The sequence below is a fragment of the Stenotrophomonas thermophila genome, assembly GCF_001499715.1.
GTDB classification, from domain to species: Bacteria; Pseudomonadota; Gammaproteobacteria; order Xanthomonadales; family Xanthomonadaceae; genus Stenotrophomonas; species Stenotrophomonas hibiscicola.
On the sequence record NZ_CVIW01000014.1, the window covers coordinates 1 to 57,671 of the forward strand.

Annotated in this window: 45 protein-coding genes and 2 pseudogenes (1 of these 47 running past the window's edge); 33 read left to right on the forward strand and 14 right to left on the reverse strand. The window is 67.4% G+C overall.

Going from position 1 to position 57,671, the window contains the following annotated elements:
• A partial coding sequence (locus tag BN1263_RS08675) for an AzlC family ABC transporter permease (protein WP_186008956.1) occupies positions 1-376 on the reverse strand: 376 nt, incomplete at its 3' end.
• 127 nt (positions 377-503) lie between these two features.
• Between BN1263_RS08675 and BN1263_RS08680 the strand changes: the two genes are divergently transcribed.
• From BN1263_RS08680 to BN1263_RS08750, 15 genes are all read left to right on the forward strand, one after another.
• Positions 504-968, forward strand: coding sequence for an Lrp/AsnC family transcriptional regulator (locus BN1263_RS08680; protein ID WP_005413654.1), 465 nt, complete (start codon positions 504-506; stop codon positions 966-968).
• Between the two features lie 533 nt (positions 969-1,501).
• Positions 1,502-2,182 carry a TonB C-terminal domain-containing protein gene (locus tag BN1263_RS08685; protein WP_058980535.1) on the forward strand — a complete coding sequence of 227 codons (681 nt, stop codon included), beginning with the start codon at positions 1,502-1,504 and terminating at the stop codon, positions 2,180-2,182.
• A 16-nt stretch (positions 2,183-2,198) separates the two neighbouring features.
• On the forward strand, positions 2,199-2,729 hold the full coding sequence (locus tag BN1263_RS08690) for an RNA polymerase sigma factor (RefSeq protein WP_019337777.1): 531 nt from the start codon (positions 2,199-2,201) through the stop codon (positions 2,727-2,729).
• 69 nt (positions 2,730-2,798) lie between these two features.
• Positions 2,799-3,779, forward strand: coding sequence for a FecR family protein (locus tag BN1263_RS08695; RefSeq protein WP_058980536.1), 981 nt, complete (start codon positions 2,799-2,801; stop codon positions 3,777-3,779).
• Between the two features lie 58 nt (positions 3,780-3,837).
• Positions 3,838-4,389 carry a hypothetical protein gene (locus BN1263_RS08700; RefSeq protein ID WP_058980537.1) on the forward strand — a complete coding sequence of 184 codons (552 nt, stop codon included), beginning with the start codon at positions 3,838-3,840 and terminating at the stop codon, positions 4,387-4,389.
• Between the two features lie 120 nt (positions 4,390-4,509).
• Complete coding sequence (locus BN1263_RS08705; protein ID WP_058980538.1) at positions 4,510-5,091, forward strand: hypothetical protein; 582 nt, start codon at positions 4,510-4,512, stop codon at positions 5,089-5,091.
• Between the two features lie 57 nt (positions 5,092-5,148).
• Entirely contained in the window at positions 5,149-5,586 is a 438-nt protein-coding gene (gene gspG, locus BN1263_RS08710; protein ID WP_058980539.1) for a type II secretion system major pseudopilin GspG, read from the forward strand.
• Between the two features lie 9 nt (positions 5,587-5,595).
• Positions 5,596-6,501, forward strand: a complete 906-nt coding sequence (gspK, locus tag BN1263_RS08715) for a type II secretion system minor pseudopilin GspK (RefSeq protein ID WP_058980540.1) — start codon at positions 5,596-5,598, stop codon at positions 6,499-6,501.
• Positions 6,498-7,661, forward strand: a complete 1,164-nt coding sequence (gene gspL / locus BN1263_RS08720) for a type II secretion system protein GspL (protein ID WP_058980541.1) — start codon at positions 6,498-6,500, stop codon at positions 7,659-7,661. The genes gspK and gspL overlap by 4 nt, the downstream gene beginning before the upstream one ends.
• Entirely contained in the window at positions 7,658-8,185 is a 528-nt protein-coding gene (locus tag BN1263_RS08725) for a type II secretion system protein M (RefSeq protein WP_058980542.1), read from the forward strand. Before gspL ends, BN1263_RS08725 begins: the two co-directional genes overlap by 4 nt.
• The gene (gspD, locus tag BN1263_RS08730; RefSeq protein ID WP_058980543.1) at positions 8,182-10,563 is read left to right on the forward strand and encodes a type II secretion system secretin GspD; all 2,382 of its coding nucleotides are present in this window, start codon (positions 8,182-8,184) and stop codon (positions 10,561-10,563) included. The genes BN1263_RS08725 and gspD overlap by 4 nt, the downstream gene beginning before the upstream one ends.
• Positions 10,560-11,993 (forward strand): type II secretion system ATPase GspE, encoded by a 1,434-nt coding sequence (gene gspE, locus BN1263_RS08735; protein ID WP_080398795.1) that lies wholly within the window; start codon positions 10,560-10,562, stop codon positions 11,991-11,993. Before gspD ends, gspE begins: the two co-directional genes overlap by 4 nt.
• Before the next feature lie 7 nt (positions 11,994-12,000).
• A complete protein-coding gene (gspF, locus tag BN1263_RS08740; RefSeq protein ID WP_058980544.1) occupies positions 12,001-13,200 on the forward strand; it encodes a type II secretion system inner membrane protein GspF in 1,200 nt (399 codons plus the stop codon).
• 409 nt (positions 13,201-13,609) lie between these two features.
• The gene (locus BN1263_RS08745) at positions 13,610-14,806 is read left to right on the forward strand and encodes a substrate-binding domain-containing protein (protein WP_058980545.1); all 1,197 of its coding nucleotides are present in this window, start codon (positions 13,610-13,612) and stop codon (positions 14,804-14,806) included.
• 206 nt (positions 14,807-15,012) lie between these two features.
• Positions 15,013-27,405, forward strand: a complete 12,393-nt coding sequence (locus tag BN1263_RS08750; protein WP_058980546.1) for a filamentous hemagglutinin family protein — start codon at positions 15,013-15,015, stop codon at positions 27,403-27,405.
• Between the two features lie 455 nt (positions 27,406-27,860).
• On the opposite strand, the gene BN1263_RS08755 is transcribed toward BN1263_RS08750, so the two are convergent.
• Genes BN1263_RS08755 through gspH form a run of 3 tightly spaced genes read right to left on the reverse strand, consistent with a single transcriptional unit; the run spans position 27,861 to position 29,277 of the window.
• Positions 27,861-28,475 (reverse strand): prepilin-type N-terminal cleavage/methylation domain-containing protein, encoded by a 615-nt coding sequence (locus BN1263_RS08755; protein WP_058980585.1) that lies wholly within the window; start codon positions 28,473-28,475, stop codon positions 27,861-27,863.
• On the reverse strand, positions 28,472-28,822 hold the full coding sequence (gene gspI / locus BN1263_RS08760) for a type II secretion system minor pseudopilin GspI (protein WP_260832926.1): 351 nt from the start codon (positions 28,820-28,822) through the stop codon (positions 28,472-28,474). The genes BN1263_RS08755 and gspI overlap by 4 nt, the downstream gene beginning before the upstream one ends.
• Positions 28,823-28,830: 8 nt before the next feature.
• Positions 28,831-29,277, reverse strand: coding sequence for a type II secretion system minor pseudopilin GspH (gene gspH, locus BN1263_RS08765; protein WP_058980548.1), 447 nt, complete (start codon positions 29,275-29,277; stop codon positions 28,831-28,833).
• 115 nt (positions 29,278-29,392) lie between these two features.
• Here gspH and BN1263_RS08770 point away from each other — a divergent pair, with 115 nt between their 5' ends.
• Positions 29,393-29,842 carry a hypothetical protein gene (locus tag BN1263_RS08770; RefSeq protein ID WP_058980587.1) on the forward strand — a complete coding sequence of 150 codons (450 nt, stop codon included), beginning with the start codon at positions 29,393-29,395 and terminating at the stop codon, positions 29,840-29,842.
• A gap of 90 nt (positions 29,843-29,932) precedes the next feature.
• Here the strand turns inward: BN1263_RS08770 and BN1263_RS08775 are convergent, their stop codons facing one another.
• A complete protein-coding gene (locus BN1263_RS08775) occupies positions 29,933-30,268 on the reverse strand; it encodes a hypothetical protein (protein ID WP_058980549.1) in 336 nt (111 codons plus the stop codon).
• Between the two features lie 201 nt (positions 30,269-30,469).
• Here BN1263_RS08775 and BN1263_RS08780 point away from each other — a divergent pair, with 201 nt between their 5' ends.
• The 6 genes from BN1263_RS08780 to BN1263_RS08805 all read left to right on the forward strand — a co-directional run bounded on the left by BN1263_RS08780 (position 30,470) and on the right by BN1263_RS08805 (position 37,253).
• Entirely contained in the window at positions 30,470-32,086 is a 1,617-nt protein-coding gene (locus BN1263_RS08780; RefSeq protein ID WP_058980550.1) for a ShlB/FhaC/HecB family hemolysin secretion/activation protein, read from the forward strand.
• Positions 32,087-32,124: 38 nt separating this feature from the next.
• Entirely contained in the window at positions 32,125-33,909 is a 1,785-nt protein-coding gene (locus tag BN1263_RS08785) for a DUF2341 domain-containing protein (RefSeq protein WP_058980551.1), read from the forward strand.
• Between the two features lie 10 nt (positions 33,910-33,919).
• Positions 33,920-34,333: an ExbD/TolR family protein gene (locus BN1263_RS08790; protein WP_005409874.1), complete on the forward strand. Its 414-nt coding sequence runs from the start codon at positions 33,920-33,922 to the stop codon at positions 34,331-34,333.
• A 39-nt stretch (positions 34,334-34,372) separates the two neighbouring features.
• Entirely contained in the window at positions 34,373-35,038 is a 666-nt protein-coding gene (tolA, locus tag BN1263_RS08795; RefSeq protein WP_058980552.1) for a cell envelope integrity protein TolA, read from the forward strand.
• A 42-nt stretch (positions 35,039-35,080) separates the two neighbouring features.
• Positions 35,081-36,826 (forward strand): putative porin, encoded by a 1,746-nt coding sequence (locus tag BN1263_RS08800; protein WP_058980553.1) that lies wholly within the window; start codon positions 35,081-35,083, stop codon positions 36,824-36,826.
• A gap of 97 nt (positions 36,827-36,923) precedes the next feature.
• Positions 36,924-37,253, forward strand: a complete 330-nt coding sequence (locus BN1263_RS08805; RefSeq protein ID WP_005416760.1) for a hypothetical protein — start codon at positions 36,924-36,926, stop codon at positions 37,251-37,253.
• Positions 37,254-37,314: 61 nt separating this feature from the next.
• On the opposite strand, the gene BN1263_RS08810 is transcribed toward BN1263_RS08805, so the two are convergent.
• From BN1263_RS08810 to BN1263_RS08840, 6 genes and pseudogenes are all read right to left on the reverse strand, one after another.
• Positions 37,315-37,713, reverse strand: coding sequence for an OsmC family protein (locus tag BN1263_RS08810; protein ID WP_058980554.1), 399 nt, complete (start codon positions 37,711-37,713; stop codon positions 37,315-37,317).
• Between the two features lie 118 nt (positions 37,714-37,831).
• Positions 37,832-38,473, reverse strand: a complete 642-nt coding sequence (locus BN1263_RS08815) for a hydrolase (protein ID WP_005409869.1) — start codon at positions 38,471-38,473, stop codon at positions 37,832-37,834.
• Positions 38,474-38,560: 87 nt separating this feature from the next.
• A complete protein-coding gene (locus BN1263_RS08820) occupies positions 38,561-40,222 on the reverse strand; it encodes an amidohydrolase (RefSeq protein WP_058980555.1) in 1,662 nt (553 codons plus the stop codon).
• Positions 40,223-40,342: 120 nt separating this feature from the next.
• Positions 40,343-41,764 (reverse strand): annotated as a pseudogene (locus BN1263_RS20860) (alginate export family protein).
• Positions 41,765-41,841: 77 nt separating this feature from the next.
• Positions 41,842-42,522: a hydrolase gene (locus BN1263_RS08835; RefSeq protein ID WP_005409868.1), complete on the reverse strand. Its 681-nt coding sequence runs from the start codon at positions 42,520-42,522 to the stop codon at positions 41,842-41,844.
• Positions 42,523-42,594: 72 nt separating this feature from the next.
• The gene (locus BN1263_RS08840; protein ID WP_058980558.1) at positions 42,595-43,461 is read right to left on the reverse strand and encodes a pirin family protein; all 867 of its coding nucleotides are present in this window, start codon (positions 43,459-43,461) and stop codon (positions 42,595-42,597) included.
• 151 nt (positions 43,462-43,612) lie between these two features.
• On the opposite strand from BN1263_RS08840, the gene BN1263_RS08845 reads away from it, so the two are divergent.
• The 10 genes and pseudogenes from BN1263_RS08845 (at position 43,613) to BN1263_RS08890 (ending at position 55,086) form a co-directional block, all read left to right on the forward strand.
• On the forward strand, positions 43,613-44,539 hold the full coding sequence (locus BN1263_RS08845; RefSeq protein WP_080398797.1) for a LysR family transcriptional regulator: 927 nt from the start codon (positions 43,613-43,615) through the stop codon (positions 44,537-44,539).
• Between the two features lie 152 nt (positions 44,540-44,691).
• Complete coding sequence (locus tag BN1263_RS08850; RefSeq protein WP_058980559.1) at positions 44,692-45,195, forward strand: RNA polymerase sigma factor; 504 nt, start codon at positions 44,692-44,694, stop codon at positions 45,193-45,195.
• An 82-nt stretch (positions 45,196-45,277) separates the two neighbouring features.
• Complete coding sequence (locus BN1263_RS08855) at positions 45,278-46,234, forward strand: FecR family protein (RefSeq protein ID WP_058980560.1); 957 nt, start codon at positions 45,278-45,280, stop codon at positions 46,232-46,234.
• Positions 46,235-46,418: 184 nt separating this feature from the next.
• Positions 46,419-49,540, forward strand: a pseudogene (locus tag BN1263_RS08860) (TonB-dependent receptor).
• A 54-nt stretch (positions 49,541-49,594) separates the two neighbouring features.
• Positions 49,595-50,359: a Slam-dependent surface lipoprotein gene (locus BN1263_RS08865; protein WP_058980561.1), complete on the forward strand. Its 765-nt coding sequence runs from the start codon at positions 49,595-49,597 to the stop codon at positions 50,357-50,359.
• Positions 50,360-50,449: 90 nt separating this feature from the next.
• Entirely contained in the window at positions 50,450-51,904 is a 1,455-nt protein-coding gene (locus tag BN1263_RS08870) for a surface lipoprotein assembly modifier (protein WP_058980562.1), read from the forward strand.
• A gap of 136 nt (positions 51,905-52,040) precedes the next feature.
• A complete protein-coding gene (locus BN1263_RS08875) occupies positions 52,041-52,445 on the forward strand; it encodes a response regulator (RefSeq protein ID WP_058980563.1) in 405 nt (134 codons plus the stop codon).
• A 9-nt stretch (positions 52,446-52,454) separates the two neighbouring features.
• Positions 52,455-54,041, forward strand: coding sequence for a sensor histidine kinase (locus BN1263_RS08880; protein WP_058980564.1), 1,587 nt, complete (start codon positions 52,455-52,457; stop codon positions 54,039-54,041).
• A gap of 70 nt (positions 54,042-54,111) precedes the next feature.
• Entirely contained in the window at positions 54,112-54,453 is a 342-nt protein-coding gene (locus tag BN1263_RS08885) for a type II toxin-antitoxin system prevent-host-death family antitoxin (RefSeq protein WP_049411569.1), read from the forward strand.
• A 3-nt stretch (positions 54,454-54,456) separates the two neighbouring features.
• Entirely contained in the window at positions 54,457-55,086 is a 630-nt protein-coding gene (locus tag BN1263_RS08890; RefSeq protein WP_058980565.1) for an ATPase, read from the forward strand.
• Between the two features lie 74 nt (positions 55,087-55,160).
• Here BN1263_RS08890 and proP read toward each other — a convergent pair whose 3' ends face one another.
• The 3 genes from proP to BN1263_RS08900 form a co-directional block, all read right to left on the reverse strand.
• A complete protein-coding gene (gene proP, locus BN1263_RS08895; protein WP_058980566.1) occupies positions 55,161-56,648 on the reverse strand; it encodes a glycine betaine/L-proline transporter ProP in 1,488 nt (495 codons plus the stop codon).
• A gap of 256 nt (positions 56,649-56,904) precedes the next feature.
• Positions 56,905-57,033, reverse strand: a complete 129-nt coding sequence (locus tag BN1263_RS20870) for a hypothetical protein (RefSeq protein ID WP_260832929.1) — start codon at positions 57,031-57,033, stop codon at positions 56,905-56,907.
• An 85-nt stretch (positions 57,034-57,118) separates the two neighbouring features.
• Complete coding sequence (locus tag BN1263_RS08900) at positions 57,119-57,346, reverse strand: hypothetical protein (protein WP_058980567.1); 228 nt, start codon at positions 57,344-57,346, stop codon at positions 57,119-57,121.
• 162 nt (positions 57,347-57,508) lie between these two features.
• On the opposite strand from BN1263_RS08900, the gene BN1263_RS08905 reads away from it, so the two are divergent.
• Positions 57,509-57,671, forward strand: partial view of a host attachment family protein gene (locus tag BN1263_RS08905; protein ID WP_058980568.1) — the beginning only. The gene runs 254 nt beyond the window's last position; only the first 163 of its 417 coding nucleotides appear in the window; the start codon lies at positions 57,509-57,511; the stop codon falls past the right edge of the window.

Genomic DNA, 57,671 nt, shown 5'->3' on the forward strand with positions numbered 1-57,671 from the left:
TTTCGTCGCACATGAAGAACAGGGCCGGCAGCACGCGTCGGCGCGGCAGGTGCTGGAGCAGCGGGGCCAGGCTGGCGCCCATCAGCAGGTGGCGGCTGTTGACCAGCGCGGTGATGGCCACGATCAGCGCGATGTGCGGTGGCGAGGTCCACAGTTCGACGGCGGCGAACTCCGAGCCGCCAGCGAAGTTGAGACCGGTCATCAGCGGTACTTCCAGTGCGCTCAGGCCCTTCTGGGCCGCCTGCGCACCGAGCACCAGGGCAAACGGAATGAAGCCGATCATCACCGGCACGGCGGCGCGCAGGCCACGCAGGAATTCGGCACGCGGGGCGGTATCGCAGGTGGCGGGCGGGGGGAGGTTGGTACGGGCGTCCATGGAACGGCACAACAAGGTGGGGGCGGCCCATGCTAGCGGTCCAATCACGAAATCGGGTTGCGTTGATGCCACTTGATTCTGGATGATTGATATTTCATGCGGCCAGAAGCGAAAAGGGTGAAATCCCATGCAGTACCAGCTCGACAACCTCGATCGGCGCATCCTCGACGCCCTGCAGCGCGACGGTCGCCTGCAGAACCTGGAGCTGGCTCGCCTGGTCGGGCTGTCGCCGTCGGCCTGTCTGCGCCGGGTGCGGTTGCTGGAGGAGGGCGGCTACATCGACCGCTATGTGGCCTTGTTGAACGAGGCCAAGGTGGGCCGTGGCTTCACGGTGTTCGTGCGGGTGTGGCTGCGGGGGCAGGACGAGGACACCACCAATCACTTCATCAACAGCATCAAGTCGTTCCCGGAAGTGCTGGAATGCCATCTGATGGCCGGTGACTGCGATTTCCTGCTGCGGGTGGCGGTGGCGGACCTTGATGCCTACCGGCAGTTCCAGATGCAGCATCTGAACCGGATCGCCGGGGTGCAGAACACCAAGACGGAGATTCCGATGCAGCGGATCAAGCAGACGACCCAGCTGCCGCTTTGAGGGATGGGGTTGCGGCCGGGTTGCACCCGACACCCGCAGGTAGGGCCGGCCGCTGGCCGGCAACCTCAACAGCAACAGCAACAGCGGGCCTGTTGAGGGATGGCGAGGTGGGTCCGGTTGCGGGGGCCGCTGCAAGTACGTCCATGTAAGCTCGGTCGCCGCATCCATGCGGCTCACGCCCCCGCAACCGGACCCACCCCGCCTTCGACAGATTTCCACGATCTGGTGGAACGGCATGAACTGCTCCTGGTGGGTGTCGACCTTGGTCGACACGTTTGGGCCGGCACGGGGTCGGATCCCGTTGCTTCGCAACGGGCTCTGACCCCAGGGGCAGATGATCATGTCTGTTCGATTCATTGATTCCTGATGCATGACTGGCTCCACGGAGTCTGCCTCGACGTCGGCCGTGGGCAGCGGTCATCGCAATGACATGTGACCCCGGTACGGTTTGAGCCCGCTTGTGGGTCGCGCGCGGGCCGGGGTTCCGGTCTTGGCGCGCGTCCACTGCAGCTGCTGTCGCTGCCGAGGGTCATGTGTTCTACGTCAGGGGGCTGAATGGACACCATGCGGTCAGAACTTGGAAGGTGGCCATCGCCGCATGGCTGCTGCTGTCCTTTGCCGCTGCCGCGCAGGACGCTGTTCATGCCTACGACATCCCTGCGCAGCCGCTGGAACAGGCGGTCGAGCGCTTCAGCGTCATCAGTGGGTGGTCGGTGATGTACCCGGGTGACCTGGCCGCCGGCCGCAGCAGCCATGCGCTGCGCGGCAGCCTGGCGCCGCTGCCTGCGTTGCAGGTGCTGCTGCAGGACTCCGGTATCGAGGCCGAGGTGATCGGCGAGCAGCGCGTGGTGCTGCGCCGGGGCGCGCCCTCGGCAGCCGAACCCGGTGTTGGCGCCCAACTTCCCGAGGCCGAGCGTCGGCGTCGCTACGGCGGCCTGCAGCAGCGGCTGCGTGCGGCGTTCTGTGACGACCCGGAGATCGCGCCCGGCCGCTATGCCGCGACGCTGCGCTTCCGCATCGACGGCGCGGGCCAGGTGAGCGAGCCCGAGCTGCTGTCAGGCAGTGGCAGCGCCCGCCGCGATGCGCGCCTGCTGCAGGCGCTGCAGGGCCTGGTGCTGGCGCCCGATGCCGCTGCGCTGCCGCAGCCGGTAACGCTGCAGATCCGACCTTCCGGCACCGACCACGACTGTGGCCGGCGCGCGCCCCTTCCATGACTTCAAGGATTCGAACATGAGCAACGGTACGGCTGGGGCAGTTGACCTGATGGACCACCTTCTGGGTGCCTACGATGAGCTGAAGCGCCGGCTGGTGCGCAAGCTGGGCTCGGAGGAGCTGGCCGGCGACGCGCTGCAGGACACGTGGATGCGCCTGAGCGCGCGGCGTGACCGCCTGGATGCCGTGCAGAACCCCGCGGCCTACCTGCTGCGCATGGCAATGAATACCGTGATCGACCGCCAACGTGCTGACCACCGCCTGCTGAGCCTGGAGGAGGTGGATACGCTGATGGACATGGCCGACCCTGCACCCGGCCCGGCGCAGGCGGCCGAACTGGACTTTGCGCTGGAAGACATGGTCGGCCTGCTGCAGCGCATGCCCGAGCGCCGTCGCCGCATCCTGCTGGCGATCCGCGTCGATGGCCTGCAGCAGCGCGACGTGGCCGACCACCTCGGTGTGTCGCTGCGGCTGGTGCAGCGTGAGCTGAAGGCGGCCCAGGACTACCTGGCCGAGCGCAGCGGGCAGGGGCGCCAGGTGCGGTTCTGAACGGCGGCATCCGTCTACACTTTGACGCCGAGCAGAACCCCGCAGCGTGCGGGTCCGGCATGAGCCCCCATGGATTCTGACGATCGCCCGCAACGCCCGCTGGATGCCGTCGAGCGTCAGGCGCACGCGTGGGTGGTGCGGCTGACCTCGGGCGAGGCGACCGCTGCCGACGGGCGCAGGTTCCGTGCGTGGTGCGAGTCGGATCCGCGTCATCGTGAGGCGTTCGGCCGTGCGCGCCGGCAATGGGAGCAGGTACGGCTGGCCGGCGAGCAGCTGCCCGCCGCCCCCCGCCAACCGGTGGCGCCGACGCCGGCCCAGCGCTGGAGCCGGCGCGCCTTCCTGAGCGCGGCGATTGCCGCCCCGGCCAGCCTGGTGGTGGTGGCGGCGATCCGCCCGCCGCTGGGATTGTGGCCCTCGGTGACGGCGATGACGGCCGATTTCCACACCGGCACCGGTGAGCGACTGCAGATCGCGCCCTCGCCGCAACTGAAGATCGAACTGGATACGCAGAGCAGCCTGCGCCGCCGCGCGGACGCGCAGGGCGAAGGCTTCGAGCTGATGCAGGGCCAGGCCGCGATCGAAACTGGGGCTGGCCTGCGCCTGGCGCTGTTCGCGGGCCCTGGTTGCGTGATTGCCGATGAAGGCGCGGTGCGCCTGGATGTGCGCAACACCCACGGCCAGGTACGGGTGACCTGCCTGCAGGGCAGCGCCCGCATCGAGCATCCGCAGGGCCGGCTGCAGCTACAGGCGGGTCAGCAGACCCAGTACGACGAGCGCCTCAGCGGCGTGGTGGCCGAGGCCGTGGCCTCGGAAGTGAGTGCCTGGACGGAGGGCATGCTGGTGTTCCGCCGCGCACCGCTGCGTGAGGTGGTGGACGAGATCAACCGCTACCGCCGCGGCAAGGTGCTGCTGGGAGAATCGGCGTTGGCGCGCGCGCCGGTCAGCGGTCGCTTCCGTATTGATGATCCGGACGCGGCACTGGAGCAGCTGCGACTGACGATGTCGCTGGATCTGCGTCGCTTTCCGGGTGGCATTGCCGTCCTTGGATAGATGAAGACGCTGGCCGTGCGCGCCGCGCAGGGCTGTTGCAAGCGAGGAGAGGCCAAGGATGCGCAACGAGACCATCGGTGTGCTGGATCTGCGTCGCAATCTGTCGGCGCTGCTGGAAACCACGCAGCGACGGCCATTGATGGTGCATCGCTATGGCTCACCTTGGGTGTGCGTGGTGTCCGATGCGCAGTGGCAGCAACAGGCGGTGCTGCTGGACTTTGATCCGCAGTCGCACCCGCTGGCGATGCTGCTGCGGCTGCAGCAGCAGGAGATGCCTTTGGTCGAATCCGGGGCGCTGCCGCCTGCGGTGCTCGCACGCGCACTGCTGTTGGCGGGCATGCATGGCATCGACGATCTCACGCAGCTGCATGAGCAGGTACTGCATCATCGGCTCTGGCACTGGTTCGTGGCGGGCGCCCATGGGGTGATGGAGGGCTGGCAGCTGCCCGCACTGCGCGTTGCGCTGGCGTCATGGTGCGATGACGTGGACATGACCGATGCACTGGTCGCATTCGCTGCCCGCAGCGACGTGGCGGTACTGGCCCGCCGTTGTGGGGGTGACGCACCGCGGCTGCAGCGCGAAGCCTGCAGGCGGATGACGCTGCGATGACGTTGCCGATGAAGCGCCACCCCGTGCACAGAGTTGCATTCGCGGTGTCGCTTCACCTGCCTTGCTGACGTCTTCTCCAGAGTACGACGCACCACGCGTCGTGGAGCACGGGCGGCGCAGATGGAAGACAGTCGCAGGATCAGCATGCTGGAGCTGGATCGCCACCTGAGCCAGTCGCTGGAGCAGGCACGGCACACGCCCCTGAACGTACAGCGCTATGGGCGCTCGTGGGTCTGGGTGCTGTCCAGTGACGCCTGGGCGGATGCGGCGCGCTGGGCGGCACTGGACAGCAGTGCGCATCCACTGGCGGCACTTCGAAAGGCCCTCGACCTGCGGCTGTGGCCCTGGCCCGACGCGGCCATCAGCGCGCTGCCGCTTGGCGCAGCCGATGCGCGACTGCTGCAACGTGCGGCCCTGCTGGTGATCGTGCGTGATCTCAACACTGCGCAGCGCGTGTACGACGACCTGCGCTACCACCAGGCCTACCGCATGTTCATCGGCCTCGACCACGGCACCGCGTGGTCGCCGACGCAGTGCGTGCGCCTGCTGCAGGCGTGCGTGCATCCGTTGTTGCGCGAGTGCATCGACCAGACACTGGCCAGCGTGCCGCCACACCTGCTCGAGGCGGCACGCGTGCCGGCTGCACGTGCGCCCGCACAGGCAACCGCGCAGCGAATCGCAGGCGGATGTTTATCGTACTGACACATGCACCGCTGACCATGGTGCAGCGGTCTCTTCCAGGATGACGAGGGCGGAACAATGGCAAGGCAGGCAGGTGGTTGCAGGGCTCGGCAGCAGGGCTTCAGCCTGATCGAGATCATGGTGGTGGTGGTGATCATTGGCATCCTTGCCGCGCTGATCGTGCCGCGGTTGATGGACCGTCCGGACCAGGCGCGCGTGGTGGCAGCGCGCCAGGACATTGCCGCATTGATGCAGGCCTTGAAGCTGTTCAAGCTGGACAACGGTCGCTATCCCAGTGCCGGGCAGGGCCTGCAGGCGCTGGTGAAGCCGCCGCAGGGCAGCGGTGCGTTGCCGGTGACGCCGTATCTGGATCGCCTGCCGAATGACCCGTGGGGCCATCCGTACCAGTACCAGGTTCCAGGCACTCATGGCGACATCGATGTGTTCTCGCTGGGTGCGGACAGCAAGCCCGGTGGCGACGCCGGGAATGCGGACATCGGTTCCTGGCAGCTGTGAGGCAGGCCGATGCCAGCCCGGATGCGTTCTGTTTCGAGTGTCCGCCAACGTGGCATGGCGGTGATCGTCGCCCTGCTGGTGGTGGCACTGGTGGCGGTGATTGCCACCGCACTGCTGACCCGGCAGTCGGCCCAGCTGCGTGCGCTGCGTGGCGACCAGCTGCGCGTACAGGTACGCATGGCGGTGGACGCAACGCTGGAGCGTGCGGCACAGCAGCTGCGTGAGGATGTAAAGGAACAGCTGACCACGGTGCGCAGCGGGCGCTGGGCGCGCCCATTGGAGCTGCAGGCGCCGTTGCCGGTGCAACTGCAGCTGGTCGATGCCCAGTCGATGTTCAACCTGCGCAATCTTCTTGCGCATGGCAGGCCGGACCCCGAGGCGCGGCGCGCGTTCATCGCGTTGTGTGCCGGGCAGGGGCTGGGACAGGGCGCCTGCGCATCCGCCGCCGACCACATCCAGACGCGCCTGCGCGATGGCGACATGCAGGCGCAGGCGCCGCTGCCGCGCGAATCACTGATCGAACAGGCCTTGCCTGGCGCCGATCCGGTGGCGTTGCAGGCGCTGGCGCGGCGCACCGTGGTGTTGCCGGCGCAGACCCTGGTCAACGCAAACACCAGCGACCTGCGCGTTCTGCAGGCGGTGACGCCTGCGGTCGAGCCGCCACGGCTGCAGGCGCTGCTCGGTGAGCGCGATGCTGGCCATTGGCTGCTCAATCGCGGCGACATCGCCAACCGACTCCAACTGAGCAACGAACAGATGGCCGTGCTTCCGCTGGGTATCCATAGCGAGTGGTTCCTGGCCGTCGGCCGGGTGCAGGCCGACGGCAGCGCGGTTGATTTCCGCGCGCTGCTCTGGCGCGAGTACCGCGACGACGGGGTGCGTGTACAACGGGTGTGGACGAGGATCGGCGCATGACCGTGCAGCTTCGGGTGCGCCTGCCGGCGCTGGCGCATCTGGGCGCTGACAGCGCGGTGCACTGGGCGCAGCTGCACAAGGGCGAGGTGCTCGCCCACGGCCGCGACACGCTGGCGGCGCTGGGCCTGCGGCATCCGCGGGCCACGGTGCATGCCTGCCTTGATCCGAACGACCTGATCCTGCTGGAACTGCAGCTGCCGCCGCTGTCCGGGCGCCGCCTGCACGCGGCGTTGCAGGGCGAGGTGGAGGCGATGCTGCTGGATGATCTGCAGGAGGTGGCGCTGGCCCACGGTGCGCAGGCGGCAGACGGTACGGTTCCGGTGGCCTGGCTCGGCCAGCAGGCCATTACGCAGGCGCAGCAGCTGCTGGCCTCGTGCGCGCTGCAGCTGCAGGCGTTGTATCCGACGCCACTGCTGCTGCCTTGGCAGGACCGCCACGCCACGCTGCAGGTCAGCGGCGAGCATCTGCTGGTGCGCAGCGGGCGCGATCGGGGACTTGTCCAATGGTATGGCGGACGTGATGCGTCTGCGGTGATGCAGGCGTTGGCCACCCGCCTGCAACAGGCCGGCGTGCAGGCCGTGCAATGGATCGACAGCGTACCGCCGGCGTGGCCGCGCAGCCTGCCGGCCACCGCCGTCGCGCATGAACGGCAGGCCTGTGGCCCCTTGCCGGGTTGGTCATTGCCGCTGTCCGGCGCAGGCCGTCAAGCGCCGCGACTGGCGATCGGCCTGGCACTGGCGGCGGTGCTGTTGGCCGCACTTGGGCTGCAGTGGCAGGTCTCGCGTTGGCGGATCGAGGGTGAGGCGCTGCAGCAGGACATGGCACGGCAGTTCAGCGCACGCTTCCCGGAGATCACCGATGTGGTGGACCCGGTGTTGCAGGCAAGGCGAGCGCTTGCGGTTCCGCCGCCAGCGCCGCCGTTGCCGGCGCTGCAGCGTCAGGTCGCCAGCACGCTGCACGCGGTTCCGGAGCTGGCGGGGCAGGTGCACAGCCTGCACTACCAACCCGGGCAGGTGTACCTGGAGCTGGACGCTGATGCTCGGGCATTGGCCGACGATCCACAGCGGCTTGAGCGCTGGCAGCAAGCGGTGCAGGCGCAGGGGCTGCAGCTGGTGCGCGATGCCGGTGGACGCCTGCGGGTGAGCGGAGCGGGACAGTGACGACGCGAACCTTGCGGCTGAGCGAGGGGCTGGCGGGCGTGCAGCAGCGCTGGCAACGCCTGCCACCGCGCGACCGGCTGATGCTGTGGGTGATGGCGGTGGCGCTGCTGGTGGCGGGCCTGTGGTCGTTATGGCTGGAGCCCTTGCTGAAGCAGCGCACGCACTGGCAGGCCGAACTCCCACGGCTGCAGGCGCAGCAGCGCGCACTGGCACCGCTGCTGCACGCCCGTGAGCGCCAGCAGCTGGCGCAGGGCCAGCATCCGACCCTGGCCGGACTGCGTGACCAGATCAAGGCCGCCGGTCTGGCTGGCGGCCTGCATATCGAAGCGCGCGACGGGCGCTGGCACCTGCAGGTACGGGCCGTACCTGCCGATGCGCTATGGAACTGGCTGCTGCCGCTGCTGGCCGACCCGGCCATCGAGCTGCAGCAGCTGCAATTGACACGCACAGGGGATGCGAACATGCCGGCGGCACGGATTTCAGGACACATCGTGATGGTGGCCCCTGCGGGTGCCCATCCATGAGGGCGATGCGCAGCCTTGCCTGCAGTGCCGCATTGGCCCTGATCGTGGGGGTGGCCCACATGCCGGCGCCGGTGGCGGCGCAGGACACAGGCGATGAGCCGGTGCAGCTGAACCTGGTGGACACCGATATTGGTGGCGTGTTGCGCATGGCAGCGCGCTTCACCGGTCGCCAGTTCCTGGTCGATCCGCGGGTGACCGGCAAGATGACGGTGGTCTCCGACGGCCCGGTCAGCCGCACCCAGGCCTATCAGCTGCTGCTCGGGGCGTTGCGCATGCGCGGCTTTGCGGTGGTCGAGAACGGCGGCGTGAGCCGGGTGGTGCCGCAGGCCGACGCCAAGCTGCTTGGCGGCCGGGTGGGCGCCGGTGGTGCAGGGGGCGAGATCGCCACGCGCACCTTCCCTCTGCGCTACGAGAATGCTGCCGCGCTGGTGGCAGTGCTGCGGCCGATGATCAGTCCGGACAATCCGATCACTGCCAACCCCGGCAACAACACCCTGGTGATCACCGACTATGCCGACAACCTGGAGCGCATCGCGCGGGTTATCGCCAGCGTCGATACTCCGGCCGGCATGGACACCGATGTAGTGAAGTTGCAGCAGGGAATCGCTGTGGACGTCGCGGCGATGGTCGCGCCGCTGCTGGATGCGCAGGGCGCCGAGCCCAGCCAGAAGGTGGTGGTGATGGCCGACCCGCGCAGCAACAGTGTGCTGCTGCGTTCCAGCAGCCCCGGCCGCACCCGTCTGGCGCGGCAGCTGGTGGAGAAGCTGGACCGCGCCCAGGACGAGTCCGGCAACCTGCATGTGGTCTACCTGCGCAATGCCCAGGCCAATCAGCTCGCCGGCGTGCTGCGCGGCGTGGTTGCGGGGCAGAGCGATGCGCCGGCAGTGGGCAGCAATGAAGGCATCACGCCACTGCCTGGCGATGCAAGCCGTTCCGCACCGGCGCAGCCGTCGCAACCGCAGCAGGCCAAGACCGGAAGCAATGCGCTGGAATCGCAGCGGCTGGACCCGAGCCGGCGTGACCCGATCGATGCGGGAAGCACCGGCTTCAGCCAGAACGGCATCTCGGTGCAGGCGGACGTGGCCACCAACACGCTGCTGATCTCGGCGCCGGAGCCGGTGTACCGCAACCTGCGACGGGTGATCGACCAGCTCGACCAGCGCCGTGCACAGGTGCTGGTCGAGAGTCTGATCGTGGAGGTCAACCAGACCGATGCGGCCGAGCTGGGCGTGCAGTGGATGCTGGGCAATGGACGCACCTTTGGTGGCACCCACTTCGGTGGCGCCACCGGCGGCAGTGGACTCAATACCGGTGCCCGCACCACGCTGGACGTGCTGCCCCGGGATGGCCTGAAGATCGGCGTGATCGACGGCACCATCAACCTTCCAGGTGTCGGCCAGATCCTCAACATGAAAGCGCTGGCCAACGCACTGCAGAGCAAGGGCGGCGCCAACATCCTGTCCACGCCGAACCTGATGACGCTGGACAACGAGGCAGCCAGCATCATGGTCGGCCAGACCGTGCCGTTCGTCAGTGGCCGCTACGTGACCGATGGTGGCGGCGGCAGCAACAACCCGTTCCAGACCATCGTGCGCGAAGACGTGGGCCTGAAGCTGCGGGTGCGCCCACAGATTTCCGAGGGCGGTACGGTGAAGCTGGACATCTACCAGGAAGTCAGCAGCATCGACGCGCAGAGCGCGAACAGCACGGCCGGCATCATCACCAACAAGCGCGCACTCGATACCAGCGTGCTGCTGGACGATGGCCAGATCATGGTGCTCGGTGGCCTGCTGGAAGACAGCGTCAGCCATGGCCGTGATGCGGTGCCGGGGCTGGGGAAGATCCCGGTGCTGGGCGCCTTGTTCCGCAGCGACACGCGCAAGCGCGCCAAGACCAACCTGATGGTGTTCCTGCGCCCGCACGTGGTGCGCGACCCCGCCGCCGGCCAGCGCCTGACCCGCGACCGCTACGACTACATGCGCAACGCGCAGGCCAGCGCGCAGCCAGTACAGAGCTGGGCCTTGCCGGCGCTGTCGGCATCGCAGCTGCCACCGCAGGACCTGTCTGTACTCGGCCAGGGCAATGCGCGCGATGGCCGGGGCCAGCCGTTGCAGAACAGCAGCCTGGCCGCGTTGTATCCGTCCGGTGACGGCGATGCGCAGCTGGTGCAGTTCGCGCAGGGGCTCGACCCGGCGCGTGCCAGCCAGGGCGTGGCGCAGGTGCGTGCACTGGGCCTGCAGGCCTATGCCGAAGCGACGCCCGGCGAGAGCGGGCAACGCCTGCGCGTGCGATTGCCGCGCGATCCGGCGACGCTGGACCCTGCGCTGCAGCAGCTGCGCGGGCTGGGCTACACGCCGGAACTGGTGATCGGGCCGTGAGCGCTTCCGCGCCGCTGGCGTACGCCTGGGTGCGCAGCCATGGCGTGATGCTGTCCGAAGTTGGCGGCGAGCCCGTGTTGCTGGGCACCGCCGACACCGCAGCGTGGGCCGTGGCCGAGCTGCGCCGGCGGCATGGCCCGCTTCCGTTCCAGATGCTGGATGCGGCCGCCTGGCAGCAGCGCTTGGGCGAGCAGTACCGTGACGGCGGCGATGCCGCTGCCGTGGTGGGGGCCGCCGAAAGCGAAGTCGATCTGGATCGGCTGATGCAGGACATGCCGGAGGTCACCGATCTGCTGGATGCTCAGGACGATGCGCCGGTGATCCGCATGATCAACGCGCTGCTGGCACAGGCCGCACGCGATGGCGCCAGCGATCTGCATATCGAACCGTTCGAGACTCATTCGGTGGTGCGCTACCGCGTGGACGGCACCCTGCGCGACATGGTGCAGCCACGGCGCGCACTGCATGCGGCGCTGGTATCACGCATCAAGATCATGGCGCACCTGGACATTGCCGAGAAGCGCCTGCCGCAGGACGGGCGCATCGCCATCCGCGTGGGCGGGCGGCCGCTGGATATCCGTGTTTCAACGGTGCCAACCGGGCATGGCGAGCGCGCCGTGCTGCGATTGCTGGAAAAGGATGCCGGCCGCCTGCAGCTGCAGCGCCTGGGCATGGCCGATGACACCTTGGCCACATTCACCGGGCTGATCCGGCAGCCGCACGGGATCGTGCTGGTGACCGGGCCGACCGGCAGCGGCAAGACCACGTCGCTGTACGCCGCGCTGGGCCAGCTCGACAGCAGCACCAGCAACATCCTCACCGTGGAAGACCCGGTGGAGTACGACTTTGCCGGTATCGGCCAGATCCAGGTCAACGCGCGCATCGGCATGAGCTTTGGCACCGCCCTTCGCGCGATCCTGCGCCAGGATCCGGACACCATCATGATCGGTGAGATCCGCGACCTGGAGACCGCGCAGATCGCCGTGCAGTCGTCGCTGACCGGGCATGGCGTGCTGGCCTCGCTGCACACCAACGATGCGATCTCGGCGGTGACCCGCCTGGCCGATATGGGTGTAGAGCCGTTCCTGCTGGCGTCCTCGTTGCGCGGCGTGCTGGCGCAGCGGCTGGTGCGGCGGCTGTGCACGCAGTGCCGGCGCGCCGAGGTGGATGACGAGGGCCGCACTGTGTGGCGTGCGGTGGGCTGCGCAGCCTGCGCCAACAGCGGCTATCGGGGGCGAACCGGCATCCATGAACTGTTTGTGGTCGACGACCGCGTGCGCGCACTGATCCATGAAGGGCAGGGCGAGCCTGCGCTACGCGAGGCGGCCCGGCGGGCCGGCATGCGGACCCTGCGGCAGGACGGCCAGCGCTGGGTCGACAGCGGGGTAACCACGCTGGAAGAGATCCTGCGCGTCACCGGCGACGATTGAGGCCTGCATGGCACTGTTCGACTACCAAGCCGCCAACGCGCAGGGCCGCATCGAGAAGGGTCAGCTGGACGCCGACAACCCGCGCGGCGCACGCCAGCTGCTGCGCGGTCGCGGGCTGACACCCGTGCAGGTCAGCGCGGCTCGCGGTGCGGGCAGTGGCTGGGGCGCCCGCCGGTTGTCTGCCAGCGAGATGGCCTGGGCCACGCGCCAGCTGGCCAGCTTGCTGGCCGCCAGCCTGCCGTTGGAAGCAGCATTGAGTGCGGTGATTGAACAGGCCGAGCGCCCGCACGTGGCCCAGGCACTCACCGCCGTACGCGCCGACGTGCGTGCCGGCCAGCGCCTGACCGTTGCGCTGGCCGCGCGGCCGCGCGACTTCCCGCCGATCTATCGGGCGCTGGTGGGCGCAGGTGAAGACTCCGGTGACCTGGCGCGGGTGATGGAGCGCCTGGCCGACTACATCGAAGAACGTAATGCGCTGCAGGCCAAGGTACTGACCGCCTTCATCTATCCAGCGGCGATCAGCCTGGTATCGGTGGCGATCGTGATCTTCCTGCTCAGCTACGTGGTGCCGCAGGTGGTGACCGCGTTCGTGCAGGCGCGGCAGACGCTGCCGATGCTGACCCAGGTGATGCTGGCCGCCAGCGCGTTCGTGCGCAGCTGGGGCGTGTGGGTGGGGCTGGGCATCGCTGCGCTGGTGGTGGCATGGCGGTTGGCCCTGCGCAAGCCCGAGCTGCGCCTGCGATGGGACGCGATGCTGCTGCGGGTGCCGATGGTCGGGCGCTTCGTGCTGGGCGTGAACAGTGCGCGCTTCGCCTCGACATTGGCGATCCTGCTGGATGCTGGCGTGCCGCTGCTGCGTGCGCTTGAAGCTGCCCGGCAGACCCTGGGCAATGCGTTGCTGGCGCGTTGTGCAGATGATGTGTCCGCGCGGGTGCGCGAAGGTGCCGCGCTTGGCTCTGCGCTGAAGGTGCAGAAGGTGTATCCGCCGATCCTGGTGCACCTGGTGGCCAGTGGCGAGAAGACCGGTTCGCTGGCGCCTCTGCTGGATCGCGCCGCGCAGACGATCTCGCGCGAGATCGAGCGTCGCGCGATGGCACTGACTGCGTTGCTGGAGCCGACCATGATCCTGGTGATGGGTGGCGTGGTGCTGACGATCGTGCTGGCGGTGCTGATGCCGATCATGGAAATGAACCAGTTGGTGCAGTGATGCGCAACGCGCATCACGGCTAGAGTCGACTGTTAGTCGACTAGCGCGCAGCGCGCGTGCTTCGTACTGCTGCTGCGTGTGAAGAGCAGTCGACTAACAGTCGACTCTACCCAGTCGATTCGATCCAGCCGATCCCATCAAATCGATTCGATCCAGTCGATTCCATCGAATCGATCCCATCCAGTCGATCGGACGGCGTCGTTGGAATGTGGCATGGGCCGATTCTCCACACAATCCTCCACACCTTTTTTCGATCTTCCACAGGTTTCTTAAGCGGCCTGTCATCGGTGCGGACCAGCATGGACACGTCGCCGCAGAGTGGGCTGGGAGGCCCTCGGCGGCAGCAGGCGTGTAGTGACCGTTCCTCCCTTGGCGTTTCCCTTCGCAGTAAACCCTTCAGGAGAAGATCATGAACAAGTACAAGACCCTGGCCGCGCTGGTTGCTACCGCGCTGCTGGCCACTGCTGGTGCCGCTTCGGCCCAGACCGCCGTCACCGGCGGCGGCGCTTCGCTGCCGGCCGACCTGTACAAGGGCCAGGCCGACAGCATCCTGCCGGCCAACTTCAGCTATGCCGTGACCGGTTCGGGCACCGGCAAGAAGGCCTTCCTTGAAAACAATTCCAGCCTGTTCCAGGCCACCGGCACCGTGCATTTCGCCGGTAGCGACTCGGTGCTGAGCGGCACCGAGCTGAGCACCTACAACAGCACCTACAACGTGTCCGGCGACGCCAACCGCTATGGCGCACTGGTGCAGATCCCGTCGGTTGCCACCTCGGTCACCATTCCGTTCAACAAGGCCGGTTCGGCGGTTGACCTGTCGGTCACCCAGATCTGCGGCATCTTCTCCGGCAAGATCAACAACTGGAGCCAGCTCGCGGGCCTGGGCCGTACCGGCGCCATCCAGGTCGTCTACCGCGGCGAAAGCAGCGGCACCAGCGAACTGCTGACCCGCTTCCTGACCAGCGCCTGCCAGCCGGCTGACGTGTCGGGTACCAACCTGAAACTGACCAACGGCGTGCCGGCATTCTCGGTGCAGTCGACCTTCGCCAACCTGTTCACCAGCGTGCCGTCGAACTTCATCGCTGCCCCGGCCACCGGTGGCACCGCGCTGTACAACGCCGTCTATGCCGTTGACGGCCGCGTCGGTTATGTCGGTCCGGACGTGATCCCGAGCCTGACCGATGCCACCAAGATCGCCAAGGTCAAGGGCTTCTCGCCGGATGAAGTGAGTGTGCAGGCCACGCTGGAAACCGCTGCGCCGCCGACCGGTGCCGCCGCCGAGAACCCGGCGAACTGGGTGCCGGTGTTCGGCAACCCGAACGCGGGTTATCCGATTGCCGGTTACACCAACTTCGTGTTCGGCCAGTGCTACAAGAATGGCACTGTGGGCGCCAACGTGCGTGCCTTCCTGGCACGTCACTACGGCAGTGTCGTCGATGCCAACGGCGTCGAGAAGGGGCCGAACGACGACGCGATCCGCGCGCACAAGTTCATTCCGCTGACCAAGACCTGGCGTGATGCGGTCCGCACCCGCTTTGCGACCGCCACCAACGCCGGTGCCGTGAACAACCCCAGCACCTGCTCGGGCATCGGCCGTCCGCTGTAACTGCAATTGCTTTGGTAGTTGCAGGAAATGCACAAGGGCGCCGGCAGCAATGCCGGCGCCTTCTGCGTATGTCCGCTGCATGACCGTGATGCGCCTGTCGTCTTCACGCCGCCGCCACCGTCTATGAGGTGCAGGGCGTGCCTCGCGCAGGCCCATCCGTACACACGCCGCCGCCGACGCGGCCCATCAGGTTGACGAGGTCCCCGATGTCGCACCCGCATTCGCCCACCGCCCGTTTCCCTGCTGCCCTGTGGCGCAGCCACCCGATGGCCTGGGCCGTCGCAGTGGCCCTGGGCAGCGTGGTGGCTCCGGCCACTCAGGCCCAACAGGCATTCAGCCCCGGCTGGTTTGCCGAGCGCGGTGCGGCGCAGGGCGCGGCGGCACAGAGCGGGCGCATGCCCAACGGCGTGCCGATCCAGTTCCAGCTGCCCGCACAGCAGCAGGATGCAGCGCGGCAGAAACTGCAGCAGTCCATCGACAACCTCGGCACAGCCGCGCAGGCCATCGCCCTGCAGCAGCGCCTGCAGGAGCAGGCACGGCAGGCGCGCCGCGAGGCGGGTTTCGTAGTGGCCGATGGCCTGGGCAAGGATGGCCTGAAGGTTGACGAGAATCCATTGACGCGTGGCTGGATCAATGCGCGCGAAGCGATCCAGTCGCGGGCGGCCGACGGGCGGGTGCTGGTCAACATCGAGCAGACCGCCGACCAGGCGATTCTGAACTGGGAAACCTTCAACATAGGTGGCAACACCACGCTGAATTTCCTGCAGAACCCCGACTGGGCCGTGTTGAACCGGGTCAATGATCCCGCCGCAAGGCCCAGCCAGATCCTTGGCCAGCTGAAGGCCAATGGCACGGTGTTCGTGGCCAACCGCAACGGTGTGGTGTTCGGCAACAACAGCCAGGTCAATGTCCGTAACCTGGTGGCGGCGGCCGCGCGCATCAGCGACGCGCAGTTCCGTGAGCAGGGTCTGTACAGTGCCGAGGCGAACACCTCGGCGCTGACCGACGCCGTAGGCAAAGTCATGGTCGAACGCGGTGCACGCATCACCACGCACGAACCGACCACGGCAACGCGGGGCGGTGGCTATGTGCTGCTGGCTGGGCACAGCGTGGAGAACGCGGGCCAGATCGAGACGCGCAAAGGTCAGACCCAGCTTGCCGCCGGCGACAGTTTCGTGATCCGTCGTGGCGTGGGCACGGCGCAGAACACTGCATCGACCACCCGTGGCAACGAGATCGCACCGCGCTTCGTCGCTGACAGCACGGCCGGCAGCGTTCGCAACAGCGGTCTGATCCAGGCACGCGAGGGCGACATCACCCTGGCCGGCCGCACGGTCGAACAGGCCGGCGTTGCGGTTGCGACCACCACGCTGAATCAGCGCGGCACCGTACACCTGCTGAATTCGGCGTCCGATGCGGCGGGCAGTGTGACCCTGGCCTCCGGCTCGACCACTGCAGTACTGCTGGAAGACGATGGCAAGAGCACGGCGCTGGACAGCCAGCGCGATGCCCTCATCAGGGAATCGGCCGAGCAGGACAAGCTTCGCGGTGGCAGCAACAGTGGCACCTTCGACAATCTCTCGCGCCTGCAGGACCGCCGCGAGCAATCGCGCATCGAAGTCGTCTCCGGCGGCGATGTGAACTTCCAGGCCGGCGCGCTGGCGGTAGCCACCGGCGGCCAGGTAATCGCCGACGCCAGCCGACGCAGCTATCTGGATGATGGCGCGCGCGTGGACGTCTCCGGTGCGGTGGGCGTGCAGGTGGCGATGGAAAGCAACAACGTCAAGGTGAAGGTGCAGGGCAACGAGCTGCGCGACTCGCCGGACAATCGTGACAGCGGCAAGCTGATCAGCAGCGAGGTGTGGATCGACCGCCGCCAGTTGACCGAAGTTGCCGCCGGTAGCGGTGGCTATGACGGCACGCGCTGGTATGCCGGCGGCGGCCTGCTGGAAGTGGGTGGCTACCTGGACAATCAGGGGCATTCGATCAGCGAATGGGCGGCGCAGGGCGGCACCGTCCAGCTGGCAGGCAAGGAAGTGGTGAGCCACGCCGGTTCGCGCATCAATCTGGCCGGCGGCAGCCTGGATGTGCAGTCCGGCGTGGTGCAGCAGAGCTGGCTGCGTGGCCGCGATGGCCAGTTGTACCGGCTTGACGATGCACCGGCCGAGATGCTGTACGACGGTCTGTACCAGGGTTATGAAGTGAAGCAGGAACGGTGGGGGGTGACCGAATCGTTCCGCAATCCGCTGGTTGCCCCGGGCCAGCGCTTCGACAATGGCTACACCGTGGGACGCGATGCTGGTCGCCTGTTGATCTCGGCGCCCACGGCCGTCCTGGAGGGCCAGGTGGATACGGTGGCCTTCCAGGGCGCACAGCAGACGCGCCGGCCCGATCAGGGGCAGGAGGGCTATGCGCAGGCACAGACGGCGGTGGCCCGCAACGCCCAGCTGTGGCTCGGGCGTTTTGACAACAGCGGGCGCAGCGCGGTGTTCGACTCGAATGTCCGCATTGGAGCGCTCAAGGCCGATCCCCGGCCGTGGACGCTGCAGGCGCCGGTCGGGGAAGCACAGCGCAATACCGTGTGGTTGGACAGTGAGGTGCTGAGCGCCCAGCGATGGGGGCAGGTGGACCTCGCTTCGGCCGGCCGTATCGACCTCGATGGCACGCTCAGGTTGCAGGAGGGCGGCCGGCTTGGGCTCACCGCAAGCCGCGTCAGCTTCGGTGGAACGGTGCAGATTGCCGGCGGGCAGGTGGAAGCCGGAAATCTGCTTGCGGCGCTTGGCGGGCCCACGGCATTGCTGACGTCCGGACGTGGTGCGGTGGATGTCGCGGCCGGCGCCCGGATCGATCTTGGCGGTGGCTGGAGCAACGCGCTTGCAGCGCCGGAGGGCGGTCCCGCACAGGCGTGGATCGACGGCGGGCAGGTGCGCTTCAACAGCAGCCACGATATCGACGTGGGCCAGGGAGCAGCGATTCTGGTTGATGCCGGCGGTGCGATCGATGCCAACGGCAAGGGGCGCGTCGGCAAGGGCGGCAGCGTCAGTCTGCTCGCGGCCAGCACCGAGGTCGCCACCGACGGCAGCGGCCGGCTGGGCTTCGGCGAGGGCGCGCGCTTCAGCGCGCTCGGCAATGGCAGCGGCAACTTCATATTGGCAACCGGCGGTGCGGTGTCTATCGGCGTGCCTGGCACGGAAGCATCGGCAGCCTCGCTGCGATTGCAGGCAGCGCTGTTCAACAGCGGCTTCGCCGGCTATGACATCGCCGGTCACAACGGTTTGACGGTTGAAGAGGGCACCCCGCTGCAGGTGCAACGACCTGCGCTGCGCTTGGCCGACGGCGCAGCACAGGCTCTGGTCCGCGAGCAGGGCGTGCAGGCCTGGATGCCATCGTTGTACGAGGCCGATCCGAGCAGTGGTCGCGTGTCGCAGCGTGGCGGCGCGAGCCTGACACTGCGCGCGGGGCATCTGCTGTCCACGGCCGACCTGCGCGTTGGCAAGGGGGCCAGGATCGAGGTCGACCCGGGCCAGTCGATCGAACTGTCCAGCGCCGGCAACCTGAGCGTGGCCGGTCATCTGAAGGCAGCCGGCGGCCGCATCCGCCTGGATGAGGCGTTCGATCCATCCGGTGTACGTGGTGATGCACGCCGCGAGCGCCAGTGGACGATCGCCGATGGCGCGCTGCTGGACGTGAGTGGCGATACCGTTTCGCTGCGCGACGCGCGCGGGACGTTGCGCGGGCAGGTGCGCAAGGGCGGAACGATCGAGATCGGGGGCGCGCTGGACTGGGAAGACCAGGACAACGTACGCCACCTGCCACCCGATACCTTCGTGGTGGTGGAGCGTGGGGCGCGGCTGGATGCCTCCGGTGCGTCGGCGCTGCTCGATATCGATGGCAGCGGGCGCACCCGCGTGGACAGCGATGGCGGCAGCATCGTGCTGCGCAGCGGCAATTCCCTGTACCTGCAGGGTGAACTGGACGCAGCGGCCGGCGGCGACGGCGCGCGCGGCGGCACCCTGGGGGTTGCCTTCGGTGGTGGCACCTACGGCAGGACGGCAAACGGCAAGGACGTGCTGGCACCGCGGATGATCTCACTGACCCAGCACGCCGCGCAGACGGCGGACCTGCCTGCACGCCTTGAGTACGGCCATGCGGCACTGTCGGTGGAGCAGATCGAGGCCGGTGGTTTCGATCATCTGTCCCTGTTCGGTGACATCCGTGCGCAGGGGGATGTCAATCTGCGCATGGACCAGAGCCTGCGCATCCAGGGCTTGAACGAGCGTTACCTCGGCTTCGTCCCGGGTGGCAGCGAGGGCGGCCACCTGCAACTGGCCGCGCCGTATGTCCGCCTTGCGCAGGGCCGCTGGTGGCAACCGGCCGGCGAAGGCACGTTGCGCCCGCTGGAGGCGCCCCTCGACGCCGGCCGGCAGCATCGCCTGGAGGTGGGCGCCGATCTGATCGACCTGCGCGATGTGACCTGGCTGGCGGGCTTTGATCAGGTCGCGCTGCGCAGCCGCGGTGACATCCGCTTGCTGGCCCCGGTCGCCAGCAGTTCGCTGGTCTCCACGCTGGCAAGCCCGGGGTCTATCGACATCAGCGCCGCACGCCTGTACCCGGCAGCCCGGGCCAAGGGACGCATCGTGGCCGGCGTCCCCGACATCGGACCTTCAGGCGAGCCGTTCTGGCAGAACCCCGACGCCGTGCTGCGCATTCATGGCATTGCAGGCGGCGCGCAACCGGCACCGGATTCTGCGTTCGGAAGCCTGGAGCTGGTGGCGGCGACGGTGGTGCAGGGCGGCAATGTGCAGGTGCCGTGGGGCCATGTGCAGCTCGGCGGCCGGAAGTTCAACGCCGATGTGGCCGGCCGCGTCGACCTGCTTGCAGGCAGTGTGACGTCGGTGAGCGGAGCGGGCCTGCAGCTGCCGTTTGGCGGCACCGTGGATGGTGTTGGCTGGCGCCGCAACGGTGCCGACTTCGATGTGCTGGGCCCCGGCTCGAACAACATCCCGATCGGTATCGACATCGTGGCCAACGCCTTCAATGGCGTGGCGGGCAGCGTGCTGGACATGTCCGGCGGCGGCGAGCTGTCCGGCGCTGCATTCGTGGCCGGACGGGGTGGCTCGGTGGACGTCCTGCGGCATGCGCTGGCGGATGCGAACCCGCGCTACCGCTTCAGCGGCAGTGACAATGCGGTCTACGCGATCATGCCGGGACGCTCGGGCACGCAGGCGCCGCAGGCGCTCGCTGACGGCAGCGCCGATCCGCGCGTTGGCCAGCAGATTGTCATCCCTGCCGGGGTTCCAGGCCTACCGGCGGGAACCTACACGCTGCTGCCGGCCAGCTACGCACTGCAGAAGGGCGCATTCCGCGTCGAAGTCGGGGCTGAAAGCGCCGTCGGCAGCCGACAGCCAGTGGCGACCGGCACCGGTTCCTGGCGCGTCAGTGGACACCAGGCGCAGAGCCTGGGGGGTGGAGTCTCATCGCTGCTCACTGATCTGGTGCTGACGCCGGCGGATGTGGTGCGCCGCCATGCCAGCTACAACGAGACCTCCTACAGCGCGTTCGTACAGGGCGTGGCCGAGCGGCGTGGTGAAGCACTGCGCTGGCGGCCAACGGATGCCGGCAACCTCAACCTGGTGCTGGGTGATGGCGCCGGACGTTCGAGCGTGCCAGCCGCGATCTTCCAGGGCGTGTCACGCTTCAACGCCGGCAGCAATGACGGACGGGGCGGCACGCTTTCGGTCAATCTGCTCGCTTCCAATGAGGCGATGCTGGAGATCGCCACCCAGGGCGTTAGTGCCGGCAGTGGAAGCGGTGCCACCCTCTTCGATTCGGCGCTCAATGCGTTCCGCCCGGAAACGATGCTGATCGGCGGCGTGCTGCGACGTGACGCGACGACTTATTCGCTGGAGGGCAGTGCGCAGCACATCGTGGTGCGCAACGGCGTCACCCTGACGGCGCAGGAAGTGCTGCTGTCGGCTGCGTTCGGGGGCAAGGGGATCCTGGTCGAGCAGGGCGCTTCGATCGATACCTTGGCCGGAGCCGATCCCTCGCGCGCGGCGCAGCCCACGGCGCCCTATCTGGTGTCGGGCGGCCTGCTTGCCGTGTCCAACCAGCGCTTGACGGCGCTTAGTGCGCAGGGCGGCAGTGCCGCCGGTCCGGTGGCGATCGACATCGGCGGATGCGAGGTGGACTGCAGTGGCCAGACCCGGTTGCTGTCGGCAGGCAGCATCAATGTGGTCACCGACGGCGCCTTGAACATTGGCGACGCAGTGAGCTATGGAACGCGCCAGCTCGGCCTGGGCATGTCGGCCCTCAACCTCGGTAGTGCCGAAGCCATTGCGACGGCAGCGGCAGCTGGTGGCCTGCCGGCCGGCATGACCATGAACCAAGAGGTACTGCAGCGATTACTGCGCGGAAACACCGCCACCGGCGCGCCGGCGCTGGAGGCGCTCAGCCTGACCGCGCGCGATGCCATCAATGTGTTCGGCAGCGTGGACCTGGATACGCGTGACAGTGCGACCGGCCGCAGCAGTCTGCGCAGTCTGGTGCTGGGTGCCCCTGCCATTCACGGCTACGGCAGCGCTACCGACCGCGCGCGCATCTTCGCCGATACGCTGGTCTGGGACGGTACGCTGGCCGGCACCGCATTGGCCGGCGGTGAGCAGACCCAACCAGCCGGCGAGGCGATGGTGGGCCGGCTTGGCCAAGGGCAGCTGGAGATCAATACGCGGGTGCTGGAGCTGGGGCGTGCGCCCTTCACCCGGTCCAGCTCGACGGTGGCCGCAGATCGCCAGGTGCTCGGCTTCGCCGGCGTAACGCTGGCGGCGTCGGATCGCATGCTGTTCTCCGGCAAGGGCAGCCTGGACGTCTTCCAGCGCCAGGGCGACTACGTGGCAGGCAGCGGCTGGCAGTTGAATGGCGGCGCGCTGGATATCGTCACCCCGCTGCTGACCGGCAACGCGGGTGCGCAGCTGGCCATCCGCAATGGAGGAACGGTGCAGCTGCGCGGTGCTGCGGCGACCACGGGCAGCGATGCGTTGGGTGCAGAGTTGTCGATCACGGCCGAACGGATCGGTATCGACAGCCGCGTGGCGCTGGCGTCCGGCCGGTTCGAAGCCAATGCCCGCCAGGGCATGACGCTTGGCAGCAACGCGGTGCTTGACATGGCCGGCCGCAAGGTCAGCCTGTTCGACGTGGACAAGTACAGCTGGGGCGGCGACGTGGCGCTGACGAGCCGCGAAGGTGACATCGTTGCCGACGCCGGGTCGCGTATCGATCTTTCCGCCCGCAACAACCGCGGCGGCCGCCTGACCGTTGCTGCACTGGGCCCGCAGGGCGGCCGTATCGATCTGGCCGGGACCCTGCTGGGCGGCGCCAGCGGTCGCTACGATGCCGGTGGAACCGAAGTGCCCTATGACGGTGGCGAGCTGGTGGTGCGTGCACGCCAGTTGCAGGACTTCTCCGGCCTGAACGCTCGGCTTACCGCCGGTGGCATCACCGGTGGCCGGACCTTCCAGTTGAGTGAAGGCGACCTGGTGATCGGCGATGAGGTGAGGGCCCGAAACGTTGATATCAGCGTCGATGGCGGCAGCCTGCAGGTCAATGGCCGCGTTGATGCCAGTGGCGAACAGGTCGGCAGCATCCGCCTGTCCGCCCGCGACGTGCTGCGTATCGATGGCACATTGGACGCGCATGGCAGCGGCCTGCGCGTGGACAGCTACGGCAAGATCATCGACAGCCCGAACCGGGCCATGATTGAACTGACCTCGGCCAACGGCAGCCTGCAGCTGGGTGCGGCTTCCTCGATGGACCTGCGCGCCGGTACGTCGGTGGCGACCGGTAGCGGCCCGGGCCAGAACGACGGCCGCGCACGCGGCAGCGTCAAGCTCAACGTGCCCCGTGTGGGAAGCAACGATGCAGCAATCGAAGTAGCCAGCGGCATCCGCATTGCCGGCGCCGGCGACCTCCAGGTCAACGCCTTCCGCAGCTACGATTCGGCGCCGCTGGCCAGCGCTCCAGACGTGCACGGCCATCGTCCGCAGGTGATCAACCAGCAATGGCTGGATACGGTGGTGGACCCGGACAACAGCCTGTGGATGAATGCCGCGCTGGCCAATACGGGATTGCAGCAGCGCACCGGCGCCCTGGGCAGCTACCGCCTGCGCCCCGGCGTGCAGCTGGTGGCGCGGAGCAGCGGTGACAATCCGCGTGGCGACCTGGTGGTGGCCGGTGATATCGATCTGTCCGGCTACCGCTATGGACCGCAGTCGAACCGGACTGATCCAGCGCGCCGTGGCTTCGGTGAATCGGCCGCGCTGGTGCTGCGCGCCGAGGGCGATATCAACGTCTACGGCAGCATCAACGACGGTTTCGCACCGCCGCCTGCCAACCCGGATGAAGACGGCTGGGTGCTGCTGGAAGGGCGGAGCGCGGGCTCGCCGAACACCGCATTTGGTGGCGATCTGATCGTGCCCGGCGAGGGCGTCAAGCTCCAGATCGGTACTGAGTTCCGCGCCGGTGCGACACTGAATTACGACCTGCCGTTCCAGGCGCTGACATTGCCGTCGGGTACGGTGCTGCCGGTGGCCATGACACTTTCCGCAGAGCTCACGCTGCCCGCCGGCAGTGTGCTGGGGGCGGCGGTGACCACCGATGGCGGCCAGGTGCTGGCAGCAGGCACCGTGCTGGCCCAAGCGCTCACCCTTCAGGCAGGCGCACGGCTGGGCGCCGGCTTCCGCCTGCGCAATCCGGCACCGGTGGCGGCCCAGGTCTGGCCTGCCGGAGTGGCGTTGCCGACGGTGATGCGGCTCTCCGGCGCGCTGGATCTGCACGCCGGTGCCATCATCCCCTCGATGACCAAGGTGGAACTGGCCGGCGACGCTCCGGTGAAGCTGCGGGTGGCCGACGCCAGCGGCCGACAGGGGCGCAATTGGGCGTTGGCCTCGATGTTGCCCGAAGGGACCACGTCATGGGACCTGACTGCGGTGGCTGGTGCAGATACAGCGTCTGCCGATCCGCGCACGCGTCGCTGGGGCAGTGACGGCAGCATCGTGCTCGCCGACAGCCACTACAGCACCATCGGTACAGTGACCACCACGACGGAATGGAAAGGCGATCGTGTCGTCAACCTGGAAGGTTCGCTGTTCTGGTGGGGGGACGACAGTCTGGTCGGCAAGTCGCCCCGGGAGGCGGCTGAAATGCTGGGTGTCGCCGAAGGTGACATCTGTGAACTGGGACCGTTCTGCGGCGCGGCGCCGCGCCTGGTGGACAAGGAGGGTTCGCTGATGTGGTGGGGGGACGAGTCCTGGGTCGGCAGGCCTGCGTCGGAACTTGGCGCCGAGATGGGCATGTCCGAGGAAGATATCTGTGCAGTCACCGGTTACTGCTACGGCGGCGGCACGCTTACCGAAGTCACTACCTACGGCAAGCGCCTGGGCTCGCCGGCCTGGAGCGTGTTGCGTACCGGCAAGGGAGACCTGGCGCTGCTGGCGGCGCAGGACGTGCGCATGAAATCCGGCTTCGGTGTCTACACCGCAGGTACGCCCACCCATCTGGGTGATGGCAGCGATCCGCGCTTCAACGCGGCGCGTGCGCCGAAGCCGGAGAACACCTTGCTGCTTGGTTCGACCCAGGCCTCCGGGGCCTACGACGCGGCCCTCGCCAGCTATCAGGCGTGGTATCCGGACCAGGGCGGCAATCTGCGCATCGAGGCGGGGCGCGACATCATCGGCGATACATGGAGCTTCCGCGCGGAATCGGGCACGGTCCAGCGCGACCAGGCTGGCCACTCAAGCGCAGCGGTGGGCAACTGGTTGTGGCGGCAGGGAACGGGCACCACCGGCGGTGTCGTGCAGACGCCGACCAGTTGGTGGATCAATTTCGGAACCTACAGCACGGTGAGGCCCGAACTGGATGCAACCCCCCGCCTGGTGGGCTTTACCGGGTTCGGGACGTTGGGGGGCGGCAATCTGAGCCTGGACGCAGGCCGCCATATGGGCATGCTGGACAGCATGGGCAACGCGCTGGGATACGAGATCTCGCCGCATTCGAGTGCGCTTTCGGTCGCGGTCGGATCAACCGGGCGCGTGGTCGATGGCCAGTTGCATGTCACCGGCGGTGGTGACATGGCCCTGCGCAGCGGGGGTGCACTGAATCCGGGCCTGCGTGCCAGCAGTCGTGGCAGCACATCGGATCAGCAGGACCTGGACGTCAATGGCGTGGTGACCAATGTTCGTGGCAACACCCGCATCGACGCTGCGCGCATTGGTGGCCTCAGTGCAGTCCAGGCCAGCTATGGGCAACTGGGCCTGAAGGATCCGCTGGTGGCCGACAGCCCGGTTGCGATGGCCGGACCGGTGCTGGTGCTGGGCGACTCAACCGCGCAGTTGCAGGCGCGCGGCGACGTGGTGCTGGGTAGTGCCGCCGATCCAGGCCGGGTTCCCGTGGCCAATTTCAACACGATCGTGCTGGATGATGGCAGCCGCGCGTCTGGCACGAGCTGGTTCTCGCTATGGACGCCGCGCACCGCGCTGGACCTGTTCTCCGCCGGCGGGAATCTGTCGCCGGGCCTGGTGGGCACGCAGCATGCGAGCGGCAGCAATCAGGCCAGGGAGGTGGTCGAAATCAACGCCAGCAATGGCGACATCTATCTCAACTACTGGTTGTATCCCTCCCGGTTCACCGCCATTGCAGCCTCCGGCAACATCAATCTCGCCAATCTGCGCAGCGGCAGTGTGCCTGATGCCCAGGACGTCATCCTGCTGGCGCCCTCGGCGTCGGGACGGCTGGAGGTGCTGGCGGGAGGATCGATCCTGGCCGCCAACCGAGCGACACAGATCGCGCGCTCCAGCAGTGATGCCCGCATCCCTGGTCCGTTCGATCCCGGCTTCATCGCGCAGGGGCCCGGAAACGCGGGAACGGTGCGCAGCAATGTATCCGTCGATGGGAACGCCGCCAGCCCTGACACCGTGCTGCCGTATTTCGCGTTCGGTCCCAATACCGCGCTTGGTGCGTCGTTGCCGGCTACGCCGACGGCGGTCAGCCGGTTCTATGCCGTGGCCGGCGATATCATCGGGCTGGGCAGCGGCAGCAGGCGGCAGCTCTCGCGCAATGGCCAGAATGGCGGACGTACCGTATTTGACTGGTTTGAGGCGGGCTCGGCGGTACGGCTGCGCGCCGGCCGCGATGTCATCAGCGCCGATGTCACCGCGCTCAACACCCGCGGAACCGATATCAGCGGGATCGAGGCGGGCCGGGACATCATCCGCAGCAATCTGACGGTGGCCGGCCCGGGCAATGTCGAGGTCAGCGCCGGTCGCCAGCTGCGCCAGGAAGAGGCAGGAAGCATCGTCAGCCGGGGCGGCATCGTGCAGGGCGATACGCGCCCGGGCGCAAGCATTGCCTTGACGGCGGGCAATCAGGCCATTGATTTCGATGCACTGCGCACGCGCTACTTGGATCCGGCCAACCTCGCCGATCCCTCGCAGTCGTTGGCTGCGCAGCCGGGCAAGGCGGTGAAGACCTACGACAAGGAGTTGAAGCAGTGGCTGCAGCAGCGCTTCGGCCTGGCCGCCGACGGCGCCGAGGCACTGGCTGCGTTCGACCGGTTGCCGAAGGAGCAGCAGCGGATCTTCCTGCGCCAGGTCTACTACGCCGAACTGCGCGAAGGTGGACGCGAGTACAACGATCGGAATGGGCCACGCGTTGGTTCTTACCTGCGCGGCCGCGAGGCCATCGCCACGCTGATGCCGGACAAGGATGCGACAGGTGCAACGATCCAGCGCACGGGCGATATCCTGATGTACGGAGGCTCTGGCGTGCGTACCGAAGCCGGCGGCAACATCGAGCTGATGGCGCCGGGCGGACAGATCGTGGTGGGTGTGCAGGGCGTGGTGCCGCCGGCCAGTGCCGGGCTGGTGACCCAGGGGCAGGGTGATATCCGGCTGTTCAGCCAGGACAGCGTGCTGCTGGGCCTGTCGCGGGTGATGACAACGTTCGGCGGTGACATCCTGGCCTGGTCGGAGCAGGGTGACATCAATGCCGGCCGTGGTTCGCAGACCACCTTGTTGTACACGCCACCGCGCCGCGTCTATGACGGCTGGGGCAATGTGCTCCTGTCGCCGCAGGCCCCGGCCAGTGGTGCAGGCATCGCAACGTTGAACCCCATTGCCGAAGTGCGGCCGGGCGATGTCGACCTGATCGCGCCGCTGGGCACCATCGATGCGGGCGAAGCTGGCATCCGCGTGTCGGGCAACATCAACCTGGCCGCGCTGCAGGTGCTCAACGCCGCCAACATCCAGGTACAGGGTGAAAGCAAGGGCCTGCCCGTGCTGGCCACGGTGAACGTCAACGCGCTGGCCTCGGCCAGTGCAGCAGCCAACAGCGCCAGCCAGGCGGCACAGGATGTGATGCGCAAGAGCCAGGATGATGCGCGGCGCAACCAGCCATCGGTGATCAGCGTGCAGATCCTCGGTTTCGGCAGCGGCACCAGCAGCATCAACCCGCCGGCGCGTGGCAATACTGCCAACGCTGGCTATGACGCCAACAGTGCCTTCCAGTTCCCGCAGGCAAGTCGCGACGAGGGCACGCAGCGCCGTTAGGCCTCTTGCAACGGTGCCGACCAACGGTCGGCACCAAGGTAGATCCACGCAATGCGTGGATGCGATCGGGCCGGAAGAACGGACAGCATCGGGCCAGCCGCCACGGAGCGGTGGCGGCCCCAGCCAGGACGGCACGGAGGGCAGGGAACGGCCATCAGCGGTGAGGACCACCGACACAACGCCGCCGGGTGCAGGAGAGTGCCCGGCGGCAGGAGCGGCAGTAGATCCACGCAATGCGTGGATGGCTGGGCCAGCCTCAGTGCCGACCAACGGTCGGCACCCACCAGGGCAGGCCGGGCAGTAGAAGCCGCTCGGCGGTAGATCCTCGCAATGCGTCGATGGCTTGGCCAGCTTCAGTGCCGACCAATGTCGGCACCCACCAGGGCAGGCCCGGCAGTAGAAGCAGCTCGGCAGTAGATCCACGCCATGCCTGGATGCTTTGCCTGGGCAAAAGCCTAAAGCTCCAGCACCCGCCGGTAACTCAACGGCCCACGCCCATCGCGCAGGCCCAACCGCAGTTCAAGTCCCGTGGCCGGCATTACCTCGCCTTCGCTCGGCAACACGGCCCATCCCGTTCCTGGCTGCCAGGCCCGCACCTCGAACCGCTGCACGCCGTGCGCCACGGCAATGCCCTTCGACAGTTCCGGCGCCGGCAACGGATACTGGTCCGTAGCCGTACCACTGGCCCGCCACAGCGTATTGCCCTGCCGCCACCAGCGTACCCGTTGCCAGTGCAGCCCATCGCTGCCGACACTGCGGGTGATCTCCAGCGCGAAGCTCCCATCCGGGTGCCGCTCGCTCACCAGCGACGGCGGTAGCAACCGCTGCGGTTGATCGGCCGGCCGCACTGCGCCATTCATCAACGCATCGTCTGCGCGCATTTCGATATCACGCTGGAACTGCTGCAGCACGCGCAGCGCCGTCGTGGTCTCGGCATCGGCCTGGCGCAGGCGCTGATTGCTGTTGGCCACGCTGTCGAGCGCCCGCCAGCAGATCAGCGCCAGTACGCCCATGATGGTGATCGCAATCATCACCTCGATCAGGGTGAAACCGCGCACGGCGCGCGTCATTGCGCCGCCGTCCATGGCAACTGCATTCGCGCCAGCGACTGCCGGGGTGCATCTTCGGCAACCACGCTGAGCTCCAGCTGTGGCTGTCCGTCACTCGCGGTGCCGACATGCTGCAGCACCAGGAAACTGCTGCGCCCCTGCACGCAGCGCTGCCGTGCATCCTGCGGAGGCTGCCCGGCCAGGCGCAGCTCCTGCCAGCGGTCCTGCGCACACATTAGTGCCAGCCGGCGGTCGCGCAGGCGCGACTGATCATCGGTCGCCACCGCCACTGAACGCATCACCGCCGCCAACGCAATCGAAACGATCGCCAGTGCAATCAGTACCTCGATCAGGGTGAACCCGCGCATGTTCCGCTTCACTGCACGACCTGCAACTGTCCGCTGCCATCATCACGAAGACGCAGTTTGCGGCCATCCAGCGACAACCCAAGCTCCCAGGCGATACCGATCCACTCCGGGCTCAGCTCAATGGGGCTGGCGGGCTGCACCGCGATACCCGTTGCCTGCCACTTCTGCGGTCGCAGCAGATCATCGCGTTCAATGATCACCCAACCGCTGCCTTCGCGGCGGCTGAAACGATAGCCGTTGGCGTCGGCCTGCCAACGCAGGGGGCGGCCATCGATGCGTGCCTCATCGCGCGCCACCTGCAGGCGCTGCGCCAACCGCTCGGCTTCCTGTCGCAGCTGCCGGCCCGGGTCGAGCAGGCTGCCCAGGCCCAGCCCGATTCCGGCCGTGCAGATGCCGATGATCACCAGCACCACCATCAGTTCCAGCAGGGTGAAACCACGCTGCACGCGCTGCATCGACGTTGCCTCCTGTCCGTGTCGACACCTGCCAGCGTAGGCCTGCATGATGAAACAAAAGCGTCAGCCACAGCTGCTAGCGTAGGCGGAGACGAACGTGGCGGTGGTGCGGAACATGGATGGCAGGCGCTGGGATCGCAATCGCATGTTGACCCTGCTGGCGGCGACGCTGCTGCTGGCCGTGGTGGCCTATTGGAGTGTCACCCTGTCTGCCGTGGCGCCAGCGGCCGCGGCCAGCGAGGCGAAGGCCGTGGCGCCGGTACGGCCGATGTTCGATGCAGTGGCGAGCCTGCCGCTGGTACGGCTGCTGTCCCCCGGTGCAGTGCAGACCGAGGTGGTGGTGCTGGGCGTGATGGCCGGTGACCATGCGCCATTGGCCCTGCTCTCGGTGGATGGACGCCCGGCGGAAGCGTATGCGCCCGGCCAACGGCTCGGACCCTGCACGGTGCTGGCCAGCATCAGTGCCAGCGCGGTGGAACTGAACCAGGCCGGGCAATCGCGTAGCCTGCCGGTGCCCGAGCTGCCGCCGGTGCCGAGCGATGGCATCGTGCCGGTTGCACTGTAGAGCCGAGCCTACGCTCGGCTGCGCCTGCGCGGCATCGCCGATGAATGCAAAGACAGCCGAGCATGGGCTCGGCTCTGCAAAGGCGCAGGCTCAGCGCGCAGGTCGCTGCGGCACCACCGCGCGCCCGAACGCATCGCCCATGCGCTGTCGTGTGCCTTCCAGGTTGTACTGCATCAGCTGGTTGCCGGGCTGCCGCATCAGGCGCTCGGCTTCAGGAAGCGCCGGTGACTTCGCCGATTTCGGCGCCGCCGCCAGTTTGCGTTGCAGGCACTCCCAGGCGGGGATGCGCTCGCGGTTGACCTGCACTTCGATGCACGGCGCGGCCTCGTCCTGTTTCTTTGCCTCGTCGGCCCAGGCCGATGGCAACGCCAGCAACAAGGCAAGGGCAAGGGCAGGGCGAAGGCCCGCCTTCAACGGCTCACTCATCTCGAATCTCCTGCGACAACCGACGTTCTGCAATGAAGACGTGTGGCACGGGCAGTCTCCGCCGCTGGACGTTCCGGCGCTGTCAAAAGATGACAGTGCTGTCACAAAACTGTTGGCGGTTTTGACGCGACGTACACGTCCTGTTGGTAGACCCACGCGCCGCTCCATGGCCATTTCCTTCGATACGACGCGATGCCTTCGATGACTCCTGTTCCGTGCCGAGCCGTCCGCCTTCCGCTGCGCCTGCATCCGCTGGTGCTGGCCCTGGCGGCGCTGCCGCTGACATTGTTCGCGCAGGAGGCGGCGCCTGCGCCCAGCGTGAACATCAATGAATACATCGTGCGCGGCAACACCGTGCTCGATCCGCGCCAGATCGAGCGCGCGGTGGAGCCGTTCCTCGGCCCGGGAAAGACTCTGGCCGATGTCGAGAAGGCACGCGATGCAGTCAATGCGCTGTACCAGCAGGCGGGCTACCAGTCGGTCTACGTGGAGTTGCCCGAGCAGCAGGTCAGCGGTGGCGTGGTACTGCTGAAGGTACAGCAGACACCGATCGGCCAGCTGCGGGTCGTGGGAACGAAGCACGAATCGCCCGAGCGCATCCGCGAGCGCGTGCCGGCGCTGGCGGAAGGCAAGGTGCCGGACTTCGACCAGGCGCAGAAGGAACTGACCGCGCTGAACGAAGGTGGCCGCCGCCAGGTGATGCCGCTGGTACGGGAGGGCCAGGTGCCGGGCACGATGGATGTGGACCTGCAGGTCGAAGAGAAGTCGCCGTGGCGTGCCAGCGCGTCACTCAACAACGACCACAGCGCCGACACCGAGAAGCTGCGCCTGAGTGCGTCGCTGGCCTACGACAACCTGTGGAAGCGGGGGCACAGCGCAAACATCGGCGTGTACCTGGCGCCGGAAGATACAAAGCAGGCCAAGGTGTTCTCGGCCTCGTACACGATGCCGTTCGAAGGCACGCCGTGGAGCCTGGAAGCCTCCGGCTACAAGTCCGACAGCCGCGTGCTGAACGCGGGCGGGCAGGTCGGTACCGGCACTGGCACCAATGTGATCGGCAACGGTCATTCGATCGGTGTCAAGCTCAACTATCGACTGGCCGGCAGCAGCCAATGGTGGCGCCAGCTGAGCCTCGGCGTGGATTTCAAGGATACCGAGGAAGACACGCAGATGGGCAAGGAGAGCCTGAAGACGCCGCTGAAGTACGCGCCGATCACCCTGGGGTTTGTCGGCGTGCGCCAGGGGGAGCAGGATCAGTTGAGCATCAACACCCAGCTGGTGGCCGGTACCCGCCGCCTGTTCGGCTATGGCAGTGACGCCACCGCCTTCGGCCAGAAGCGCTACTGGGCCGATCCGAGTTTCGTCGCCTTCAAGGCCGACGTGGCCAACACCCACACCTTCAGCAGTGACTGGCAGTGGTATGCGCGTGGCTCGCTGCAGGTAACCGATGCGCCACTGGTGTCGGCCGAGCAGTTCGCTGCTGGCGGCATGTACACCGTGCGTGGCTACCTGTCGGCCGAGGCGATCGGCGACTACGGCGGCCTGGCCAGCCTGGAATGGCGCACCCCGGCGTGGTCGCTGTGGAGCGGCACCGACCTGCGTGTCTACAGCTTTGCCGACGCGGCCTACCTGCGCCTGCGCCAGCCGCTGCCCGAGCAGCGCGACAAGTACAACCTGGCCTCGGTCGGCCTGGGCGCGCAGCTGCGCCTGGGTGAGCACCTGCAACTGCGCCTGGACTACGCCTGGCCTTATGCCGATGGCCCGGTCACGCGCAAGGACGACCCGCGCCTGCATTTCAACATCAGCACCAGTTACTGACCCTTCCCTTGAACATGCGTTCTCCGGAGACCCTTCGCATGGACCGTTTGCTTTCCCGAGTGTTGTTGCTGCTGGCCGCGCTGGTTGCGCTGCCGGCCGCTGCGGCCGATGCCAATTGGTGGCAGGCCGAATGGAAGTACCGCAAGCCGATCACTGTCGACGCCGGCCCGCAGGGCGCGGGCCTGGCCGGTGACCCGGGTCGCACACCGCTGCTGCTGCGCCTGCATACCGGCAACTTCGGCTTCGACGGCACCCAGGATGCGGGCAACGACCTGCGCTTTGTCTCGGGTGATGGCCGCACCGTGCTGGCCCACCAGATCGAACAGTTCGATCCCAAGCTGGGCCTGGCGCTGGTCTGGGTGGACGTGCCGGCGGTCAGCGCTGCGGCACCGCAGACGATCTGGATGTACTACGGCAATGAAAAGGCCCCCGCCAGCGGCAACGGCCAGCAGGTGTTCGACCCGGACTACACGCTGGTCTACCACTTTGCCGAGGCCAATGCGCCGGCACGCGACACCACCGCCTATGGAAACAACGCCGGGGCCGTGGCGCCGCCGTCGGAAGGCTCGGTGATCGGCCGCGGCGTTCAGTTGGGCGCAGCCCCGCTGCCGCTGCCTGCCAGCGCATCGCTTGCGCAGGAGGCGGGCGCGCCGCTCACCGTTTCGGCCTGGATCAAGCCGGGCAGCAACAATGCCGCACAGGCGATCTACGCCCGTCGCGACGGTGCGTCCGAACTGGTGCTGGGCATCGAAAACCGGGTGCCGTTCGTGCAGCTCAATGGCCAGCGCCGCACGCCGGCGCAGCCGATTCCGGAAGGGCAGTGGGCGCATGTGGCGCTGACTGCGGAGAAGGGCGCACTGCAGTTGTACCTCAATGGCCGCGTGGTCGCCCAGCTGAGCGGCGAGCTGCCGGCGCTGACCACCGCGCCGGTGGTGGGCGCTGATGCGCCGGGCGCGGTGCAGCCGCTTGCCAATTTCGAGGGCGCACTGGATGAGCTGCGTATCTCGCGCGTGGCACGACCGGCGGCACTGCTGCTGGCCGATGCCACCGCACAGGGCGCCGACTCGCGCCTGATCAGCTACGGTGCCGACGAGCAGTCCGCCGGGCAGAGCCACTTCGCCTTCATCCTCAAGGCGATGCCGTTCGACGCCTGGGTGGTGGTCGCTATCCTCGGCCTGATGATGCTGCTGTCGTGGGCGATCATGATTGCCAAGGGGCGGCACTTCGGCCGTACCAGCAAGGCCAATGCAGTGTTCACCGAGAGCTTCGGCAAGCTGTCCGGTGTGCCGCTGCGCACCCTGTCCGACATGGACCGCCAGGGCAAGGCACCCACCGCGATGCACGACGGTTCGCTGTGGCGCATCTACCAGGTGGCCATCGATGAAATGCAGCAGCGCCACCAGCGCGATGGCAACAGCGGTTACCTCAGTGGCGCCACCATCGCCGCGATCCGCGCCTCGATGGATGCGGTGATGGTGCGCGAGCAGGAAGCGATGGCACGGCGCATGAACTGGCTGTCGACCACCATCGAAGGCGCGCCGTACGTGGGCCTGTTCGGTACCGTGATCGGCATCATGCTGGTGTTCGTGGTGGCGGCGATGGCCGGCGCGGTGGACATCAATTCGGTGGCACCGGGCATGGCCGCGGCGCTGCTGTGTACCGCAGCCGGCCTCGGCGTCGCGATTCCGGCGCTGTTCGGCTACAACTACCTGGGAGCACGTGCCGAGGCGATCGGCGCCGACATGGCGGTGTTCATCGACGAGTTCGCCGCGCGCCTGGCCGAAGAGCAGGACGGGCGCGGCCCGGCCGCGGTCCAGGGCTGAGGGGCGCGCCATGGGCCAGAAGGCGAAGTTCGGCATCAAGAAGCGCGAGAAGGGCATCAACGTGACGCCCTTCGTCGACGTGCTGCTGGTGGTGCTGGTGATCTTCATCCTGACCAGCAACGCCTCCATTCCCGGCATCGAGGTCAACCTGCCGAAGGCCAGCAACAGCGTCGCGCTGGAGAAGCCGAAGACCAAGGCGATCACCATCGACCCCAGTGGTCAGGTGTTCCTGGATGCCTATCCGGTGACGATGGCCGAGCTGGAAGACCGCCTGCGCACCGAGCGCGCGACCACGCCGGATTTCCCGGTGATCGTGCGCGGTGACGCGCAGGTGCAGTACGCCCGCGTGGTCGAGGTGCTGGACCTGCTGCGGCGGCTGGAGCTGGCCCAGGTTGGCCTGGTCACCGGCAAAGCGCAGGGCTGAGGCATGACGGCCCATCAACCCCCTCGGCCGGAGCCCGGCATGCGCGGTCGCCAGTTGCTGGTGACCGTCGCGTTGGTGCTGGCCGCTTTGCTGGTGCTCGGCATCGCCGTGTGGTGGATGCTGTTCAAGGACACCGCCAGCACCCGCCGGCCGGTGGTGCAGCCGCCGATGCTGGCGCTGCCACCACCCCCGCCGCCGCCGCCACCGCCGCCGGAAAAGCCACCGGAGCCGGAGACGCCGCCGGAAGAAGCGATGCCAGAGCCGGAACCTCTGGATCCGCCGACGCCGGCTGAAGAGCCAACGCCAACGCCGGACAACGCCGACCCGGTGACGACGAATGCTGATGCGCAGGCCGGCGGTGACAACTTCGGTATCCAGTCCGGCAGTGGCGGCGGCTCGTCCGGCGTCGGCCGCGGTGGTGCCGGCAATGCCACCTACGGGCGCTACCTCGGCTACCTGATGCAGCAGGCGATCTCGCGCGACGACAAGGTCAAGCGCCTGGCGTTCCAGCTGCAGGTGAATGTGTGGCTGTCCAACGATGGCCGCCTGGAAAAGGTCGAGCTGGTGCGCGGCAGTGGCAACGAGGAGGCCGACGCGGCCGTGCTCGATGCGCTGCGACGCATCGGCAAGGTCGACCAGGCACCGCCTCCGTCGCTCGATTTCCCCGCCCGCGTGCTGATCCAGGGCCGCCGGCCCGGGGCCTGATTCCCGACCTCCGTGATTTCCCTTCTTTCGATGAGAACCGTGATGAACGACCACGTCCGCGCACGAACCGACTCCCGCTGCTCGCGCCCGGCCCGACGGGCGCTGCTGTGCTGCGCCGTGCTGCTCAGCCTGGCCGCCCCGGCCGGTGCGATGGCCGCCGAAACCACCATGGTCAAGCTGATCAAGGGCCTGATCGCCAGTGGCGCGCTGAAGCCCGAAGACGGCCAGGCATTGCTGGTGCAGGCCGAGGCTGAAGCAGCGGCCGCGTCGCGCACCGCGACCACCGTACCTTCGGCCGCCAGCGGTGGCGTGGCCTTGGAGGCCGGCGACGTGCGCGTGCCCTACGTGCCGCAGAGCGTGCGCGACGGCATCCGTGACGAAGTGCGCCAGGACGTGATGGCGCAGGCCAGGTCCGAGGGCTGGGCGGCACCGAACGAAGTGGCTGAGTGGACCAAGCGCATCAAGGTCACCGGTGACATGCGCGTGCGCAGCGAGTCGCGCTTCTTCTCCGAACGCAACAGCGACATCGTGAGCAACTGGTCGTCGATCAATTCCGGCAACGGCTTCGACACCAACACCAACACCAACCTGCAGCTGCCGCCGCTGCTGAACACCCGCCAGGACCGCCGCAACCTGTGGCGCATCCGCGCTCGCCTGGGCATCGAGGCGACCATCGGCCAGCACACCACGGCCGGCGTGCGCCTGGCCAGCGGCAGCAGCAATGGCCCGGTGTCAACCACCGAACAGCTGGGTGGTGGCCTGAGCAAGAAGGACGTGTGGCTGGACCAAGCCTGGCTGGCCTACAGTCCGGCCGACTGGGTGACGGTGCGCGGTGGCCGCTTCGGCAATCCGTTCTGGACCAGCGACACGCTGTTCTCCAATGACCTGAACTTCGACGGTCTGGCCGCCAACCTGAAGTACGACTTCGACGGCGGTGATCTCGATGTGTTCGGCAACCTTGCGGTGGTACCGCTGGAGTACACATCCGACAATTCGCCGAACCGCAACCAGGTGAAGACGCCGAACGAGAACAAGTGGCTGTCCGGCGCACAGGTGGGCGTGAACTGGCGTTTCAACGATGACAATGCACTGCGCGCCGCGCTGGGCTACTACGATTTCAAGAACATCAGCGGCCGCCTGTCCTCGCCCTGCCTGCTGTACGCCGGCGCGGACGGCTGCGACACCGACTGGTCGCGCCCGGCGTTCATGCAGAAGGGCAACACCCTGATGCTGATCCGCGACATCGCGCGCAATCCGCTGGATCCGGCCAGCACGCCGACCCCACAGTATGTCGGCCTGGCATCGGCCTTCCGGCTGGCTACCTTGAACCTGCGCTGGGACACGCAGCTGGCACAGGGCATGGGCCTGCGCCTGGATGGCGACTACATCCGCAACCTGGCCTACGACAAGCAGGCGATGTTCAGCCGCGCCAACAACGGCATCGTCAACAACTACGGCGCTGGTGGTACCGCCAGCATCGAGACCTTCCGCAGCGGCGACACGGCGTGGATGGTGCAGGCCACGTTCGGTGCTACCGACCTGAAGGAGAAGGGGCAGTGGCAGGCGCTGCTGGGCTACAAGCACATCGAGGCCGATGCGCTGCCCGATGCCTACAACGATCCGAACTTCCACCTGGGCGGTACCAACGCCCGCGGCTACTACGTGGGCGGCGCCTACGCGCTGGACGCGCGCAGCTGGATCAGCGGCAAGTGGATGGCGGCCAAGGAAGTGTCCGGTGCTCCACTGTCGATCGACGTGTTCCAGCTGGAGTTCAATACCGGCTTCTGAGTGGCGTCGTGATGCGGTTCACGGAGTGCGTGGCGGGGGCGCAGCGATGCGCCCGTCTAGGGAAAGGAGACCACGCGTTGCACATAAGGAGGAGTGGATGAGCCGTCGCAAGCTGTTTGAAAGTTCCGAACCGTCCAGTCGATCGCTGGGCATCGGGCCGGCCTATGTCTCGGTGGAGGGCCTGCGCCAGCACCTGGCCGAGTTCCTGTTGTATGCGGGCCGCCCGGTGGTGATCATGCGCGGGCGCAGCGAAGTGGGCTATTTCCTGCCGGCGCGCTGCTGGCGCCAGCGTGACGACGATCCGCTGGCGGCGGCCGCCGCCGACCAGCTGTTGGACGCGGCCGGGTTCCAGGCCGAGGACATCCAGCAGGTGGAGCAGGAATTCAACGCGATGCGCCAGCGCACCGTGCTGCATTCACGGCGCTGAGCGGCCGCCGGGCCATGCCCGGCTAGCGTCGTCTGTAGATCCACGCCATGCGTGGATGGGGCTACGCTGCGGCCCCACGCTCACTGGTGATGCGTGCACCTTCGCGCATCACCAGGGTCACCGGGGTCTTTTCCACCACCTCCAGCAACCGCTGCCACTGCGCATCGCTCAGCGCGGCGCTGGCATGCAGCACGCGGTGCACGTGGAAGCGTCCATCCGCGTCACGTTCCGAGCGCAGCTCGGCATGGAACTCGCCCAGTTCCCAACCCTTGCGCTGCGCATACATGCGCAGGGTGATGGCGGTGCACGCCGCCAGCGAGGCCAGGTACAGGTCGAACGGTGCGAAGCCCTTGCCCTGGCCGCCTAGCGAGGCTGGTTCATCGGCGTCCACCTCGAAGTGGCCATTGCTGATGTGATGCAGGTAGTTGTCGGCGGTTGAAACAATGCGTGCGTAGGCCATCACATTCTCCATCTATCCATGGCGTCGAGCCACGCTCGACCAAACCCACTGTAGCGTCGAGCCATGCTCGACGGCTCCCCAAAAGGCGGCGCCAGCCAGGACCGGCGCCGCCACGCAATCACTCGGTACGATCGTACGAGAACTGGATGCCTGCCGTACCACCGGTTTCAATGAAGAGGTTCATGAAGGCCGGCACCGTTTCCGAACGGGCCCAGTCGCGCTGCAGTTCGCAGAACAGCTGCGGCACGCTGATCAGCTGGCCACCGGCCTGTTCGATGCGGCGCAGCGCCGCATCGTGCGCGGCCAGCGAGGTACCGCCGACGGCGTCGACCACCACATACACCTCATAGCCTTCCTTCAACGCGTCCAAGGCCGGGAAGGTCAGGCAGGCCTCGGTCCACAGCGCGGTCATGATCAGCTTGCGGCGTCCGGTGGCTTCCACCGCCTTGCGGAACTCGACGTCCTCCCAGGAATTGATGGTGGTGCGATCGTAGGTGGGGTAGTCGCCCAGCACCTTGCGCAGCTGTGGAATCGGCGGCTTGTTCAGGCCGGTCTTGACGTTGACCGTCGAATGCACGATCGGCAGACCGTAAGCCACTGCGGCCTTGGCGGTGCCGACAATGTTGTTGACCAGCAACTGGCGGTCCATCGAGGCGATGGAGTTCACCTGCACCGGCTGGTAGTCGATGATGATGAAGGCGGAATTCTGCGGGGTCAGCAGATGATCGCTGGCCGGGTCGCGGATCGGTTCACTGGACATGGTGGGTCTCCATTGCAGGAGCGGCGCGAGGCCGCGGGGGAATGCCCGGGGGTGGGCAGGGGCAGGATGGCAGGGCAGGGGACGCGGCTATTCGGCGTCCAGGGCGCCGCTATCGTGCACGATGCGCCCGCCGACCAGGGTGAGCAGCGAGCGCAGCGAGTGGATGCGACGGGCCGGCATGGTCAGGTAGGGTTGGTCGAGCACAGCCAGATCAGCCAGCTTTCCCGCAGTGAGAGAGCCGCGCTCGTCTTCGGCAAACGACAGCCAGGCCGCATTGCGGGTGAACAGGCGCAGTGCCGCATCGCGGGTGATGAGGTTGTCCTCGCTGCGGCGCACGCCTGCCAGTGGCTGGCCGTCAACGTGGTACTGGATGGCCTGCCAGACGCCTGCCACGCCGATGCGGGTGGAGTCGGTGCCACCCGCCACCGGAATGCCGAGCGCCATCGCGGCCCGCACCGGGGCGCTGGACGCCGCAACCTGTGCCGTGTTGGCGGCATGGATCGCGGTGGTTTCAAAGTACGGTCCCATCTGTACGCTGTAGGCCAGCCCGAGCCGGGCCATGCGCTGCAACGTCCGCTGTGACCCGGTGTTCAGGTGCGCGATGGCCCAGCGCAGCGGCCGCAGGTCATGATCGCGCGCCACCACCTCGAAGGCGTCCAGGATGGCATCGGCGGCATCATCGGTATATGCGTGGATCTCCAGCGGGATGCGCCGCTCCGCGGCCAGCCGGGCGACCTCGATCAGCTCCTGCCGGGCCTCGGCCGGCGGATCGAAACCAGGCCCCATCAGGACGCCGTCGTTCATGGCGGTGACCAGGTTCTCACCCAGGCCGAGGAAGGCGATGTCGCCATCGTCGTGCCGGTTCGGACGGAACGCCATCACATTGCGGAACCACTCGGCTTCATCACCGTGGCTGCCGGCCGGAATGCGGTAGCCGGCGCGCAGCGTCAGCCCGCCCTGGTCGCGTAGCTTGAACAGGGGTTCGTAGGACGATGGTGGGCCGGCGGACGGATCGATGAAACCGGTCACGCCCTGCGCGTTGAGGGCAGCGAAGAAGGTCCGCAGGCTCTCTTCGTGATCGGTGCTGGCACTGATCTGCGCGAACAGTGCATTGAATGGACCGATGCCACCGGACAGGCGGCCGGTGGCCTGTCCGTCATTGTCGCGCTCGACGATGATGCCCGGGGGCAGGCGGGGCTGCTCGCCCTGCAGATCCAGCGCTGCGATGCCGGCACGATTGAGCAGGGCGTAGTCGTACAGATGCTGCACGTAGACCGGCCTGTCCGGCAGGGCGGCATCGAGCTCGGCGCGGGTCGGGGCCCGGCCCTCCGCGAACTGTTCGGGATGCCACGCACCGACCACGGCGGCCCATTGCCCGTCAGGCTTGCGCTGGGCATCCCGCTGCAGCCGCTGCAGCGCCTCGGACAGCGTGGGAGCGTCGAACCAGTAGGTTTCGAAGGTGAACGTCTGGCCGCCGCGGATTGCGTGGATGTGCGTGTCGATCAGGCCCGGAACGACGGTGCGCCGTTGCAGGTCGATGACCCGGGTGCTGGGGCCGATATGACGTTGCATGGCGCGGTCACTGCCGACCGCCAGGATTCGCTCGCCGCGGATGGCAAGCGCGCTGGCACGTGGCGTAGTGCTGTCCTGGGTCAACAGCAGGCCATTGCGCAGCACCAGGTCGGCCGGCTCGGCCGCTGCCGCCACGGTTGGCAGCACAAGCATGAAGAGGAGGAGCAGTACGCGCATGGAAGTGTCTCGCTCTGGGGGGAGGGGCAATCGCCGCGGGGCGCCGGGGTGGCGGAGGCATCCAGCGCTTCCCCCGGTGATGTGGATACGCCATCGGCGGGTTGTTGGGGCGTCGCGGCCTCAGTAGCGCCAGAGCGCCTCAAGGCCGATGAAATGGACGGTGTCGGCGCGCCCGGTGTCCCGGATGAAGCGACCCGGCCTGAAGATCGAATAGGCCGCTTCGACGCTGAGCTGGCGGGAGATCTCGCGCCCCAGCACCAGATCCGCCTGCGTGCCTATGTACCGGGCGCGGCTGTTGCCCGCCGGCCGCAGCAGGTTTCCGGCAACGCCATACACGCCGTCGCGCCCGCTCTGCCGCCAGTAGAAGACGACTGCGCTGGCCAATGACCAGCCACCAGCCAGATCCAGTTCCAGCGAGGGGTGCAGGTTGATCAGGTTGCTCGGGCCGACCTGGCCGCTTTCGCCGAAGTACTTGCCCTTCGGGAACATCATGTTGAAGGTCTGCAACGCGCGATCGTCGGGGTCACGGTCGCCGCTGATGATGTTGGCCTTCAGGCCGAGCCGTGGCGAGAGCGGCCACGCATCGAAGCGATGGCGCACATCGCTGGCGACCGACCACGCACGTACCGGCGCGCCGGCGAAACTGCCGTACTGGAAGAATCCCTCCAGGTCCCAGCTCCATCCGTTGCGACGACCCGACCAGCGGCTGCCCAGCGTATTGCGGGTTTCGGCACCTTCTCCCTGATCGTAGCGGGCGCGATCGCTGGACAGGCCCAGGTAGTAGAGATCCAGGCAGGTATCGCGGTGGTTTCCGGGGTCCTGGAAGGTGGTGTACACGCCCCACACGCGCCGCTGCGGATCACCACGGTCATTGAAGGAACCCATGGCATTGCGTACCGGGCGCAGCAGGAAGGCTTCGGTACGGGAGTGCGACGTCCGCTACGCGAGCAGGCCACCATCGAATGCGCGCAGGACATTGGGTCCATAGCGCACCGAAACCAGGCGCTCGCTGCCGTAGGCCAGTACCTGCCGGCCCACGCGCAAGGTCGCACCTGCGTCGCGCGAGGGCAGCGAAAGATCGACGAAGCCCTGCAGGACCTCGGCGCCGGTATCGTCCACCGGGCCCATGGTGCTGTCGTCGCGACGGGCATGGGTCAGGTTGAGCTGGGTGAAAACCCTGGCATGCTCGTTGAGCTTCAGATCGGCATACGGCAGCGCACGATAGAGCGCACTGCCGTCGCGCTTGACAGGTGCGTGCCCGAACTCATTACTGGTGTAGTGCTCGTAGCGCGCACGCAGCTCGGCGCCGACGGTCAGGCTGCCGGATGCACCGAACGGCAGCCATTTTCCCTTCTCCCACCAGGCGCCGGAACGGAAGGCCGGATCCTGCAGGTAGCGGTAGTCTTCGCTGTAGCGCCACGGATCGATGGCGGGTGGTGACGGCACGATCTCTTCCGCGCCGGCCGCAGCGGCGAACAGGGCGGCAAGCGCGCCCATCGAACGCGCCGCGATGCCTGCTGCAGGGGAAACTGGCCAACGCATGATCGCCTCCGGTGCAGGATGGAAAAAGGAAGGACAAAGCAGGGCGGCGGCACTGTGGCGCACCGCCCCGCACGGCGTCAGCTGCGCTGCGAATCCAGCTGTTCGTGGTTCTTCTGCACGTCCTGTGCCTTCAGGTAGCTTTCGATCAGCAGCTGGTAGTTCGGGAAGATCTTCGTGTAGACCTCGGCCCACTGCTGGGCATCGTCGCGGTTCCAGGTGCGTTGGATCTCCGAGGCCACCGCAGCGGTGTCCATCGGCACAACACCGGCCTGCACCACGCGGGCCAGGGTGATCTCTTCGGCCATCTTCGAGTAGGTGCCGGACGCGTCGATGACTGCGAACACCTGGTAGCCATCGGCAACGGCGGCGATTGACGGGAAGGCCATGCACACGCTGGTGATGGTGCCGGCGATGATCAGCTGCTTGCGGCCGGTGGCCTTCACCGCGGCAACGAATTCCGGGTTGTCCCAGGCGTTGATCTCACCCTTGCGCGCCACGTACTGGGCGTGCGGGGCCGCGTCGTGGATCTCCGGGATCAGCGGGCCATTCGGGCCCTGCGGAACAGAGGCGGTGGTAATCACCGGCATCTTTGCCAGCGTGGCCATCTTCGCCAGCGCGGTGGCGTGGGCGCGCACGCTGGTGAACGGCATGTCACCGATGGTCTGGAACAGGCCGCTCTGATGGTCGATCAGCAGCATCGCGGCGTTGTCCGGATCGATCACCGGGCGGGCACCGTTGAAGTTGGCGGGGGTACTCATGGTCAGTCTCCTGGAGAAGGTGGGCGATGGCCCGGAAGGTGCGGCGGGCCAATCCCCGCCGCATTGAAACGATCAGTGCGCGATCTGGCCGAAGCGGCCGCTGTTGAAGTCGTTGACCGCCTGCGCGATCTCGGCCTGGCTGTTCATCACGAACGGGCCATAGCCCACCACCGGCTCGTCGATCGGTTCACCGCTGAGCAGCAGCACGGTGGCGTCGCTGTCGGCGTCGACGAACACGTCCTCGCCGCTGCGGTCGAAGGTGACCAGCTGCGCCTCGCCGACCGGCTGGCCGCCGTTGATCCGCACCGAGCCCTTCAGCACCACCAGCGCCAGCGTGCGGCCATCGGCGACCGGCAGTTCGGCGTGGTGGCCCTGCCGCAGGCGGATGTCCCAGACATCCATCGGCGTGTGGGTGCGGGCCGGGCCGGCATGACCGTCGAAGCGGCCGGCGATGACACGCACGCGCCCGGCACCTTCAGGCAATTCAACCAAGGGGATCTGTGCGTCGAGCAGGGTCTGGTAGCCCGGTGCACCCATCTTGTCCTGCGCCGGCAGGTTCACCCACAGCTGGACCATGTCCAGCGTGCCGCCCCGCTTGCTGAACTCGGGTGTGTGGAACTCCTCGTGGAGGATGCCGGAGGCAGCGGTCATCCACTGCACGTCACCCGGGCCGATGGTGCCGCCGGCGCCGGTTGAATCGCGGTGGGCGACCTCGCCCTCATAGACGATGGTGACGGTCTCGAAACCGCGATGCGGATGCTGGCCGACCCCGCGCGGGGTATCGCTGGGGGCGAAGGTATAAGGGCCGGCGTAGTCCAGCAGCAGGAACGGGCTCAGGTGCTGGCCGTGGGTGTTGTAGGAAAACATCGAGCGGGCGGGGAATCCGTCGCCCACCCAGTGCGGGCGCGGGGCGCTGTAGGTACCGGTGACACGCTTCATGGCGATCTCCTGGCCGGGGCTACCGGCCGCTGTTCTTCGTTGCAGGAGACGATATCGCCGCGACAATTAGGCCGGTAGACGCCAATATTTGCCGTCATAGTCCTATCTGGTGAACAATGGGTGCGCGCCTTGCGCCACAGGAGATCGCCCCGTGTTCATCGCTGATATCCGCCGTTGCGACCTCAACGACCTGTTCTACTTCGCCATGGTGGTCGAGCACGGCGGCTTCTCGCAGGCCGGCCGGGCACTGGCCATGCCGAAGTCGAAACTGAGCCGGCGCATCGCGCTGCTGGAGGAACGGTTGGGCGTGCGCCTGATCCAGCGCTCGACCCGGCGCTTCTCGGTCACCGAGGTCGGCCAGGACTACTACCGCCATTGCAAGGCCATGCTGGTCGAGGCCGAAGCGGCCGAAGAAGCGATTGCGATGTCACGCGCCGAGCCGCGCGGCACCATCCGCCTGGCGTGCCCGATCGCGATCCTGCATGCTCGCGTCGGCGCGATGCTGGCTGATTTCCTGGCTCTGTACCCGCAGGTGACGGTGCAGCTGGAGGCCACCAACCGGCGCGTGGATGTGGTGGGCGAAGGCATGGACGTGGCGATCCGGGTGCGGCCGCCGCCGCTGGAGGACAGTGACCTGGTGGTACGCGTGCTGGCGCGCCGGGTCTGGTGTACCAGTGCCAGCCCGGCGCTGCTGCAGCGGCTGGGCACGCCGCGGGTGCCGGCCGACCTGGCGATGATGCCGACCGTGGATCTGGCATCGCCCAGCCAGCAGCATGTTTGGGAGTACACCGGGCCGGAGGACGTGCAGGCCAGCGTGCACCATCGCCCGCGGCTGGTCAGCGATGACATGTTGGCGTTGCGCACCGCCGCGGTGGCAGGGGTGGGGTTGTTGATGTTGCCGCGGATGATGATCACCGATGAGCTGGCCAGTGGCGCGCTGGTGCCGGTGCTGCAGGAGTGGGTGCCGAAGCACGGCATCGTGCATGCGGTGTTCCCGTCGCGGCGGGGGCTGCTGCCAGCGGTGCGCGCGTTGATCGACTACCTCGCCGAGCGGTTCGGTGCGTTGGAGGAGCCCTAGGTCTTCCATCCACGCACGGCGTGGTCTACTGAACCTGCCATGCGTGGATGATGGTTCGGGGTGCGGCTTGCCGCCTGCGGCTGCGCAGCCCACAATCCACGCCCGGACCGTCGCCATCACGCCCATCATTCCCCGGTCCGGCCTTGGCACCTATGTCTCCCAATGCCCTGGCGCTGGTCGAGCTGCTGATCCGCGAGCGCCGTGCGTTGTCTCGCTTCATCGCGCGCTATCTCGACCCGGCCAGTACCGAGGACACCCTGCAGAACCTGTACCTGAAGGCCAGTAGCGTGCCCGGCGATCCGCCCATCCTCGAGCCGCGCGGCTATCTGTACCGGATGGCCTACCACCACGCGCTCAACCGCAGCCAGTCCGACGCCCGCGAACGCCGTGCCATGGCCGAGTACGCCACCGACATGGCCGAGGCGGGCCACGACGGCGAGGCCCAGGCGCTGGACCAGGCACAACTGCGCGAGATCACCCGGACCATCCTTGCGCTGCCAGCGCAGGTACGCGAATGCTTCGTGCTCAACCGGTATCTGGGCCTGAGCGAGCGCGAGATCGCCGCCCGGCTGGGTATTTCCAAGAGCCTGGTCGGCAAGCATGTGCTGCGCGCGGCGCTGTTGATCCAGCAGCACCAGCAGGGAATGCATCGATGAGCTGCGATTGCCGTGGGCAGATCGCGCCCGCCGTTGTCACAACAGGAAGGCGCACCCGTTCGCGGTGCGGCAGGCCACAACCATGACCACGTCCGAACCCTCGCCGCGTCAGGCCAGCCAGGCGTTGCGCTGGGTGATACGGTGCAGTGCAGGCCCGCTGCCGGAACGCCAGCAACGCAGTCTGCAGCGCTGGCTGCAGGCCGATCCCCGCCATGCGCTGGCCTGGCGCCAGCAGCAGGCCTTCTGGCAGGGCTTGGATGCCGCCGGGCCCGAGGTGCTGGCCGCGCTGCCCGGGTTGACGGCTGATCGCCAAGGGTTGCGCCCCATCGCGCCGCGCCGCCGCCTGACGTGGCTGCTGGCCAGTGCTGCCGCAGTGGTGCTGATGGTTGCCGCTGCGCCACACGCGCTGCTGCTGGCACGCAGTGACCTGCGCAGCAGCGATGCACCGCGCGTTGTGCAGTTGGACGACGGCAGTACGGCGGTACTCGACGCTGGCACCGCACTGGCGATTGAATTCGATGGCCAGCAGCGCCACCTTCGCCTGCTGCGCGGCCAGGCCTGGTTCCAGGTAGCGCACGAGGCGCGCCCGTTCCAGGTGGAGGCGGCGGGCGGCCTGGTCCGTGACATCGGCACTGCCTTCAGCGTGTCGATGCAGGACACCACGGTCGCGACCCAGGTCAGCGAGGGCATGGTCGATGTGCGCCCGGGCGATGGCAGCGTGCAGCGCCTGCATGCCGGGCAGGCACGTGTATTCCGTGACGGTCGCTGGCTGCGGCCGGTGCAGCTGGAAGATACCGCGACCATCGCGCCGTGGCGGCGTGGCGAGGTAGTGATCGACGATCAGCCCGCCGCGCAGGCCATTGCCGATCTGGCGCGCTACCGTCGTGCTCCGGTCTGGGTACTGGGCGGGCAGGGCGCGAGCGTGCGGGTCAGTGGCCTGTTCCACCTGCAGCAACCGGAGACTGCCATCAATGCGGTGGTCGCCCAGGCAGGATTGCGTGTGCAGCGCTTGCCCGGCGGAGCGCTGGTGGTGTGGTGAGGTGCCTGCGGCGCGGCGCACAGCGCGCCACATGAAAAAAAAGCATGAAAGAACTGTGGGCACTCGCTGTGGCCTGCTGTCTATAGAGGTATAGCCAGAGCGAAACACCGTTTCTCCTCAAGCCAGACATGCCACCGGCACCGGATGTGCCCGTGGTTCCGCCGCGCTTGAGGAGTTCCCGTCCATGCCGTCCACGGCATCCGCCTGTCATCGTCGCGCCACCGCTCTGGCCCTGGCTGTTTCCACCGCATTGCTGCCGCTGGCCTGGGTGCCGGCCGGGCAGGCGCAACCGGCGATCATCGCGCCGGTGCGCCAGTACACCATTCCGGAACAGCCCTTGGCCGATGCCGTGCGTGCCTTTGGCCGCCAGGCCGATGTGCAGGTGGTGTTCCGCAGTGACCTGGTGGAGGGCCGCCGCTCCAGTGCAGTGCGTGGTGAGTACAGCCAGATGCAGGCCCTGCAGCAGCTGCTGCGCGGCAGCGGCGTGCGTGCGCAGCGCGGCATGGACGGTACCTGGAGCCTGCGGGCCGCAGCGGAGGCGGGGGAGGGGAAGGGGTGCGGGTGACCGAAACACTGGACGTGGCCGGTCGCCTTCAGTCGGAAGGGGGCGAGGCGCGTGATCGACGCGGCTACGATGATGTGTTCGCGCTGGACCTGACCACGGCGTATTCGGGGCGCGACCGGGTGGAGCGTTACCGTGGCTCCAATCCGGCCGACGTGGTCAAGGATCTGGTCGGTGTGTTCAGTGGCGATGCGCGCAACAGTGGCGCGCTGGACGTCAACATCCGTGGCATCCAGGGGCCCGGGCGGGTGCCGGTCAGCGTCGACGGCGGCGAACAGGCGCTCACGGTCTGGCGTGGCTACAACGGCGTCAGCAACCGCAACTACATCGATCCCAACCTGATTGGTGGCATCCAGGTCATCAAGGGGCCAGGGCTGGTGCGCGATGTGCACAGCGGGATCGGTGGCGCGCTGGTGATCAAGACCATCGACGTCGATGACGTCGTCGCTGCCGGCGAGCGCTTCGGCGGGGAGCTGAAGATCGAAGGCAGCAGCAATGCGGTGGCGCCGCGCCTGCCGCGGCTGCACACCGGTGAGGATTACCGCACCGTGCCGGGTTTCCCGCAGGGCTCGCCGAACTCACCCTACGACGACCGCACCCTGGTGGTGCCGGTGAAGTCGCGCAGTGGCAACAACCCCTTCGATGGCGAGGACCAGGCCTGGCGCCTGGCGCTGGGCGTGCGTGGCGGCAACGTCGACCTGATGGCCGCCTACGCCTGGCGCAAGCGCGGCAACTACTTCTCCGGGTCCAACGGTAGCGCCTACTACGAACAGGACCGGCGCGAGCAGTTCGAGTACCAGGGCATCGACTACATCACCACGCTGGCGCGCTACTTCAAGCCCGGCGATGAAGTGCCCAATACTTCCAGCGAACAGGAGTCCTGGCTGATCAAGGGCAGCTGGCAGATCAACGATGACCAGCAGTTGAAGGCGACCTGGCGGCGAACGCTGTCGCACTACGGCGAGATCATGCCGTCGCGCATCCTGTCGGCACCGGACTATGGGCGCATCCAGTGGCCACTCAGCCGGGTTGCGTCCGATGCCTGGAACCTGGAGTACCGCTTCCAGCCGGCCGGCAGCCACTGGCTGGATCTGTACGCCAACCTGTGGCGCACCGAGACGGACAGCGATACCTACACGGCAGGCGGCTTTCCCAACTTCGCGCCGGGAAACCCGGCGTGGAACCCGGGCGTCAGCCCGATCCTGCGCAACACCGCGCTGGCCAATGCGCGCAATGACCGCACCGGCCTGATTCTGAGCAACCGTTTCGCCCTGCATTCCACCCTCGACCTGACCGTGGGCGGCAACTGGCAGTACGAAAAGCTCGGCTCGCGTGACCCGTACTTCGGTCCTTCTGATGGTTGGCGCATGTACCCGCGTGCCGGGCGCCGCCAGGAGGGTGAAGGCTACCTCGATCTGGAGTGGCGCCCGTTCGAGTTCCTCACCCTCAACGCCGGCGTGCGCTACAGCCGCTACTGGGCGTTCGACGACTTCCTGCAGGCGCATCAGGAGCTGCTGACGAAGGGCGTGGGCAGCAAGGAGGCGACCTACCGGACCAACGAGCTGCCCGAGCGGCCGGCCAGTCTGCAGGCGGAGATCGACGCGCTCGAGGCCGAACGTGAGTTCTGGGAGAGCATTGGCATGGGTTCGGTGATCGACGATGCGTTGCATGGCCTGCTGGCGTACTACGAGACGCCGCAGGCGGTGGAACACCGCATCGCCTGGCAGCCTGATGCCAGCGGCAATTACAGCCGTGCCACCAACCCCTGCCTCAATGGTCAAGTGGCGGCGATTCCCGGTGCGCTGCCGCTCTATGCGGGCAGCGACCTGGTCTGCAGCATCGGCAGCACCCTGCAGTCGCGACCGGTGGATGGACGCAATGAGCGCCGTCGTGACCATGCCTGGCTTCCCAGTTTCTCGGCCACGGTGAACCTGTCGCCGGCCGCACGCGTCTACCTGCGCTACAGCGAGGCGGTGCGCTTCCCGAGCATGTTCGAAAGCACCATCGCCTTCTCCAGCAGCCTCAACCCGCTGTATGCGCTCAAGCCGGAACACGCCTACAACTACGAACTGGGCTACGTGCACAACCTTTCCGGCCTGTTCGGCAACACCGCCGATGCCGATGTCAAGCTGGCCTATTACGTGCACAAGACCCGCAATGTGATCGAGCGTGATGCGTATTTCCTGTTCGACAACATCGACAAGCAGACCATTCGCGGCATCGAGCTGCAGGCGCGCTTCGACAACCGGCGCTTCTTCACTGACCTGGGCATCGCCCGCACGCTGGAAAACGAAGTGTGCGACGAAAGTACGGCGGTGCTGCTGGACGCCAATCGTGGCCTGGTCCCGAACTGCGTGCAGGACGGCTTCGTCAGTGGTTACCTGCTGACCCAGGCGATTCCGAAGCTGTCGGTGAACCTGTCGCTGGGCACGCGCCTGTTCGATGAGCAGTTGGAACTGGGCAGCCGCATCGTCCACTACCAGCGCCACGGGAACCCCAATCTGCAGGCGTACCGCGACCGGCTGCTGGCCGGTGGCAGCAGCCTGCTGTGGCAGAACGTGCCGTTCACCTGGGGCAACATCACCACCGTCGACGCCTATGCGCGCTGGCGCTTCAACGAGCACGCCAGCGTCGAGCTGGTCGGCAGCAACCTCGGCAACCGCTACTACGTCGACCCAGCCACGCGCTCCACGCTGCCGGCGCCGGGTCGCACGATCAAGCTCGGCGTCACCGCGCGCTTCTGATGTATCCGTTTCACGCGTTGTACCCGTAGTTCCATCAACCCAAGGAGCAATACCATGAAGATGATCTCCCGTTCGGTTCTCGCCGTTGCGGCAACCTTCGCCCTGGCCGGTGCCGCGCAGGCAGCCGATATCGTGGGCGCAGCCAGCCCGGTGACCGATGCCGAGCTGTACGTCGCCGTCGGTGAATCGCAGGTCAACGGTGGCCCGCACCAGGCTGGCAAGGCCGGCATCGGCGTCGGCACCGTCTCCGGCGCCCGCCGTGTCGACTTCCAGGGCCTGTCAGCATACTCGGTGCCGACCACGGTCAACGGCACCACCGTGCGCACCCTGGCCATGCCGATCACCGGCGCGCCGGGCAGCCACTCGGGTATGGGTCACTTCAACTTCGTCAAGGTCGGCAGCGGCGATGTGTGGTTCGGCGAGTGGTCCAAGGATGGCGCCGCCGGTGGCTTCAACAACCGCCAGGTCTATTTCGTCGGTGACCGCACCGGCACCACGCTGCCGGCCGGTGTGGCCACCTACAGCGTGGCAGGCCTGAACAAGTTCAATGGCAGCAACCTGCTGTCGGGCACCTTCCGCGCCAACTTCGGCAATGGCAGCCTGCTCGGTGGCCTGAGCGGTGGCGGCCTGTCGATCAACGTCAACGCCAACATCAACAGCGCCAACGCCTCGTTCGCCGGCACCGCCACCGCCAACGGCTCGGTCACCGGCACCACCCAGGGCCAGTTCTTCGGTGCCAACGCGGCCACCCTGGCCGGTATCGCCACGTTCACCGGCAACAGCCAGTACGACACCGCTTTCGGCGGCAGCAAGAACTGATCGCCACGCCCCTGACGGGGCAGGGCAGGGACAAGCCGCGATCCGCCAGTCCCTGTTTCGGCCCGGTGTACGCCCCACCACGGATCGACCATGCGCCCCCCCATCTTTCCTCTCGTCCTGCTGCTGGCCGCCGCCGACGTGCGCGCCCAGCAGGACGATCTTCGACGCGTGCTTGAACAGGGCGCTGAGCTGCGCCACCAGCAGCAGGACCAGCAGCGCCTGCAGCAGGCCGAGTCGGAGCGGCCAACCATCACCATCGACGGCCAGACGCTGCGCGTGGAGCGCACCGTCGATGATCTGGGCCAGGCTCTCTACCTGTCTCTGCAGCATCAGCAATGGCAGGCCGCCGCTGCGTTTCTCGACGAGTACATCGAACTGCCTGGGCATGACCCCCTGCTGCGCCACCATGCGCAGGGAGCGCTGGCACGGGTGGCCGGCGACCATCGTCGCGCGGCGATGGAGTACGAAGCGCTGCTGACGGCGCAGCCGGATTTCCTGCCGGCCCGCCTCGAGCTGGCACGTGTCTATGCGGAAGACCAGCGCGATCGCGATGCGGCCGCGCTGTTCATGGCCATCGCTGCGGGCATCGATGCCGATGATCCGGCCACGGCCGGCGTCCGCGCGCGCGTGGACGGTTACCTCAGTGCCCTGCACGCGCGCCAGCGCTGGAAAGGCGCGCTGTCCGCCGGCCCGGCATGGAGTGACAACATCAACCGCAGCTCGGCCAGCCGCACCTGCCTGTTCGGCACGGGCGACGCCTGCATCATCGAACGGAAACTGCCCGACGCCCAGCGCGCGCCGGGTCTTGACTACGACGCCAGCCTGGAACGGCGCTGGGTGCTCGGCGGGCATCATGGACTGTACGTGCGCGGTCTCGCCTTCGGTCAGGCATGGCGCGGGCACAGTGCGTACAACGAGCTCAATACCAACGTGCAGGCGGGTTACAGCTGGCGTAGTGCACGGCAGACCGTGATGCTCGCCCCCAGCTATGACTACCAGGCCCTGGGCAACCATGCGCTGCAGGGCGGCAGTGGCGTGCACGCGGAATGGCAGTACGCCCTGGATGCACGCAGCCTGCTCAAGCTGGAGGCTGACTGGAAGCGCCAGCGCTATCGCCAGCAGGGCCTTGCCAGCAACTACGACGGCGAGCTGGCATCGGCGTATGCCACCTGGTTCCGCGCGCTCAACCCGCGCTGGACGGTCTTCGCCGGGCTGGATGTCACCGGCAGCAGCGCCGCCGACCCGGCCAACGGTTACCGTCAGCATGGCCTGCGCCTGGGGGCGGCGCGCCAGTGGACGGGCACCACCGCCACCGTATTCGTGTCGCTGCGCCACCGCGACTACGACGCCTGGAGTCCGTTGCTGGAGGCTCGCAGGCAGGACGACGAACAGAACCTGATCGCCATCGTCCGCAGCGAGCGCCTGGCCGTGGCCGGGCTGGTGCCCAGCCTGAGCCTGCGCTACGCGCGCATCGACAGCAACGTCGGCTGGCTGTACAGCCATGACCGCAGCCTGCTCAGCCTGAAGTGGGAACGGGCCTTCTGAGCGCACCGCTGCAATGCCGCGGTGAACGCGCCGTGGCCGCGATCTTCATCCATCATCACGCGCTCTTGTAGCCCGGTTCGCGCATCCTGCGGGCGTTGCGGCAGAGGTGGGCCGCGTGTATCGAGGAGCGCCGGTCGTGCTGGAAGCGGTCAACAAACCAGAGGGCCTGAAAGGGCTGCGTGTACTGGTGGCGGAGGATGAATTCGCCATCGCGATGTTCCTGGTCGACTATCTGGAGCTGAAAGGCGCTCAGGTGGTGGGGCCTGCCGGTGACCTGCAGGCGCTGGGGCAGCTGGTCGATACCCACCCCATCGATGTGGCATTGCTGGACATCAACCTGGGCGGTGAGCAGGTCTATCCGCTGGCCGATCGGCTGGCCGCTGCGGGCACGCCCTTCCTGCTGACCTCCGGTTACGACGACAACCTGCCCAGCCGCTTCGCCAGCGCGCCGCGCTGTACCAAGCCTTATCACATCGAAACCCTGGTGCAGCAGCTGGCCGGGCTGGTGGCGGCGCCGCAGGTCTCTGCGGTCATCGCCTGATTGCGCGGCATGTCGCGCCGTCCTGAAGGCATCCACGCCGCCAAGCTGCGTGGCGGGGTGCCACCTGCTCCGCACCTGCATGCGCGCCACGATGGCATGGCCGCCCGCATTGCCCGCCACGACTGGTCAGCCACTCCACTGGGTGCGATCGACCGATGGCCGCCGCACCTGCGCGCCACCGTCGACCTGATGCTGGCCCATGGTTTCCCGATGATCGTGCTGTGGGGCGAGCAGCTGGTGCAGCTCTACAACGATGGCTATGCCGAGATCCTCGCCGACAAGCATCCTGGAGGCCTTGGCCAGCCCACGCGCGAATGCTGGCCCGAGGTCTGGCACATCAACGGCCCTATCTACCAGCGAGTGTGGCAGGGCGAGACCATCACCTATGAGGACAAGCTCTATCCACTGGCGCGGCGGGGACGGTTGGAGGATGTCTGGTTCACCATCACCTACAGCCCGATCCGTGGAGAAGAGGATTGCATCAATGGCGTGCTGGTGACCATGTTCGAGACAACGGCCGCGCATGTCGCGCAGGCGGCCCGCGAGCGTGAGGAGCAGAAGCGCCGCGAGAGTGACCACCGCTTGGCGCTGGCCTTCAAGGTGCTGCCGGTGGGTGTCTGCATAGTCGACGCCGACGGCCGCCTGCAGCTGTCCAACGACCGGATGCGGACCTATCTTCCCACCGGCAAGGTGCCCTCCACCGATCGCCCGAACCACTACCGCTGGCAGGGCACGCATCCGGACGGCTCGCGCATCGAACCCCACGATTTCGCCATTGCCCGCGCCCTGCGGGGGGAGACGGTAGTCCCTGGCCTCGAATTCCAGTTCATCCATGACGATGGGCGCGCCCGCTGGACCCGCGTCGCCGCTGCGCCGCTGCGCGATGCCGAGGGCGAGGTGACCGGGGTGTTCGCCATTGCGGTGGATATCGACGACCTCAAGCGTGCGACCGAGCGCCAGGCGGTACTGCTGGCCGAACTGCAGCATCGCGTTCGCAACATCATGTCCACCATCCACGCCATTGCCTGGCGCACGCGTACGACTGTCGGCAGCGTGGACGAGTATGCCGCGCGCCTGTGCGGACGGCTGATGTCCCTGGCACGCACGCAGAGCCTGCTGACCCGCGGCGCCAATGCAGGGGTCTGCCTGCGCGGCATGCTCGACCAGGAAATCGCGGCACAGGCACCGGCGGATGCCGTCTATCAGCTGCGGGGTGAGGACGTGCTGTTGCCACCGAAGGCGGCTGAAGTGCTGTCGCTGGCCATCCATGAGCTGGTCGCCAATGCACTCCGGCATGGCGCATTGACCCGCGAGGACGGCCGGATCGAGGTCTGCTGGCAGTTGCAGGTGCAGGACGGGCAGCCATGGCTGGGCCTGCACTGGTGCGAGCGCCATGCCGAGGTGGAGGGCTGGGAGATGCCGCAGCAGCGTGGCCTGGGCCGGGCGTTGATCGAGCAGCGCATTCCGTATGAACTGGCAGGCAGCGGCGAGTTGCGCTTTGCCCCGCAGGGGCTGGATGCCTGGATCCGCTTTCCGCTGCGCGAGCGCGACAGCCTGCTGCAGACTGACGCCCCAGGCGCTGGGGCGCCGGGGTGAAAAGGGATTTATCCCCAATTTGGCCAAATTGGGTATAGTGGTCATCATCCACCCTGTCTGGAGCCGTGCCATGACCCTGCCGCTGGATCTGCCTGGCCTTGAAAAAGCCCCGGCCTCGTCGGTGAAGACCCGGGGCTGGCCGAGCCTGATGCGCACCGTGCGCGAGAAGCAGGCGCTGGTCATCACCAATCACAATCATCCGGAAGCGGTGATCGTGGACATCCGTACCTATCAGGAGCTGCTGGCCAAGGCTGCGGGTGGCGATGCCGGTGAGCGCAACGAAGAGCTGCTGCGCCTGCGCAGCGAATTTGACCAGAAGCTGGCCGGGCTGCAGCGCGGGGAGGGGCTGGGCAAGGTGCTGGGCCAGCCGATCCGCCGCGGCCGCAAGGTCACCCTCGGCCGTCCACTCTGACCGATGGGGCGGATCCTGGTGCTGGCCGGCGTCAACGGCGCCGGCAAGAGTTCGCTGCTGGGTACCTGGCTGGAAGCCGAGGGTCTGAGCTGGTTCAATCCCGATGCGTTCACCCGGTGCCTGGTGGAGGTCGGCTGGCCACCGCCTGACGCCAACGCCGAGGCCTGGCAGGAAGGCACCCGTCGCCTGCGCCAGGCCATGGCCGAGGGCACGGACTTCGCCTTCGAAACCACGCTGGGGGGTAACACCATCCCACGACTGCTGCGCGAGGCCTGCGTACACCATCACGTTGCGATCTGGTTCTGCGGCCTGGCCACGGTGGAGCTGCATATTGCCCGCGTTGCAGCGCGTGTGGCCGCCGGCGGCCATGACATTCCAGTGGAGAAGATCCACGCCCGCTTCGATTCGGCGCGCGAGAACCTGCTGGAACTGCTGCCACACTTGGCCGAGCTGCATGTCTACGACAACAGCGTGCCGGCCGACGCCGCCGGCCGCGCCGAGCCCCTTCCGGTACTGGCGATGGCGCATGGTCAACTGCAGTACCCGGTGTCGGTGGCCGAGCTGCTGCACACGCCGGACTGGGCCAAACCCATCGTAATGCGTGCGATGGAGTTGGACACCCCGCGTGATTGAGGGCGCGCGCACGGGTGTAGAGCCGAGCCCATGCTCGGCCGATCCCCGAAAGGCAGCCGAGCGCGGGCTCGGCACTACAAGGAGCGTTCCGCCTCCGGCTCGGCAACGTCCGGCAGCGGCGGCAAGGTCGGGTCCACCGTCACAGGCACATCGCTCTTCAACAGCGCGGCCGCTTCCCTGTCGCTGCCCACGGCCGGCGGTGAACCACGCAGCGGCAGGCCGGCGGTCTCCTTCACGAACAGCATGGTCACCAGCCCGATCACCGCTGCGCCCATCAGGTAGTAGGCCGGCACCAGCGCATCACCGGTGCGCTCCACCAGCCACGCGGTCACCAGTGGCGTGGTGCCACCGAACAGCGACACCGACACGTTGAACCCGATCGACAGCGCGCTGTAGCGCACCGGGGTGTAGAACAGCGCCGGCAGCGTGGACGGCATCGAGCTGGTGAAGCACACCAGTGCCAGTCCCAGCAGCATCAGGCCGAGGAAGATCAGCCCGTCGTGGCCGCTGCCGACCAGCAGCAGGCACGGAATGGCCAGCACCAGCAGGGCGATGCAGGCACCGATGATCATCGGTCGGCGGCCCAGCCTGTCGCTGAACAATCCGCCGACGATGTTCAGCGGCATCATCACCAGCATCACGATGATGATCAGCAGCAGCCCCTTGCTCTCGGCGTAGCCCAGGGTGACGCTGAGGTAGCTGGGCATATAGGTCAGCAGCATGTAATCGGTGACGTTGAACACCAGCACCAGGCCCATGCACACCAGCAGCTGGCGGCCGTGCACCTGGAACAGCGCTCCCAGGCCGGGCCGGTCGTGCTCGCGTTTCTCGGCTTCCTCGGCGAAGGCGCGGAACGCCGGGGTTTCCTCCAGTTTCATGCGCATGTACAGGCCGAGCAGGCCCAGCGGGCCGGCCACCAGGAACGGGATGCGCCAGCCCCAGTCCAGCATCTGTTCGCTGCTCAGCAGCATGTGCAGCGCGGTCACGGTACCGGCGCCTGCGATGTAGCCGCCCAGCGTGCCGAACTCCAGCCAGCTGCCCATCAGCCCGCGGTTTCGGTCGGTGGAATACTCGGCGATGAAGGTGGCCGCGCCGCCGTATTCGCCGCCGGTGGAGAAACCCTGCACCACGCGCGCCAGCAGCAACAGCACCGGCGCCCAGATGCCGATGCGCTCGTAGGAAGGAATCAGGCCGATCGCAAACGTGCCCAGCGCCATCAGGATCATGGTGAACGCCAGCACTTTCTGGCGCCCATAACGATCGCCGAGCGGGCCGAACACAAGACCGCCGAGCGGACGCACCAGGAACGCCACGGTAAAGGTGGCGAAGGCGGCGATCACCTGCGCTGTGGGGTTGCTGGAGGGGAAGAACACCTGGCCGATGGTGACGGCGAGATAGCCATAGACACCGAAGTCGAACCACTCCATGGCATTGCCGAGTGCGGCCGCGCCCACGGCGCGCTTGAGCATGGGCTTGTCGACGACGGTGATCTCATCGACCTTGAGGTGGCGGCGGCGTTTGAACCAGCCGAAGTGGGCATGTGCCTCGGGGGTGTCCTGCATGGGGGCTCCCTTGTAGGTTGTGGAATAGGGGAAGGGGTGATGGGGGCGTCCGGAATTCGGAAACGGCGATGCGGGCGCAGGTGGCGCAGGGGCATCGGTAAGTGGCATGGGGCCGGGGACGTATGCGGGCACAGCGCCGCGCACGGCAAAGCACCGCAGCGAAGGCGGAAGCGCAGCAACGGTATCATCGCGGTCGCGCAGTCAGCGGCCGGAGCTCACAGGGGTGTAGGGAGTGCAGGTCGAGAGCCTGCGGGCGTCACCCGCCGGGATCCAGCGCGAGGCGGTGGAAGAGCAGGGCGGGAGCCATCGTGGCAAGCGAAGCGCCGGTCGGCAGTGCTTCCCACGTAACAGGTGCGCCCGTCACGTAGTGGGTCGTGTCGATCATCCGTTCATCATAACGGCATGAGCGTGAGCATGCAGCGAAGCGGACAATCCTGCACGCTATGTTCCAGGCTGCCTGTTCAGGTGCTTCAGGCCGACTTCGCCATCAATCCGAACACGGTGCAGGCCATGGCCAGTGCGCCAGGCAGCGCCAGCCGGCGCGTGACCAGCGCGGCGCCGATCATCGTCAGCACCGAGAGCATGATGGCCAATGCCAGCAGCGGTTGGCCCAACAGGAACTGATGGATGCAACCTGCACAGCCGGCGATCGCCAAGCTGCAGGCAAAGTAGACGCGGAACAGTGAGTCAGCGTACACAGGAGTTCCTCGCGATGACGGAGGCCATAGCGGCAGGCGCGCTGGCAAATTTAGCGCTGATTGCAGATTGCGATGATCGGATCACATCCTGTGCGCGCTCTGGTGACATCGGCGTGCATAAGGTGGGGCATACACCCACTTTTCGGATCGATGGAGGATGCAATGGCGCGGACGATTCCCCAGGGAACGCTGATCGTGGTAGCCGACGGTGGGTCGGCACGGGTGTTCACCAACGTGGGTAGTGAACACCGGTTGACCCTGAAGCAGGAGGGCGAACTGCGCCTGCAGGACATCAGTGAGCAGGGTGTGTCCGGGCAGGGGCCTG

Coding starts and splice junctions, on each gene's coding strand:
- BN1263_RS08880 (WP_058980564.1), top strand. CDS start 52,455: ATGTCGCGCCGTCCTGAAGGCATCCACGCCGCCAAGCTGCGTGGCGGG.
- BN1263_RS08810 (WP_058980554.1), bottom strand. CDS start 37,713: ATGGCCTACGCACGCATTGTTTCAACCGCCGACAACTACCTGCATCAC.
- BN1263_RS08695 (WP_058980536.1), top strand. CDS start 2,799: ATGGATTCTGACGATCGCCCGCAACGCCCGCTGGATGCCGTCGAGCGT.
- BN1263_RS08755 (WP_058980585.1), bottom strand. CDS start 28,475: ATGACGCGCGCCGTGCGCGGTTTCACCCTGATCGAGGTGATGATTGCG.
- gspL (WP_058980541.1), top strand. CDS start 6,498: ATGACCGTGCAGCTTCGGGTGCGCCTGCCGGCGCTGGCGCATCTGGGC.
- BN1263_RS08800 (WP_058980553.1), top strand. CDS start 35,081: ATGAACGACCACGTCCGCGCACGAACCGACTCCCGCTGCTCGCGCCCG.
- gspG (WP_058980539.1), top strand. CDS start 5,149: ATGGCAAGGCAGGCAGGTGGTTGCAGGGCTCGGCAGCAGGGCTTCAGC.
- BN1263_RS08890 (WP_058980565.1), top strand. CDS start 54,457: ATGGGGCGGATCCTGGTGCTGGCCGGCGTCAACGGCGCCGGCAAGAGT.
- BN1263_RS20870 (WP_260832929.1), bottom strand. CDS start 57,033: ATGATCGACACGACCCACTACGTGACGGGCGCACCTGTTACGTGGGAA.
- BN1263_RS08840 (WP_058980558.1), bottom strand. CDS start 43,461: ATGAAGCGTGTCACCGGTACCTACAGCGCCCCGCGCCCGCACTGGGTG.
- BN1263_RS08745 (WP_058980545.1), top strand. CDS start 13,610: ATGAACAAGTACAAGACCCTGGCCGCGCTGGTTGCTACCGCGCTGCTG.
- BN1263_RS08855 (WP_058980560.1), top strand. CDS start 45,278: ATGACCACGTCCGAACCCTCGCCGCGTCAGGCCAGCCAGGCGTTGCGC.
- gspF (WP_058980544.1), top strand. CDS start 12,001: ATGGCACTGTTCGACTACCAAGCCGCCAACGCGCAGGGCCGCATCGAG.
- gspD (WP_058980543.1), top strand. CDS start 8,182: ATGAGGGCGATGCGCAGCCTTGCCTGCAGTGCCGCATTGGCCCTGATC.
- BN1263_RS08865 (WP_058980561.1), top strand. CDS start 49,595: ATGAAGATGATCTCCCGTTCGGTTCTCGCCGTTGCGGCAACCTTCGCC.
- BN1263_RS08785 (WP_058980551.1), top strand. CDS start 32,125: ATGGACCGTTTGCTTTCCCGAGTGTTGTTGCTGCTGGCCGCGCTGGTT.
- BN1263_RS08690 (WP_019337777.1), top strand. CDS start 2,199: ATGAGCAACGGTACGGCTGGGGCAGTTGACCTGATGGACCACCTTCTG.
- gspH (WP_058980548.1), bottom strand. CDS start 29,277: ATGCAGCGCGTGCAGCGTGGTTTCACCCTGCTGGAACTGATGGTGGTG.
- gspI (WP_260832926.1), bottom strand. CDS start 28,822: ATGCGCGGGTTCACCCTGATCGAGGTACTGATTGCACTGGCGATCGTT.
- BN1263_RS08815 (WP_005409869.1), bottom strand. CDS start 38,473: ATGTCCAGTGAACCGATCCGCGACCCGGCCAGCGATCATCTGCTGACC.
- BN1263_RS08835 (WP_005409868.1), bottom strand. CDS start 42,522: ATGAGTACCCCCGCCAACTTCAACGGTGCCCGCCCGGTGATCGATCCG.
- BN1263_RS08775 (WP_058980549.1), bottom strand. CDS start 30,268: ATGAGTGAGCCGTTGAAGGCGGGCCTTCGCCCTGCCCTTGCCCTTGCC.
- BN1263_RS08820 (WP_058980555.1), bottom strand. CDS start 40,222: ATGCGCGTACTGCTCCTCCTCTTCATGCTTGTGCTGCCAACCGTGGCG.
- BN1263_RS08790 (WP_005409874.1), top strand. CDS start 33,920: ATGGGCCAGAAGGCGAAGTTCGGCATCAAGAAGCGCGAGAAGGGCATC.
- BN1263_RS08870 (WP_058980562.1), top strand. CDS start 50,450: ATGCGCCCCCCCATCTTTCCTCTCGTCCTGCTGCTGGCCGCCGCCGAC.
- tolA (WP_058980552.1), top strand. CDS start 34,373: ATGCGCGGTCGCCAGTTGCTGGTGACCGTCGCGTTGGTGCTGGCCGCT.
- proP (WP_058980566.1), bottom strand. CDS start 56,648: ATGCAGGACACCCCCGAGGCACATGCCCACTTCGGCTGGTTCAAACGC.
- BN1263_RS08680 (WP_005413654.1), top strand. CDS start 504: ATGCAGTACCAGCTCGACAACCTCGATCGGCGCATCCTCGACGCCCTG.
- BN1263_RS08700 (WP_058980537.1), top strand. CDS start 3,838: ATGCGCAACGAGACCATCGGTGTGCTGGATCTGCGTCGCAATCTGTCG.
- BN1263_RS08770 (WP_058980587.1), top strand. CDS start 29,393: ATGGATGGCAGGCGCTGGGATCGCAATCGCATGTTGACCCTGCTGGCG.
- BN1263_RS08750 (WP_058980546.1), top strand. CDS start 15,013: ATGTCGCACCCGCATTCGCCCACCGCCCGTTTCCCTGCTGCCCTGTGG.
- BN1263_RS08780 (WP_058980550.1), top strand. CDS start 30,470: ATGACTCCTGTTCCGTGCCGAGCCGTCCGCCTTCCGCTGCGCCTGCAT.
- gspK (WP_058980540.1), top strand. CDS start 5,596: ATGCCAGCCCGGATGCGTTCTGTTTCGAGTGTCCGCCAACGTGGCATG.
- BN1263_RS08705 (WP_058980538.1), top strand. CDS start 4,510: ATGGAAGACAGTCGCAGGATCAGCATGCTGGAGCTGGATCGCCACCTG.
- BN1263_RS08850 (WP_058980559.1), top strand. CDS start 44,692: ATGTCTCCCAATGCCCTGGCGCTGGTCGAGCTGCTGATCCGCGAGCGC.
- BN1263_RS08885 (WP_049411569.1), top strand. CDS start 54,112: ATGACCCTGCCGCTGGATCTGCCTGGCCTTGAAAAAGCCCCGGCCTCG.
- BN1263_RS08805 (WP_005416760.1), top strand. CDS start 36,924: ATGAGCCGTCGCAAGCTGTTTGAAAGTTCCGAACCGTCCAGTCGATCG.